General features: G+C 65.5%; 52 protein-coding genes and 3 pseudogenes (1 of these 55 running past the window's edge). 22 read left to right on the forward strand and 33 right to left on the reverse strand.

Annotation, left to right across the window (positions count from 1 at the left end; all coding sequences use genetic code 11):
* Positions 1-333 precede the first annotated feature (333 nt).
* The 4 genes and pseudogenes from cyoE to N0B15_RS07990 all read right to left on the reverse strand — a co-directional run.
* Positions 334-1797 (reverse strand): heme o synthase, encoded by a 1464-nt coding sequence (cyoE, locus tag N0B15_RS07975; RefSeq protein ID WP_263019157.1) that lies wholly within the window; start codon positions 1795-1797, stop codon positions 334-336.
* Between the two features lie 52 nt (positions 1798-1849).
* Positions 1850-2146: a DUF2249 domain-containing protein gene (locus N0B15_RS07980; RefSeq protein WP_263019158.1), complete on the reverse strand. Its 297-nt coding sequence runs from the start codon at positions 2144-2146 to the stop codon at positions 1850-1852.
* A 113-nt stretch (positions 2147-2259) separates the two neighbouring features.
* Complete coding sequence (locus N0B15_RS07985) at positions 2260-2493, reverse strand: DUF2249 domain-containing protein (RefSeq protein WP_263019219.1); 234 nt, start codon at positions 2491-2493, stop codon at positions 2260-2262.
* 93 nt (positions 2494-2586) lie between these two features.
* Positions 2587-2793, reverse strand: a pseudogene (locus tag N0B15_RS07990) (DUF2249 domain-containing protein); the annotation flags it as partial.
* Between the two features lie 132 nt (positions 2794-2925).
* Between N0B15_RS07990 and N0B15_RS07995 the strand changes: the two are divergent.
* Positions 2926-3600, forward strand: coding sequence for a helix-turn-helix domain-containing protein (locus N0B15_RS07995; protein WP_263019159.1), 675 nt, complete (start codon positions 2926-2928; stop codon positions 3598-3600).
* Positions 3601-3873: 273 nt separating this feature from the next.
* On the opposite strand, the gene N0B15_RS08000 is transcribed toward N0B15_RS07995, so the two are convergent.
* Positions 3874-4221, reverse strand: a complete 348-nt coding sequence (locus N0B15_RS08000) for a cupin domain-containing protein (protein WP_263019160.1) — start codon at positions 4219-4221, stop codon at positions 3874-3876.
* A 129-nt stretch (positions 4222-4350) separates the two neighbouring features.
* Between N0B15_RS08000 and N0B15_RS08005 the strand changes: the two genes are divergently transcribed.
* From N0B15_RS08005 to N0B15_RS08035, 7 genes and pseudogenes are all read left to right on the forward strand, one after another.
* Complete coding sequence (locus N0B15_RS08005) at positions 4351-4845, forward strand: halocyanin domain-containing protein (protein ID WP_263019161.1); 495 nt, start codon at positions 4351-4353, stop codon at positions 4843-4845.
* Between the two features lie 106 nt (positions 4846-4951).
* Positions 4952-6190 carry a 4Fe-4S ferredoxin N-terminal domain-containing protein gene (locus tag N0B15_RS08010; protein ID WP_263019162.1) on the forward strand — a complete coding sequence of 413 codons (1239 nt, stop codon included), beginning with the start codon at positions 4952-4954 and terminating at the stop codon, positions 6188-6190.
* The gene (gene nrfD, locus N0B15_RS08015) at positions 6187-7557 is read left to right on the forward strand and encodes an NrfD/PsrC family molybdoenzyme membrane anchor subunit (RefSeq protein WP_263019163.1); all 1371 of its coding nucleotides are present in this window, start codon (positions 6187-6189) and stop codon (positions 7555-7557) included. The genes N0B15_RS08010 and nrfD overlap by 4 nt, the downstream gene beginning before the upstream one ends.
* Positions 7554-7763, forward strand: a complete 210-nt coding sequence (locus N0B15_RS08020; RefSeq protein ID WP_263019164.1) for a hypothetical protein — start codon at positions 7554-7556, stop codon at positions 7761-7763. Before nrfD ends, N0B15_RS08020 begins: the two co-directional genes overlap by 4 nt.
* Before the next feature lie 49 nt (positions 7764-7812).
* Positions 7813-8901: an Mrp/NBP35 family ATP-binding protein gene (locus N0B15_RS08025; protein WP_263019165.1), complete on the forward strand. Its 1089-nt coding sequence runs from the start codon at positions 7813-7815 to the stop codon at positions 8899-8901.
* Between the two features lie 158 nt (positions 8902-9059).
* Positions 9060-9232: pseudogene (locus N0B15_RS08030) on the forward strand (IS5/IS1182 family transposase); the annotation flags it as partial.
* 117 nt (positions 9233-9349) lie between these two features.
* Positions 9350-10225 (forward strand): DUF8172 family protein, encoded by an 876-nt coding sequence (locus tag N0B15_RS08035; RefSeq protein ID WP_263019166.1) that lies wholly within the window; start codon positions 9350-9352, stop codon positions 10223-10225.
* Positions 10226-10476: 251 nt separating this feature from the next.
* Here N0B15_RS08035 and N0B15_RS08040 read toward each other — a convergent pair whose 3' ends face one another.
* The 3 genes from N0B15_RS08040 to N0B15_RS08050 form a co-directional block, all read right to left on the reverse strand.
* Positions 10477-10689, reverse strand: a complete 213-nt coding sequence (locus N0B15_RS08040) for a hypothetical protein (RefSeq protein ID WP_263019167.1) — start codon at positions 10687-10689, stop codon at positions 10477-10479.
* A complete protein-coding gene (locus N0B15_RS08045; RefSeq protein ID WP_263019168.1) occupies positions 10686-10952 on the reverse strand; it encodes a hypothetical protein in 267 nt (88 codons plus the stop codon). Before N0B15_RS08045 ends, N0B15_RS08040 begins: the two co-directional genes overlap by 4 nt.
* A 648-nt stretch (positions 10953-11600) precedes the next feature.
* On the reverse strand, positions 11601-12086 hold the full coding sequence (locus N0B15_RS08050; protein WP_263019169.1) for a hypothetical protein: 486 nt from the start codon (positions 12084-12086) through the stop codon (positions 11601-11603).
* A 303-nt stretch (positions 12087-12389) separates the two neighbouring features.
* Here N0B15_RS08050 and N0B15_RS08055 point away from each other — a divergent pair, with 303 nt between their 5' ends.
* Entirely contained in the window at positions 12390-13169 is a 780-nt protein-coding gene (locus N0B15_RS08055; protein WP_263019170.1) for a hypothetical protein, read from the forward strand.
* Between the two features lie 189 nt (positions 13170-13358).
* Here N0B15_RS08055 and N0B15_RS08060 read toward each other — a convergent pair whose 3' ends face one another.
* The 5 genes from N0B15_RS08060 to N0B15_RS08080 all read right to left on the reverse strand — a co-directional run bounded on the left by N0B15_RS08060 (position 13359) and on the right by N0B15_RS08080 (position 17474).
* Positions 13359-13559 (reverse strand): helix-turn-helix transcriptional regulator, encoded by a 201-nt coding sequence (locus tag N0B15_RS08060; RefSeq protein WP_263019171.1) that lies wholly within the window; start codon positions 13557-13559, stop codon positions 13359-13361.
* Between the two features lie 6 nt (positions 13560-13565).
* Complete coding sequence (locus N0B15_RS08065; protein WP_263019172.1) at positions 13566-13979, reverse strand: DUF2178 domain-containing protein; 414 nt, start codon at positions 13977-13979, stop codon at positions 13566-13568.
* 308 nt (positions 13980-14287) lie between these two features.
* Positions 14288-15970, reverse strand: a complete 1683-nt coding sequence (locus N0B15_RS08070) for an acyl-CoA mutase large subunit family protein (protein WP_263019173.1) — start codon at positions 15968-15970, stop codon at positions 14288-14290.
* Between the two features lie 45 nt (positions 15971-16015).
* A complete protein-coding gene (locus N0B15_RS08075; protein WP_263019174.1) occupies positions 16016-16603 on the reverse strand; it encodes a GNAT family N-acetyltransferase in 588 nt (195 codons plus the stop codon).
* 109 nt (positions 16604-16712) lie between these two features.
* A complete protein-coding gene (locus N0B15_RS08080; protein WP_263019175.1) occupies positions 16713-17474 on the reverse strand; it encodes a hypothetical protein in 762 nt (253 codons plus the stop codon).
* Between the two features lie 237 nt (positions 17475-17711).
* Here N0B15_RS08080 and N0B15_RS08085 point away from each other — a divergent pair, with 237 nt between their 5' ends.
* The 4 genes from N0B15_RS08085 (at position 17712) to N0B15_RS08100 (ending at position 23883) form a co-directional block, all read left to right on the forward strand.
* Positions 17712-19778, forward strand: coding sequence for an AMP-binding protein (locus N0B15_RS08085; RefSeq protein WP_263019176.1), 2067 nt, complete (start codon positions 17712-17714; stop codon positions 19776-19778).
* A gap of 83 nt (positions 19779-19861) precedes the next feature.
* Positions 19862-20581 (forward strand): TetR/AcrR family transcriptional regulator, encoded by a 720-nt coding sequence (locus tag N0B15_RS08090; RefSeq protein ID WP_263019177.1) that lies wholly within the window; start codon positions 19862-19864, stop codon positions 20579-20581.
* Positions 20578-22122, forward strand: a complete 1545-nt coding sequence (locus tag N0B15_RS08095) for an MATE family efflux transporter (protein ID WP_263019178.1) — start codon at positions 20578-20580, stop codon at positions 22120-22122. Before N0B15_RS08090 ends, N0B15_RS08095 begins: the two co-directional genes overlap by 4 nt.
* Positions 22123-22215: 93 nt before the next feature.
* Positions 22216-23883, forward strand: coding sequence for an aldehyde ferredoxin oxidoreductase C-terminal domain-containing protein (locus N0B15_RS08100; RefSeq protein WP_263019179.1), 1668 nt, complete (start codon positions 22216-22218; stop codon positions 23881-23883).
* A gap of 120 nt (positions 23884-24003) precedes the next feature.
* Here the strand turns inward: N0B15_RS08100 and N0B15_RS08105 are convergent, their stop codons facing one another.
* The 8 genes from N0B15_RS08105 to N0B15_RS08140 all read right to left on the reverse strand — a co-directional run bounded on the left by N0B15_RS08105 (position 24004) and on the right by N0B15_RS08140 (position 33284).
* The gene (locus tag N0B15_RS08105) at positions 24004-24921 is read right to left on the reverse strand and encodes a DUF7983 family protein (protein WP_263019180.1); all 918 of its coding nucleotides are present in this window, start codon (positions 24919-24921) and stop codon (positions 24004-24006) included.
* Positions 24922-25024: 103 nt separating this feature from the next.
* Positions 25025-25330, reverse strand: coding sequence for a MoaD/ThiS family protein (locus N0B15_RS08110; protein WP_263019181.1), 306 nt, complete (start codon positions 25328-25330; stop codon positions 25025-25027).
* A gap of 30 nt (positions 25331-25360) precedes the next feature.
* Complete coding sequence (locus N0B15_RS08115) at positions 25361-26542, reverse strand: MFS transporter (RefSeq protein WP_263019182.1); 1182 nt, start codon at positions 26540-26542, stop codon at positions 25361-25363.
* A gap of 160 nt (positions 26543-26702) precedes the next feature.
* Positions 26703-27458 (reverse strand): hypothetical protein, encoded by a 756-nt coding sequence (locus tag N0B15_RS08120; RefSeq protein WP_263019183.1) that lies wholly within the window; start codon positions 27456-27458, stop codon positions 26703-26705.
* 130 nt (positions 27459-27588) lie between these two features.
* A complete protein-coding gene (locus N0B15_RS08125; RefSeq protein ID WP_263019184.1) occupies positions 27589-28182 on the reverse strand; it encodes a DJ-1/PfpI family protein in 594 nt (197 codons plus the stop codon).
* Between the two features lie 460 nt (positions 28183-28642).
* Positions 28643-29800, reverse strand: a complete 1158-nt coding sequence (gene dnaJ, locus N0B15_RS08130) for a molecular chaperone DnaJ (protein ID WP_263019185.1) — start codon at positions 29798-29800, stop codon at positions 28643-28645.
* A 130-nt stretch (positions 29801-29930) separates the two neighbouring features.
* The gene (dnaK, locus tag N0B15_RS08135) at positions 29931-31835 is read right to left on the reverse strand and encodes a molecular chaperone DnaK (protein ID WP_263019186.1); all 1905 of its coding nucleotides are present in this window, start codon (positions 31833-31835) and stop codon (positions 29931-29933) included.
* Between the two features lie 177 nt (positions 31836-32012).
* Positions 32013-33284, reverse strand: coding sequence for a nucleotide exchange factor GrpE (locus N0B15_RS08140; RefSeq protein ID WP_263019187.1), 1272 nt, complete (start codon positions 33282-33284; stop codon positions 32013-32015).
* A gap of 171 nt (positions 33285-33455) precedes the next feature.
* Here N0B15_RS08140 and N0B15_RS08145 point away from each other — a divergent pair, with 171 nt between their 5' ends.
* The 6 genes from N0B15_RS08145 to N0B15_RS08170 all read left to right on the forward strand — a co-directional run bounded on the left by N0B15_RS08145 (position 33456) and on the right by N0B15_RS08170 (position 41567).
* Positions 33456-34919: a DEAD/DEAH box helicase gene (locus tag N0B15_RS08145; RefSeq protein ID WP_263019188.1), complete on the forward strand. Its 1464-nt coding sequence runs from the start codon at positions 33456-33458 to the stop codon at positions 34917-34919.
* Positions 34920-34991: 72 nt separating this feature from the next.
* Complete coding sequence (locus N0B15_RS08150) at positions 34992-36860, forward strand: hypothetical protein (RefSeq protein ID WP_263019189.1); 1869 nt, start codon at positions 34992-34994, stop codon at positions 36858-36860.
* Positions 36861-37010: 150 nt separating this feature from the next.
* A complete protein-coding gene (locus N0B15_RS08155) occupies positions 37011-37511 on the forward strand; it encodes a hypothetical protein (protein WP_263019190.1) in 501 nt (166 codons plus the stop codon).
* Between the two features lie 131 nt (positions 37512-37642).
* The gene (locus tag N0B15_RS08160) at positions 37643-39190 is read left to right on the forward strand and encodes a DUF790 family protein (RefSeq protein WP_263019191.1); all 1548 of its coding nucleotides are present in this window, start codon (positions 37643-37645) and stop codon (positions 39188-39190) included.
* A gap of 119 nt (positions 39191-39309) precedes the next feature.
* A complete protein-coding gene (locus tag N0B15_RS08165; RefSeq protein WP_263019192.1) occupies positions 39310-40158 on the forward strand; it encodes an alpha/beta fold hydrolase in 849 nt (282 codons plus the stop codon).
* A 146-nt stretch (positions 40159-40304) separates the two neighbouring features.
* The gene (locus N0B15_RS08170; protein WP_263019193.1) at positions 40305-41567 is read left to right on the forward strand and encodes a hypothetical protein; all 1263 of its coding nucleotides are present in this window, start codon (positions 40305-40307) and stop codon (positions 41565-41567) included.
* 1 nt (position 41568) lies between these two features.
* On the opposite strand, the gene N0B15_RS08175 is transcribed toward N0B15_RS08170, so the two are convergent.
* Positions 41569-43368 (reverse strand): acetyl-CoA carboxylase biotin carboxylase subunit, encoded by a 1800-nt coding sequence (locus N0B15_RS08175; RefSeq protein WP_263019194.1) that lies wholly within the window; start codon positions 43366-43368, stop codon positions 41569-41571.
* 93 nt (positions 43369-43461) lie between these two features.
* Positions 43462-44154, reverse strand: coding sequence for a helix-turn-helix domain-containing protein (locus N0B15_RS08180; RefSeq protein WP_263019195.1), 693 nt, complete (start codon positions 44152-44154; stop codon positions 43462-43464).
* Between the two features lie 86 nt (positions 44155-44240).
* On the opposite strand from N0B15_RS08180, the gene N0B15_RS08185 reads away from it, so the two are divergent.
* Positions 44241-45656, forward strand: coding sequence for a cytochrome P450 (locus tag N0B15_RS08185; protein WP_263019196.1), 1416 nt, complete (start codon positions 44241-44243; stop codon positions 45654-45656).
* Between the two features lie 22 nt (positions 45657-45678).
* Here the strand turns inward: N0B15_RS08185 and N0B15_RS08190 are convergent, their stop codons facing one another.
* Together N0B15_RS08190 and N0B15_RS08195 are read right to left on the reverse strand one after the other, a co-directional pair.
* Positions 45679-46005, reverse strand: a complete 327-nt coding sequence (locus N0B15_RS08190) for a DUF8022 family protein (RefSeq protein WP_263019197.1) — start codon at positions 46003-46005, stop codon at positions 45679-45681.
* The gene (locus N0B15_RS08195) at positions 46002-47546 is read right to left on the reverse strand and encodes an acyl-CoA carboxylase subunit beta (RefSeq protein WP_263019220.1); all 1545 of its coding nucleotides are present in this window, start codon (positions 47544-47546) and stop codon (positions 46002-46004) included. Before N0B15_RS08195 ends, N0B15_RS08190 begins: the two co-directional genes overlap by 4 nt.
* A gap of 148 nt (positions 47547-47694) precedes the next feature.
* On the opposite strand from N0B15_RS08195, the gene N0B15_RS08200 reads away from it, so the two are divergent.
* A complete protein-coding gene (locus N0B15_RS08200) occupies positions 47695-49053 on the forward strand; it encodes a sodium-dependent transporter (protein WP_263019198.1) in 1359 nt (452 codons plus the stop codon).
* 147 nt (positions 49054-49200) lie between these two features.
* On the opposite strand, the pseudogene N0B15_RS08205 reads toward N0B15_RS08200, so the two are convergent.
* The 7 genes and pseudogenes from N0B15_RS08205 to N0B15_RS08235 all read right to left on the reverse strand — a co-directional run.
* Positions 49201-49281: pseudogene (locus N0B15_RS08205) on the reverse strand (glucose 1-dehydrogenase); the annotation flags it as partial.
* A gap of 75 nt (positions 49282-49356) precedes the next feature.
* Positions 49357-49899: a PIN domain-containing protein gene (locus N0B15_RS18400; protein ID WP_484549511.1), complete on the reverse strand. Its 543-nt coding sequence runs from the start codon at positions 49897-49899 to the stop codon at positions 49357-49359.
* Positions 49899-50462, reverse strand: coding sequence for a DUF7437 domain-containing protein (locus N0B15_RS08215; RefSeq protein WP_263019200.1), 564 nt, complete (start codon positions 50460-50462; stop codon positions 49899-49901). Before N0B15_RS08215 ends, N0B15_RS18400 begins: the two co-directional genes overlap by 1 nt.
* 52 nt (positions 50463-50514) lie before the next feature.
* Entirely contained in the window at positions 50515-51231 is a 717-nt protein-coding gene (locus tag N0B15_RS08220) for an SDR family oxidoreductase (protein WP_263019201.1), read from the reverse strand.
* Positions 51232-51343: 112 nt separating this feature from the next.
* Entirely contained in the window at positions 51344-52711 is a 1368-nt protein-coding gene (locus N0B15_RS08225; RefSeq protein WP_263019202.1) for an MBL fold metallo-hydrolase, read from the reverse strand.
* Between the two features lie 199 nt (positions 52712-52910).
* Positions 52911-53336 carry a DUF8135 domain-containing protein gene (locus N0B15_RS08230; protein WP_263019203.1) on the reverse strand — a complete coding sequence of 142 codons (426 nt, stop codon included), beginning with the start codon at positions 53334-53336 and terminating at the stop codon, positions 52911-52913.
* On the reverse strand, positions 53329-54159 hold the full coding sequence (locus N0B15_RS08235) for a hypothetical protein (protein ID WP_263019204.1): 831 nt from the start codon (positions 54157-54159) through the stop codon (positions 53329-53331). Before N0B15_RS08235 ends, N0B15_RS08230 begins: the two co-directional genes overlap by 8 nt.
* Before the next feature lie 313 nt (positions 54160-54472).
* Here N0B15_RS08235 and N0B15_RS08240 point away from each other — a divergent pair, with 313 nt between their 5' ends.
* Positions 54473-54793, forward strand: coding sequence for a winged-helix domain-containing protein (locus tag N0B15_RS08240; protein ID WP_263019205.1), 321 nt, complete (start codon positions 54473-54475; stop codon positions 54791-54793).
* A 480-nt stretch (positions 54794-55273) separates the two neighbouring features.
* Here the strand turns inward: N0B15_RS08240 and N0B15_RS08245 are convergent, their stop codons facing one another.
* Positions 55274-56086, reverse strand: the 3' portion of a protein-coding gene (locus N0B15_RS08245; RefSeq protein ID WP_263019206.1) for an RAD55 family ATPase. The gene runs 24 nt beyond the window's last position; 813 of the gene's 837 nt are visible here — the last part of the coding sequence; its start codon lies beyond the right edge, outside the window; the stop codon is at positions 55274-55276.

Genomic DNA, 56086 nt, shown 5'->3' on the forward strand with positions numbered 1-56086 from the left:
CTTCGTCCTCGAATAGGGATAGGAGTGTACGGGTGGTCAATTAGACAGTTCATTCCCGGAGAATGGAAACGCCTCCGGAGGTGTTCGGCCGGCGCTACATATAGGGGAGAGCCAGACAGAACCGGCACATCGGACCTATTCGGACGGAAATAGTGGCCTGACGTAAAGACACGCCATACTGCGGCCGACGCGGATGGTTGTACGTTCGTCCAATTCCTACGGCATGGTGGGCCTTTAGGTACCCTCCCCCGCTCGAGACGAGCGCTCGCGCTCGAGTCGGCCGAATTCCGGAAGGGGGGGGGCGAACGGTCTCACGCTCGTCCGATCTGCGCCTCACCCGGCGAGGACGAGCGTCTCGACGATCACTGCGAGCAGGATCGCGCCGAGGTAGTAGTTCGAGACGAAAAACGACCGGAGCGCCGCCGCTTCGGTGGGGGTGTGATACTGGCGGACGACCGACCGCAGGAAGACCGCCCCGAGGGCGACCGAGGTGAGCGCGTAGAGCCAGCCGAGACCGGCCAGCCAGCCGAGTACGCTCGCCGCGAGCAGCGTCGCCCCGAGGTAGAGCGCGATGTGTCGCCGGGCGAGGAGGTCTCCCTCGACGACCGGGAGCATTGGGAAGCCACCGCGCGCGTAGTCGTCCTTGTAGGTGATGGCGAAACTGTAGAAGTGGGCGGGCGTCCAGAGGAAGATGACGGCGGCGAGAGCCACCGCCGGCGGGCCGATCGAGCCGGTGACCGCCGCCCAGCCGATGAGCGCCGGAATCGCCCCCGCGCCGCCGCCGAGCACCGTGTTCCAGACCGTATTCGGCTTCAACAGGATCGTGTAGAGGACGACGTAGTAGACGATGGCCGACACCGTCAGGACCGTCGCGAGCGCGTTCACCCACGTGTAGACGACCACGACGGAGGCGACGGTCAGCACGACACCGAAGGCCACCGCGTTCCGTACCGGCACCTGGTCGTGGACCATCGGCCGGTCGGCCGTCCGCGCCATCTTCCGGTCCCGGTCGCGCTCGTAGACGTGGTTGAACGTCCCGCTCGCACCGATGGCGAGCACGCCGCCGACGAGCGTCGCGAGCGCCGTCGTCACCTCGAGTCGCTCCCCGGTGAGCGTCGCCAGCCCCATCCCGGCGAGCGCGACCAGACACAGCAGCCACATCAGTTTCGGCTTCGTGAGCGTCAGGTACGCCCCGGCCGTCCGGCGTGCGCGCTCGAGGACGGAGGGATCTCGCTCGAGCGTGTGCGCGTTCGCGTCCACGGCCGCGGCCGCCGTCGGCGGCTCCGGCTCGTGCTCGGCCGTGGCCGTCGACGCGACCGGCGTCTCGTCGACGGCGTCCGTTCCGGCCGCGTCCTCGAGTGCGAGTACGAGCGCGACGAGGAGTCCGGCGAAGATCACCCCCGCGAGCGCCAGGTGGCCGACGCTCGCCAGCGGGACGTCGTAGACGGCGAGTGCGGCTCCGAGAGCGACCTGGATGGGGTAGAGCACGACGGCGACGCCGATGGCGAGTGCGAGGCGTCGGCCGACCGACTCGCGCCAGGCCAGCACGGCCGTCGCCGCGAGCAAGACGCCGGTTCCCAGCGCCACCGCGCGGTGGCCCCAGAAGAGGAGTCCGTCGGCGCTGACGGGTCCGACCGCCCAGTCGCTCGAGCAACTCGGCCAGGTGGTACAGCCCCCGGCGCTCCCCGTCGTCGAGACGGCGGTGCCGAGTGCGATGAGGACGTACGTCGCGAGCACCGTCGCGAAGAGTACGCCGAGCAATCGCCCGTGTGTGCGTGTGCGTGTATGCGTAGTCATTGTCGTGGCTGTGGGGTGGGGGAGTCTGCTCGTGAGCGACCTGGTCGTGGTCTCACCGCTCCTCGGCCGTCCGCGTCGGCTCTCGCCGCCAGATCACGGTCACGGTCTCGGTCTCGAGTTCGACCGTCTCGAAGGCGTAGCCCCGTGCCTCGAGTTTCGGGTAGAGAAAGCCCGGCTGGCGGTCGTTTCGCTGGACCAGGATCGTCTCGTCGGGCAGGTCCGCGAGGCGCTCGAGCGTCCGCACGAGCGGTTCGGGCGGGCCGAGCGTCCGCACGTCGAGCACGTCGACGGGCCGGTCTGGCGGTGCGTCGGTTCGCTCGAGCGCTACCCGCTGGTGTGTACTCGCCATAGCTGGCGGTTGGTACTCGTCGTGCCTCTAGTTCTTCACGAACCCGTTCGGTCGGTGGCGCTGGCGGGACTCGAGTCTGCGCAAAAAAGTGTCTGTTCCGGGGATCGGTTCGCTCAGTCGCCTCGTTTCGGGAACTCGGCGACGAATTTCTGCGTGTCGGCCTGTTCGACGGTGTAGCCGTCGGCGTCGAAGGCGTCGACTTCGGCCTGGAACTCGTAGAACAGCGGCTTCGGTTCGTGGTCGTTGACGATGGTGAGCGTCTCACCGGGGGCGAGTTCGTCGAAGGCGGCGTGAATCGTCGGGTGGCGCTCGACCGGCGGGATCGATCTGACGTCGAGTGTCGTCATGCGTTCGTCCGTCGGGGGCGAGTGGCTATCGTCGTTCGTCCGAACCGGTTCGCCCTCGCCTGCCGCGTCGTCGGTTTCCGCCTCGATCAGGACGTGCCACTCGACGTCGCTTCGCCGTTCGGTCTCGTAGCGAAAGCCTCGCTGGGTCAGCACCTCGTAGAGCGGCCGGGGTTCGAATCCGGCGACGAGGCGCAGCCGTTCGTCACTCCCCAGTGCGTCGAGGGCAGCCGTGATCTCTCCGAACGGCGGGCCGTCGATCTCGCGCACGTCCAGCCGTACGTCGGCGTCGTCTGGAGTCATCACCTCGACAGTCGGGCGTCACCGGGGTGACCGTTGTCGCGAACCCGTTCGCCAGTATCTGAACCTTTCGGTCATTCCCGCCCGAACGTATTCGTGTTCACGGTTAGTAAGACAGTGAACGAACCTGTTCGTATGGCACAGGCGACACTCGCGATCACGTTACCCGAACAGGTGTGGGTCCAGCAGGTCTCGACGGCACACCCCGAGGCGACCATCCAAGTCCTCGCAGCGGTGCCCGGCGCGAACTCCGGGTTCGCACTGGTCCGGATCACCGGCCCGGACGTCGAGTCCGTGCTGGCCGACATGGACGACCACCCACAGCTCACCGAACTGACTCTCGCACAGTGGAGCGAGAACGAGGCGACGGTCCACTTCGAGACCACCGCCCCGCTGCTCATGTTCTCCTCGCGCGACTCCGGGATGCCGATCGAACTCCCGGTCGAGATCCGCGACGGCGAGGCCATCATCGAGGTGACCGGCTCGAGAGACCGGCTCTCCGAGCTGACGACACAGCTCACCGGGTTCGGTCTCACCTACCGCGTCGAACACGTCCGCGAGCGGCTACACGACAGCCAGCTCCTCTCCGAACGCCAGCGCGAACTCGTCCTCGCGGCGGTCGAGCAGGGCTACTACGACACGCCGCGTCGGTGTTCGCTGACCGAACTCGCCGACCACCTCGAGATCGCGAAGTCGACGTGCAGCGAGACGCTCCACCGCGCGGAAGAAGCCATCGTCAAACAGTTCGTCGACGACCTGCCGACGGCCGACGACCCACGCCGCAGCGAACAGGTTCCGACACACTCCTGAACCGAACACGGCTGTCGGTCGATCGTCGCCCCGCACTGTTCCGTGGTACACCACTCCGACCCACGTGCCCCATTCTACACTATTCAGTACCACTCTACACTATGGTTTACCAGACAATGCTATGCGACATTACCTGCGGCCAATTTACACCATCTCACACCACGGTACACCATTAAGTACCAACCATGCCGGCCCATACCGCTCTGCGTTGGGTCGTCGGTCGGCGACGACCACCCGGTCACGGGTGGCCGTCTCTCATTTCATCTCATCTCGTCACTCCTCGGCATCCGCCCTCGGTGCGAGCACTAAGAGCGCGACGCTGTCCTCGAGCGCCGTCGGCGAGACGTACTGGTCGCCGTCGAAGCGGACGACCTCGCCAGCCTCGAGTTCGTGTTCGTTCTCCCCGAGCGTGACCGCGAGACTCCCCTCGAGGAGGTGGAGGACGATCTGTCTGTCCGGGTGCTGGTGGGGTGCGATGGAGTCGCCGGCCGCGAGCGTGAGCCGGATCGTCTGTGGTTCGCCCTCGAACACCCGCGCGTGGGGCGTGCCCTCGAGGTCGGTGAGCGTGACGCGTTCGGTCGAGTCGACGGCGTCGGTCTCCGCTGACTGTGTACTCGTCATCGGGTGGCTCTCGGTGACGACGCGAGAAGGGCCTTGAGCCGAACCTGTTCGCCACCGTTCCCGCCGGGTGAAAATCGCCGCACGAGTACAATTCCAGGGGACGCCGATGGACGAACGAGGTTCACAACGATGACCGACCAACACACCACTCGCCGTACGTTCCTGAAAGCATCCACTGGGACCGCCGCACTCGTGCTCGTCGCCGGGTGTGCCGGGGGCGGCGACGACGAACCGAGCGCACCGTCGGACGACGACACCGGTGGCAACGGTGGCGGAAACGACGAGTACGACTTCGGCGACTGGTTCGACGACGTGGACAACTACGACGGCGTCGAAGATTACACCGGCGAGAGCGAGGTGACCGTCATGAACGGTGCCGGTGGCAACAACATGCGCTACGACCCACCCGCCATCGTCGTCGACGAGGGGACGACCGTCGTCTGGGAGTGGACCGGCGACGGCGGCGGCCACGACGTCACCCACGAAGACGGCGAATTCGAGAGTGACATGCTGACGAACGCGGGGGACACCTTCGAGCACACGTTCGACGAAGCAGGCACCTACCGCTACTACTGCTCACCGCACGTGACTCTCGGACAGAAAGGCGTCGTCGTCGTCGAATGAGCACCACACAGCGACGCGTCGGGCGGGGGCACCCACGTTCGGTTCGAGGCGAACGGTCTCGTGAGTGGCACCGCCGGCAGGCGCAGACGGACACCGAGGTGATCGAATGATCGACGACGACAACGAACCGAGCATCGAAGAGCGCGTCTCGGCGTTCCGCGGCGACGACTGGGAAGACGAGATGCGCGCCGTCCTCGACGAGGGCGAGTACGACACCGAACTCGGCATTCAGATGGCGAGAGACGCCCGTCGACTCGTCGCTGGCGAACTCGAGGAAGCCGACTTCCACGAACGCTACCACGACGCCGTCGTCGAGGAGTTCGGCGTCGACGACCGTCCGCTCGAGACGAGTGACGAGTCAGCGGCGAGCGGACACCTCCCCGTCGCGGCCGAGACGGACGAGGAGGAACTCGAGCGCCGCGAAGTGTTACAGAAAATGGGCGCTGCCGGCGCGTTCGTCGGACTCGGCGCGTGGGCGACCGCGGAGAACCGTGACGAGTCGGCGAGCGCGGAGGCGGCCGCGAGCGACGAGGACGACCCGAACAGACAGTGGGGGATGGTCATCGACCTGGACAAGTGTGACGGCTGTCTCTCCTGTGTGATCGCCTGCAGCCAGGAGAACCAGACCTCCGCGGGGTCGAACTGGATGTACGTCTTCACCTACGAGGACGACGACCAGGACGGCGAGAACTTCCTCGTCCGGACCTGTCAGATGTGTACGAACGCTCCCTGTGAGAAGGTCTGTCCGACGACAGCCCGCCACACACGCACCGAAGATGGTCTCGTCCTCACCGACTACGACGTCTGTATCGGCTGTCGCTACTGTCAGGTCGCCTGCCCCTACGGCGTCAACTACTTCCAGTGGGGCGAGCCAGACGTTCCCGGCAGCGAAATCGACCCCCACCACGCCTACGACGACCGCGGGCGCTGGGTCGACAGCCGACCACCGAAAGGCGTCATGGGCAAGTGTACCATGTGTCCGACGCGCCAGGACGACCCCGACCGCCGCGGAACGACCGGGTGTGAGGACGCCTGTTCGATGGACGCCATCTACTTCGGCGACATGAACGACCCCGAGAGCGATCCGAACCAGTACCTCGAGACAGTCCGCGAGGAGAACCCGACCGACCGGGAGACGTTCGCCAACCGGCCGTCTGACCGCGTCTCGACCTTCCGCCTGCTCGAGGAACTGGGGACGGAGCCGAACGTCGTCTTCGTCGGCAACGAACCCGGGCCGAACGCGAAACAGGTCGAGGGACCGGTCAGCTACGAAGAGATGGGACAGGTCGACCGCCGGAAGGACGTCCTCGACGAGGAGACGTTCGCCGGAGGTGTCTTCTCGTGAGCACGCACACGCCCACCGAGGCCGACGTCCTCCGACCGATGCGCTCCACCTCGAGACGCTACCACCTCGTCCTCGCCTGCGTGCTGGTCGCCATCGGTCTCTTCCTCGCAGGCTGGGCCTACCAGCTGCAACACGGGCTGATCGTCACCGGTCTCGCCGACTGGGGCTCGAGCGGCGGCGTCACCTGGGGGCTGTACATCGGCGCGTTCATCTGGTGGGTCGGCATCGCCCACGGCGGGATCATCCTCTCGGCGGCGGTGCGCCTCCTGGGGATGGACCGCTACATGCCGGTCGCCCGCCTCGCCGAGTTACTGACGCTGGCGGGCCTCTCGGTCGCCGGACTCTACATCATCATCCACATGGGGCGGCCCGACCGCATGGTGACGAGCATCCTGGGGAACTACCACGTGACGGTCCACAACTCGCCGCTCGTCTGGGACGTGACCGTCATCACCCTCTACTTCGTGATGACCGCGACCTACCTCGCGCTCACGCTCCGCTACGACCTCGTGCGCCTCCGTGACTCGCTTCCCGACCGGTTCGAGCCGCTCTACCGGCTGCTGACGGCCGGCTACACAGAGCGCGAGGACCCGGTCGTCGAGCGCATGGTCTGGTGGCTCGCGCTCGCGATCATCATCCTCGCGCCGCTGTTGCTCCACGGCGGCGTCATCCCGTGGCTGTTCGCACTCATCCCGACGATGCCAGGCTGGTTCGGCTCGATCCAGGGCCCGCAGTTCCTGACCATCGCGCTGACCTCCGCGATCAGCGGCGTCATCATCCTCTCGTTCGCCTTCCGGGCGGCCTACGGCTGGGACCACATCATCTCAGACGACGTCTTCCGGGGGCTGACGCTCTGGCTCGGCTTCTTCGCCCTGCTGTTCCTCTGGCTCCAGTTACAGCAGATCGTGGGCGGCTCGTTCGCCGCCCCGCTCGACCAGAGCGCCGCGACGTCGGCGAAGCTCTCCCACCCTGTCTACCTGATCGCCATCGGCATGGTCGGCGTGTCCCTCGCCTACATCTTCGCGCAAGCGATCCGTCCGTCGCTGTTCAGCAAGCCCCGGGCGGTCCTCGCGAGCGTCACCGTCCTCACGGCGACGCTGCTCGAGAAGGTGTTCTTCGTCGTCGAGGGCCTCATGTACCCGACGTTCAGCCTCTACGAGGCCACGCCCGGTTCGTACGTCCCGAGTCTCATCGAGATGGGTTCGGTGGTCGGCACGGTCGCCATCGTCGTCCTGTTCTTCATGGTCGTCTCGAAGGTCATCCCGGTCGTCGAACTCCACGCGATCGAACACCTCCAGGAGCGAGAGACCGCCGAGGACGAACTCGAGCCACCGGCTGACGCAGCCGAGATGGAGGTGGGGACGTGACCACCGGCTTCCCTGGTCCCGGCACCTACCTGATCTTCGGGGTCATCCTCGTCCCGGTCTACGTCATGCTGGCGGCGTGGTTCCTCGGCGAGCCCCGCGACAGACGCGTGGCACTCTTAGGCGTCGGCTACCTCGTCGGCCTGACCACGCTCCTCTGGGGCGGCATGTACCTCAAGACGGTGGTGATCGACCTCTTATTCTTCTAATTTCCGCCCCCTCTCGTACCGTCTCCGAACATCCACACACCCACTTCCAATGAACCAGCTCGAACGCGATCTCACAGACCGACTGACCGCCGTAACTGACCCCCTGAACGACGAGGACATCGTCTCCCTCGGACTCGTCAACGACGTCCGAATCGACGACGAGGCGGGTACCGCCCGCATCTCGCTGGCGTTCAACACCCCACACGCACCCGCCGAGATGACCATCGGCGAGCGCATCCGCGAGGTGGTCACCGACGCCGGCTACGAACCCGACCTCCGCGCACACGCCGGTGCCGAACACGGCTTCGACGAGACCGTCCTGCCCCGCGTCCGCAACATCATCGCCGTCTCGAGCGGCAAAGGCGGCGTCGGGAAGACGACCGTCGCGGCCAACCTCGCGGCCGGACTCGAGCGCATGGGCGCGATGGTCGGCATCCTCGACTCGGACATCCACGGCCCGAACGTCCCCCGCATCCTCCCCATCGAGGGCGAACCGGGCGTGACGCCGAACGACGAACTCGTCCCGCCGCGCTCGGACGGCGTCCGCGTCATGAGCATGGGCTTCCTGACGAAGAACGCCGACGACCCCGCCATCCTCCGGGGACCGATGGTCAACAACATCATGACCCAGTTTCTCACCGACGTCGAGTGGGGCGTCCTCGACTACCTGATCGTCGACCTCCCGCCGGGGACCGGCGACGCGACGCTCAACCTCTTACAGACGATGCCCGTCACCGGCGCGGTGATCGTCACCACCCCCCAGCAGATGGCCGTCGACGACACCCGGAAGGGCCTGCGGATGTTCCAGGAACACGAGACACCCATCCTCGGCGTCGTCGAGAACATGTCGACGTTTCACTGTCCCGGCTGTGAGGACGAACACCACCTCTTCGGGCGCGACGGCGCGGACGACATAAGCGCCGACTACGACGTCCCGCTGCTCGGCCACCTCCCGATTCACCCCGACGTCGGCGCGACCGACCGCGACGGTCCCGTCATCAAAGCCGACGAGAGCCCCGTCCAGCCGTCGATGCAAGCCGTCGTCGACCGCATCGCCGACCGCATCGGCGCGGTCAACCGCCAGACCGTCGCTGAGACACGGGCCGCCTCGAGCGACGCCCCTGCCTCGAGCGCGTAGTGAACCCGCCTCGAGCGCGTCGTAAGCCTGCCTCGAGCGCCACTACGGTGTTGCACCCTCGGCGGCCGCCGACCTCCGCCTTCGAACCGCCCGGCCGCCGCTCAGCGCTCGGCGGTCTCTGGCGGCGTCCAGGCGAGCGCTCGAGCCTCCGTCTACGTCAACGAACGAATTACGGCGTCTAGACGCTCGAAACAACCGCATTCGTCGATACTGAGACCAAGCCGTGCTCGGCGTTCACTCTACGGCTGAGAGCCGTCACGACACGCAGATCGGCTGGCAACTAACCCGCCCCACCGCGGACGACCTGCACAGCCTACTCGCAGACAAGGGTCGTGAACTCCGCTGCATCGATCACGCAGAACGCAATCGCCAGCACAACGGTTCACTCATACTCTCCTGTTCGACAAACTGGGTTACTAAGTACTGATGAAGAAGTACAATATACCAGATGGGCCACGTCTACTACCACCATCCCGGTGACAAGCAATTCTCTCTCGACTTCGTCCATCCGGACCCTGTCGAAATTGTCTCGCAGATCGTTGATTACGATGACGACGTTGCAGTGAAGGTCCAAGCATACGATATCGACGAAGAATTCTACGTCATCTACACGTCCCGCGTCGGCGGTGGGCCTGTTCGTGGGATCGATTTCAACCTGAATGCGTCACTCGCGAAGATGAGCGAGGACAACAGCACCATCGTCGTTCGACTGCTCGAGATCTACCGCGCCCTCATCGCTCAAAACGAGGAGGAAGAAGGTGTTCCTGTCGAGGCATATAAGAAGATCGACGTCGACGCGCTGCCGGGCGTGCTCGATCGGACGTCGTGGGAGGGCTCAGCAACAGCCGTTGCAGGTCGACTCGCCTCGAACCTGATTCTGAAACACGCACTTCCGAACGCCAACCACCGGACGGCTGTCGCACTGATCCAGTTCTACCTCCGGCGTCTGAATCCGGACTTCTCGATGCCGGAAACGTCCGTCGAAGTCGATCCAGAGACGTACGACTGGCGGGAGTGGGTTAATGAGTACATCAACGAATCGAAGCGGCTGTTGACCGTTCGACGGAAGAACGTTCTCTTCAAGCACCTGTATCGCTTCGGCGCGAGAACACTCGAGCGGAAACACGCGGTCGAAATCGATTTGACTGTATACGAACTGGATATGTACCCGAGTGAGGCGAAGGTCGTCTACGCAGAGAAGCACGAAGAACTCTGGATCGAGTTCGTCGAAGAAGCCGTCGAACGAGCAGGGTATCCAGAGCTGAAGGAAACCCCAAGGCTATCGAAAACAGCATTCGCGGAAGAGATTCGGAACCTCGACTGAGGTGCCGTTAGTCCTGGAGTGTGGCGACTGTTCGGCCCGTTTCTTCGGCCTCTTGGCTGCGCGACATATTGTACGTCGCGAGCGCTTCGTCAACCGCCTCATCGAGACTCATTGGTCAATCTACTCTTGACTCTGTTACAGTATAAACGCTTGCATGGCTCGTCTGGTGTACGTGCCGCTCGAGGGGCGACATCGCTGCGTCGCACTCTCGGCGGCCGTCGACCCTCGTCTTCGAATCGCCCGGCCGCCGCTCAGCGCTCGGCCGGTTCCGGCGGCGTCCACGCGAGCGCTCGCGCCTCCGCCTGCGTCAGATAACAGCCACACGAGGCCTGGATGGTACACGGCCCCGTCGCCGTCGTCCCGACGACGACGCTCTCACAGTGGGGACAGCGCGGCGGGTGCCACCCCTCGAGCGTCCAGCTCTCGTCGGCGTTCTCGTCTGCGACCTCGTCTCCGTCCGTCATCGCACGCCTCCAGCGAGCGCGCACTCGAGCGGGCGGGTTCGGAGACGGCTGGCGAACTCGAGTCGGTAGGAGTCGCTGGTGTCGGGGTGGCGACAGCCGCTGGTGTGGCATCGGTTGGTGTCGGTAGCGTGGCGTCGCCGTCGCTCGAGTGGGGAGTGGGGCTGGCTCGAGTCGACAACGTCGTCACTCAGAAAACCGCAGTTTCGCGGGCTGTACAGCGTGTTTGCGAGTGTTTTAAGTTCGCGGAGTTGGTACTGAGTCATGGCTCTTGATCCCGTAGTGGGATGGAAGCCACGCCGCGGGTGGTATGCACACCCGGGGCACTTCGTATCCGTGCCCAACCTGCGTGGGGCGCAACTTCCGTCTGGTTGTTTCACGGAGAGTTACATATAATTTCTGGAAATGGCTGGTGGTTGCAGTCTCTGGGGAGTGGAGTGACCTCCCGGTACGGGGTGATCTCTGAGCGGTGGACCGGTCTCTTCGGTGTGAGACCGTTCGAACTGGTTCTGCCGTTTCGTAGTGATTCGAGGCCGTCTGCTCTCTACTCCCGACCCAGGTACTGCGAGTGATCCCGCAAGCGATGGAACCGGAACTTCGGAGTGATTCGTTGGAATCGAAACGTGTATTCTGACCCCTGAAATACGATTGACCAATGTCGATCGATGCCGAGAGGCAGCGTGATATTCTGCTGATGCTCGTCGCCGTACAGTTTACCTTGCTGATTCTATTCGTTCCGTGGCTCTGGCCACTTCTGCTCTTTCCGGTACTTCTCACGCTACACATCCTGAAATCTGAGTATCGCCGTCGGTTGAACGACAAGCACCTCCGCTAAATCCTCCGCCTGTATTGACCGAGAGATTCTGCTTGTCGGTTGGCAACGGACAGCGGTGAGTAACGCTACTGACCGCAACTCACTCGCCATACACTACTTCCGAAGATGGAGAGATGATGGAAACGTCTGCATCTCGAGTCAGTGCAGGAGGGTCTGGGTGGTCTGCTCCGAGGACGTATATTAGAGCGGCCCTATGCAATCGGAGGTCGTCTCGGTCGTCGACATACACCTCGACCTCGTAACCCATACCGAGGATGATGTCCGCCCGGTCTCCGAAGACGTACTCGAATCCATCGGGAAAGACGAGCACTGAGCCGTTCATCCAGAGGCGGTCGTCCGTCACCGACCGGAGGTGAACGTGTTGGTCCTTGTCCTCCTCTGCCGGGATGACATCCACCTCGAGATCGCCCGGCTCGGGATGTCGGCCCTCTTTTGGGGTCCCGGTATCCCGACCGATGATGCCTCCGAACCGATCCCCGCCTCCAAGGCAGCCCGAGACGGCCATCAGTGCCACTGTGGACAACGTATTCCGGAGTACCGATCGCCTACCGACGGGTGCATCCATACGAGAACGATGTGGTCTCTCGGACATAGTTCTTGTTCAATTTACAACTAGTATCTGTACCCGCCCTGCGTGGGGGCGTCACTTCCGGCTGGTTATTTCACGGAGAGTTACATATGATTTCTGGAAATGGGTGATGGTGAGCGGATATTCAAGCAATCTGGTGAAACGTGAATACGCCCGGGAAGACACTTGAAGGATCGAATGTCAGTTCGAAATTAACAAAATTATTAGTGAACTACATCACACCGAGGTCATTCAAACGCTAATAAGAAATACCCGCAGTTTGTACTCCCATCTATTCGAATGGGTACGGACCGAGATGAATTTTCTGATGAGGATTCTGACGATAGCTCGAGTGTTGAACGAATCTCATTGAATGGATATGTAAGTGACAATTCGAGCCTATTTTTAGTCATGGGTGTTTTTGCGGCACTTTCTGTATATATTTCAAGCGTTCCTACTGAGGAGGTTGATGATCAACTTGTCCAACTTGGCGTTGTCACATCGTTACTAATCTCTGGTCTGTTAGCAGTAGTTATCTTATTATCACTCTCGGATCAAGTATCTGGTGATTCTGATGTAATATCATCTATTTTCCACGCCAAGAATATCGACACCATCATATTCTTAACATTATTTGCTACCCTCTTCTATTCAATCCTTCAAATAGTAACTCAAGAAGCCGAAATATTGGCGGTGGTCTTTGTTGTCATCCTATTTGTTGGATTCTTTGCTTTCATTTTGACTATCGGAACATACAGCTCATCAAAATTGGAGCCATATATAAGAAACTCTAGAATGCGTACTAGTGTAACAGTAGCCCTCGTGTTTGCGATTTCCCACCAAATAATGCTCCAAGTGAATGGATACTTGTATGAGGAATATCACCTCTACCAATTCAGATTTGATAGTGACGTGACCATCACCGAGTCTCTTCCCATTGTGTTTCATTCGACATTTTTGATACTGTCAGAAATATCTTTAGTTATCGCGCTTACGTTGGGTTCGGTATCCATTATATATATAATGTCTTTGGCTGGTCACAAGTATGAGCGCATGAAAGATCTGCTCTTTGACCACTGACTGTCTCTAATAACAGGGGTTATACGGGGGACGTCCTTTTTCGCCTCCGCCGAAGGTTGTCTGGCCTGATCACCGGACTGTCAAACCAGACCGACGGAGTGAGCGCCCTCGCGTGTGAGCCATCTCCAGTGTGTACTGGTCGGGTGCAGAACCACTGGACTGACGCACTCGAGAACGATTTCCCGCGAGTCACTCCTCGAGTTCCGGCTCGAAGATCTCCTCGATCGAACACTCGAAGAAGGCCGCGAGGGTGAAGGCCAACTCGAGCGAGGGGTCGTAGCGCTCGCGTTCGATGGCGTTGATCGTCTGGCGGGTGACGCCGACGGCCTCGGCGAGGGCGGCCTGGCTGAGTCCGGCCTCGTCGCGGCGTTCGCGTAAGTCGTTCTCCATCGGTTCTCAGGAGTACCTCGAGACGACCCCGTAGGCCACCGCCCAGACGCCGAAGAGCGCGGCGTAGCCGAAGAGCGCCCCCAAGACGACGTCGGAGACCTCGTAGCCGAGTGCGCCCAGGGCGGGCAGCGCCGGGCCGACGAGGATCAGGGCGGCTCCGGCGACGCCCATCGTCAGCGCACCCGCCTGCTTCTCGAGTTCGTCGTGGCGCTCGTCGTAGAGCGTCACCGGGCTCCCCTTCCAGACCGCGAGGAAGGCGAGAAAGGCCACCCAGTAGATTCCCAGCGCGACGAACGGGACCTCGAGTCGCAGGCCCGCGAGGTAGCCGACGATGCCGACGCCGAGGCAGGCGTGCATTCCGATTCGATACTGTCGCGGTGTGAACCGCCGGTCCGTGGCCGATGTGGTCGTGGTGGTCATAGGTGTGGAAACTGTGCTTTCCGTAAAGCACGCTTTACAGTAAAGGGTACTTTACACCCAGTCATAACGCTATCGCTCGCTCGTGCAAGTGTTCGCGACTGACTGTCGACCTCTCTTCTGGTGTTCGCACTGACTGTCTGCCCCTCTTCTGGTGTTCGCACTGACCGTCTACCCCTGTTCAGGTGCTACACCGACTGTCGGCCCTTCTGGTGTCCGCACTCACCGCCGATCCGCGGGAAGACGGTGCGCTCGGCGTCCGCTCGCGACCTCGCTCGAGTGCGTCCTCGAAAAATCGCACCGCTGCGCCGTCAGACCACGCCGCCCGGACGGTACTCGCCGAAGACCTCGCGGAGGACGTTGCAGATCTCGCCGACGGTCGCCTCGGCCTTCACCGCCTCGACGATGGCGGGCATGAGGTTCGCCTCGCCCGCAGCACGCTCGCGCAGTGACTCGAGCGTCGCCTCGACGCGTTCGTCGTCGCGGCTCTCGCGGACGGACTCGAGGCGGGCGAGCTGTCGGCGCTCATCCTCCTCGGTGACTTCCTCGGCGTTGACCGCGGGTTCCTCGTCGATTTCGAACTCGTTGACGCCGACGATGATGCGCTCGCCGGTTTCGATCTCGCGCTGGCGGTCGAAGGCGCTGTCCTGGATCTGGCGTTTCACCCAGCCGCTCTCGACGGCCGCGAGCATACCGCCGCGGTCGTCGACCGCGTCCAGGAGGTCGTAGGCGTCGCGTTCGACCTCGTCGGTGAGCGCCTCGACGTAGTAGCTGCCCGCGAGCGGGTCGACCGTGTCGGCCGCGCCGGACTCGTAGGCGAGGATCTGCTGGGTGCGGAGAGCGGTGCGGACGGACTCCTCGGTCGGGAGCGCGAGCGCCTCGTCTTTGCCGTTGGTGTGGAGGCTCTGGGTGCCGCCGAGGACCGCCGCGAGCGCCTGGTAGGCGACCCGGACCACGTTGTTCTCGATCTGCTGGGCGGTGAGCATCGATCCCGCGGTCTGGGTGTGGAACTTGAGCTGTTTCGATTTCGGGTCCTCGGCGTCGAAGCGCTCCTCGACGATGTCGTGCCACATCCGTCTGGCTGCGCGGAACTTCGCGACCTCCTCGAAGATGTTGTTGTGGCCGTTGAAGAAAAAGGAGAGCTGTGGGGCGAACTCGTCGACGTCGAGACCCGCGTCGACGGCGCGCTCGACGTACTCGATGCCGTCACCGAGGGTGAACGCGAGTTCTTCGGCCGCCGTCGCGCCCGCCTCGCGGATGTGGTAGCCCGAGATGGAGATGGTGTTGAACTTCGGGACTTCGGCGGCGCAGAACTCGAAGATGTCGGTGATGAGGCGCATCGACGGCTCCGGCGGGTAGATGTAGGTGTTTCGCGCGATGTACTCCTTCAGGAGGTCGTTCTGGATCGTCCCGCGCAACTGCCCGCGGTCGACGCCCTGGCGGTCCCCGACGGCGATGTACATCGCGAGCAACACCGCGGCGGGCGCGTTGATCGTCATCGAGGTACTCACCTCGTCGAGCGGAATCCCGTCGAACACCGTCTCCATGTCCGCGAGCGAATCGATGGCGACGCCTGCCTTCCCCACCTCGCCCGCGGCCATCGCGGCGTCCGAGTCGTAGCCCATCTGCGTCGGCAGGTCGAACGCCATCGAGAGCCCCGTCTGGCCCTGCTCGAGCAGGTAGTGAAACCGCTCGTTGGTGTCTTCGGGCGTCGAGAAGCCCGCGTACTGGCGCATCGTCCACAGCCGACCCCGGTAGCCGGTCGAGTACACCCCGCGGGTGTAGGGGGCCGCCCCCGGAAAGCCGAGGTCGCGCTCGTACTCGAGGTCGGCGACGTCTTCGGGCGTGTAGAGCCGCTCGACTGGCTGGCCGCCGGTGTCGGTCGTGAACGTCTCCCGGCGCTCGCCGAAGCGCTCGAGAACGGGGTCGACCGCCTCGCGCTCCCACGACTCCCGGGCGGCGCGAATCGTCTCGAGGTCGTCGGCGTCGAACATACGCGTCCGAACGCTCTCGCGGGGCTTGAACCTTGAGAAACTGCCTCACCGGCCGGTGTCGTACTTGTAGGTCGCCGTCGCCGGGTCGATGCCGAAGTCCTCCGGCGTCTCCGCCTCGCCACCGCCATCCCCACCGCGCCCTTCGCTCGCCGCCTTGAACGACTCCCGCAACTCCTCGGGCACTCGGAAGCGCTCGACGGCGAGCGCGAGCGCCACCGCGTCGGGGTCGGTCGCCTCACGTTTCTCCTCGAGTCGCTCGGCCAACACGGCGGGGAGCGCGCCCTCGTCGATCCGTCGGAAGCCGAACTGGGCGAGGTACTCACTGCCGCTCGTCAGCGAGTAGACGGTCTCGAAGTCCGCGTCGCCCGTGTACTCGACGAGGCGCTCGACGACGTGTGCGCCGACGCCCTGGCCACGCCACTCCTCGAGCACGCCGATACTGGTCAGTTCACAGACCTCGCCGTCGTCGGTCGTGTGGATGCGGATGCGTCCGAATCCGGCTTTCGCGTTCGTCTCCTCGTCGATGGCGACGACGTAGTCTCGAGAGCGAAAGGCGGTGTCGTCGAGTCCCATCTCCTCGATGTGGTCTAAGAGCCAGACCTCCTCTCGGTTTTTCGCATCTCGGACGTACATACCTGGACGGACGCGACCACCGGCAAAAGGGTTTGTGGGGGCCTGTGACGGCTTGGCGAGTCAGCCCGCGTTTTGCTCGACCCGGTGGGGAAACCGGGGCGACCGACCGTTACTCGAACGCTTCGACGACGGACGCGAACCCGTCTCTCGCCGATTCGAACGTTTCGGCTGACGCGAACCGAAGCTCGCGCGGCCGAGAGGGGCCCAGTCGCTCGAACGCGGTGACCACCGTTGCCAACACGGGATTGGACGGGCGACGGCGCTCCCACTCGAGGTGGATCGTACGCGACTCGTCGTCGATGGCGACGCCGCGGAGGTTCCTTAGGTCGAAGCACGTCCGGCCGACACAGAGAGCTGGCGGTGAGAGTTCGTAGGTGTGGCCATCAGCGCTCCACCGACAGAGCGTGCGTCTCGGCAACACCCCCGCATCGATGCCGTCTACGGCCTCCTCGAGCCGGTCTCTGGCTGCCGGGTGCGTGGTGCCATCCACGTCGAACTGACGGTGGTCGGCGTTGTACAGCAGAATCGTTTGTTCGTCACGCTCGAGGCGCACGTGCTGGACGCACACCGCGAGGTGCCAGGTGTCGACCAGCAGTATCTCTCGAAGGAGGGCAATAGCATCCGTCGTGTTGCTCGAGCAGTACTCGTCGTACCCGGCCCCGACTGCGCCGGTTCGATCGTACGTCGCGGCCAACCGTTCGATATACGCAGGGTACGCCTCGCCGAATCCATCGGTATCGATGCGGATGCCTATTCGCTCGACGAGCGGGGCAACCCGTTCGATAGCGTCGGCTGTCGTCTCCCGCCGAGTCGTCTCGTCGACGTCACCGAAGACGACCGCGTGTGTCGGGTGGAACTCGAGGGGTGCCATCACTTCTGGCATCGCACGCCAATTCTATAATGGCTCTGGAGAATCACTAGACGACGTCAACCTCTGGTGAAATTACGACGGCTGAGGCGTCGTGCTGTTTGGAATCGCCTGGGCGTTGTTTCCCAGTCAGTTTCGTGCGAAGGGGAGTCGTCGAATCTGCCGCCACTCGAGTGGTCGTTCAGCTCGCTGTCTAGGCGGTAATGTACTTCCCGTCGGCGGACGAATAGTAATCGTACTATGGACCGCGACTCGCACGACCGAGTGGTCCACGAACCCTCGCAGGCGTTCGTCGAGTCGACGAACGTCCGGGCGTTCGTGGACGCCTACGACATCGACGGCTACGACGAACTGCTCGAGCGCACCTGTTCACCCACGCCGCTCGAGGGCGTCGAGGCGAGCGGCCTCGAGTGGTTCTGGGACGAACTCGTCGACTACCTCGGCATCGAGTTCTTCGAGGCGTACGACGCCGTCCGCGACGACACCGACGGGCCGCAGTTCACCGAGTGGTATCCCGGCGGCAAACTCAACCTCGCACACAATACGGTCGCGCGTCACGCCGCGAGCGACGCGCCCGAGCGAAACCGGCTGGCGTGCATCTGGGAGGGCGAAGACGGCACGGTTCGCGAGGTGAGTTATCACGACCTCGCACGCGAGACCAACCAGGTCGCGAACGCACTCGAGGAACGCGGCGTCGAGACGGGCGAGACGGTCGCCCTCTACATGCCGATGGTCCCCGAGGTGGTCCCGGTCCTCTACGGCTGTTTCGCCGTCGGAGCCATCGCGGTTCCCATCTTCTCCGGTTTCGGCGTCGACGCCGTCGCCACCCGGCTTGACGACGCCGACGCGAGGGTGTTGTTCACCGCCGACGGCTTCCAGCGCCGCGGCTCGCCGGTGGCACTCAAACGCGTCGCCGACGACGCCATCGAGGAGGCAGGGAGCGTCGAACACACGGTCGTGGTCGACCGTCTGGGGTCTCGAGACGAGGCTGGCGCTCGAGACGGAGCCGAGGGGGCCGAGAGAGACGCGGGAGCCAAGGCGCTCGAGTGTCCGTGGACCGACCGCGACGAGTGGTGGGCCGACGCCGTCGCGAGCCAACCCACGGACTACGAGCCGAAAGCGCTCCCCTCGAGCGCCGAGTCACTGCTACTCTACTCGTCGGGGACGACCGGAACGCCGAAGGGCATCGTCCACACGCACGCGGGCATCCAGGTACAGTGTGCGAAGGAACTGCACTTCGGGTTCGACCTCAGAGCCGGGGACCGCTTCTTCTGGCTCTCCGATATCGGCTGGATGATGGGGCCCTGGGCGCTGATCGGCGTCCACACGCTCGGCGGGACGGTCGTCCTCTACGAGGGCGCACCGGACTATCCGGGCCCCGACCGCCTCTGGTCGCTGATCGAGCGCCACGCCATCACCCAGTTCGGCATCTCGCCGACGGCGATCCGCGCGCTCCGGAAACACGGCGAGGGGCCGCTCGAGGGTCACGACTGTTCCTCGCTGCGGATTCTCGGCTCGACCGGCGAGCCCTGGGACCGCGAGTCGTGGCTGTGGTTCTACGAGGAAGTCGGCGACGGCGAGTGTCCGATCATCAACATCTCCGGCGGCACCGAGATCTGTGGCTGCTTCCTGATGCCGATGCCGACCCAGCCACTGAAACCCTGTACCCTCGGCGGGCCGGGTCTCGGGATGGCGGTCGACATCGTCGACGCCGAGGGGAACTCGGTCGCAGACGCCGGCGAGCGTGGCTTTCTGGTGGCGCGAGACTCCTGTCCCTCGATGACGAAGTCGCTCTGGTCGGGCGACGAGCGCTACCTCGCCGAGTACTGGTCGACCTGGGCGGACATCTGGGACCACGGCGACTGGGCCCAGCGCGACGCCGACGGCTTCTGGTTCCTCCACGGCCGCGCCGACGACGCGCTCAACGTCGCCGGCCGGAAGGTCGGTCCCGCCGAGGTCGAGGAGGCGCTCATCGACCACCCGGCGGTCAACCAGGCCGCCGCCGTCGGCGTCCCCGACGAGACGACGGGGACCGCCGTCGTCGCCTACGTCGTTCTCGAGTCCGACACCGACCTCTCGCCCGACCGCCGGGAGACCCTCCGCGACCACGTCGGCGCGGAACTCGGCAAGCCGTTTCGCCCGCGAGAGGTGCTCGTCGTCGACGCCTTCCCGAAGACACAGTCGGGAAAGATCGTCCGTCGCGCACTCGAGGCGGTCTACGTCGGCGAGGACCCCGGCGACCTCTCGAGCGTCGCCAACCCGGAGGTGCTCGAGTCGCTCGCCGAGGGGCACACTGGAGAGACCTGAGAGTCGCCCCGGCCGGTTCTCGGGCGCGTCGAGAGTCTTCCGCTACCGCAACCCTCTTGTGCTGACTGAACGTTCAGTCACCAATGGGTCTGACGGACGCCTTCGACGAGCCAGCAGACACCCAGGAGGCCGTCATGGCGGCGACCTACCGCGCGCTGTGTCGCCACGGCTACGCCGGGCTGACGATCCAGCGGATCGCCGACGAGTTCCCGAAGAGTAAGTCGCTGCTCTATCACCACTACGAGAGCAAAGACGACCTGTTGCTCGAGTTCCTCGCGTTCATGCTCGAGCACTTCGAGTCGACCGTCCCGAGTCGCGAGTACGACGACGCCGCGGCGCATCTACGAGGCATTCTCGGCTACGTCTTACCAGATACTCTCGATCCCGAGCGCCGGGAGTTCACGCGGGCGATGGTGGAACTGCAGGCGCAGGCGGCCCACGACGAAGCGTACCGCGAACACTTCACGCGGAGCAGTCGCTTCTTCCACGACCGGATCGAGACCGTCGTCGAGTGCGGCATCGAGGAAGGCGTCTTCCGCGAGGTCGACCCCGACCGCATCGCGACGCTCGTCGTCACCGCCATCGACGGCGCGCGCTTTCGCCGCTCGACGGCTGAGGTAGAAGAGACGGTTCCTGCGCTCCGAGCGGAACTCGAGGCGACGCTCGAGTCTCGGCTCTTCGCGGACGGAACCGCAGGCTCGAGCGACGCGAGTCGTGACGTAGAGGGTGTCGACGGGCGGCCCAACGGCGAGCGCGGGGTCGATGAACGGCCCGACGCGAGCGACGACGGGGGCGAGAGATGAGCGGCGGTCCCAAACGCGACCGGGCCGTCGACGTTGTCGACGGCGGTCTCGTCTGGCCGCTGATCGTCCTCTCGATTCCGATCGTCCTGACGAACCTGCTTCACGTCGGCTACAACCTCGCCGATACGTTCTGGGTCGGCCAGCTCGGCCCCGAAGGCGTCTCTGCGCTCTCTTACGCCTGGGCCATCGTCTTCCTCGTCATCAGTTTCGCTATCGGCTTCACCGTCGCCGGAACCGTGCTCGTCGCTCAGAACAAAGGTGCGGGCAACATCGACCGCGTCAGCAGTGTCGCCGGACAGACCGTCACGTTCGTCTTCGTCGTCTCCGCGATGTTCGCCGTCGTCGGCTTCCTGCTCGCGCCACAGCTGCTCCAGCTCATCGGTGCCCGGCCCGGCACGCTCGAGTACACCTACGCGCTCCAGTACGTCCGTGCCGAGTTCATCGGCATGCCGCTGATCTTCGCCTTCTTCATCTTCCAGTCGCTGCTCCAGGGCTGGGGCGACACCCGAACCCCGCTCTACCTGATGACCGCGAGCGTCGCGCTCAACGTCGCCATCGACCCCTTCTTCATCCTCGGCTTCCAGGACAACCTCGTCTTCACCTGGCTGGGTCTCGAGTCGCTCGAGGCGAGTCTCTACGAGGCGACCGGCTTCGACGGCCTGGGCGTGATGGGGGCGGCGATCGCGACCGTCCTCTCGCGGGCGCTCGTCGCCGCCGTCGGCCTCTGGCTGTTGCTCTCCGGGCGGGTCGGCATTCAGCTCACGGCCGCCGACTTCGTCCCCGAGCGCGAGATGGTCACGAAGATCCTCTCGATCGGCGCACCCGCAAGCGTCGAGGTGAGTACCTCTGCGGCGAGCGTGACGGTCCTCACGGCGCTCGTCGCCCTCGCGGGTGCCGACGCGGCGGTCGGTGCCTACGGCATCGGTTCGCGGATCACCTCGGTTGTCGTCCTCCCGGCGCTCGGACTCGCTCGCGGTGTCGAGACCGTCGTCGGCCAGAATCTCGGCGCTGGGCAGGTCGAGCGGGCGAAACGCGGCGTCTACGCCGGCGTCGTGATCATCGTGAGCGCGCTGTTGCTGTTCTCGGTCGGCGTCTACACGTTCGCCGAGACCATCGTCTCGCCGTTCGTCACCGGTGAGGGTGCGGCAACGGTGATCGGAATCGGGACGGAGTACCTCCAGATCATCAGCCTCTCGTTCGTCTTCCTCGGCGTCTTCTACATCGTCCAGGGCGGCTTTCGCGGCAGCGGCAGTACTCGCGTCGCGATGGTGTTCGCCATCGTCGGCTTCATCGTCTTCCGTGCGGTGTTCGCCTACGTCCTCGCGGAACCGCTCGGCTACGGCACCACCGGCGTCTGGTACGGGGAAGCCATCGCGAACGTCTGCATGGCCGTCCTCGCGGGTCTCTACTTCCTCCGGGGAACCTGGGTCGAAGGTGTCGTCGTCGACCGGCGCGGGCAGGGACCAGCCAGCGACGCGAGCGCCCAGCCTGGCGACGAGACGTCAGGACCCGTCGCCAACGGCGGCGTAGACGACCGCTGACGACCTCCCTCTCGAGAGCCGCGACGTTGAGGCGAAACCGGCTGCCAACACCGCCTGAGGTACACCTAAGGGCGTCCGTTACAATCGTGAGGTATGCTCCACGCTGAAGGCCCGTTGCTCACCGTCGACGTCGGTGAGCGAACGGCGACGCAAACGAACGTCGACGACCTCCTCGAGACGCTCGTCGGCGGCCGCGCACTGGCGACCGCACTCGCCTACGACCGCATCCCGGCCGACGCCGACCCGTTCGACCCGGAGAACCGTGCCTACCTCTCGACGGGACCGCTCCAGCAGTCTCAGATGTCGTTCACCGGCCGGATGAACATGACCGGTCTCTCGCCGCTGACGGACGGTCTCGTCTCGACGAACGCCGGAGGCTACCTCTCGAGGAACTTCGTCGACACCGGAATCAGCGTCCTCGAACTCACCGGCGCGAGCGACGAGTTACTCGGCGTCCACGTCACCGACGACGGCGTCGAGTTCGAGGCGGTGCCCGAACTCGAGGAGGCGACCACCGCCGAAGTGACGGCCCACCTCGAAGACGCACACGGTCTCGGTCCCGAACACTGCATCAGCATCGGTCCCGGGGGCGAGAACCTGGTTCGCTTCGCCTGCGTGATGACCTTCGGCTCGCGGGCGTTCGGTCGCGGCGGACTCGGCGCCGTCCTCGGCTCGAAGAACGTCAAGTACGTCACCTTCGACGGCGACGCCGCACCCGAGATCGAGATTCCGAACCCGCCCGCATCGGACATCCACCGCGAGGCGGCCACCTCCGACGACATGATGCGCCGCCAGGGGACCACCAACGGCACGGAGTTCATCAACGACACCTTCTCGCTGCCGACGCGGTACTTCCAGGAGTACTCCTTCGAACACGCCGCCGACATCGGCGGCAACGCCGTCGAGGAGAAGAAGTACAAAAAGGCCGCCTGCTCGGCGTGTGCCTACGCCTGTAAGCTGCCGACCCGCGACGAGGAGACCGGTCTCGAGACCGAAGGCCCGGAGTTCGAGACGGTCTACTCCTACGGTTCGATCCAGGGCGTCGGCGACATCGTCGACGTGATGAAAGGCAACGAACTCTGTGACCAGTTCGGTCTCGACACCATCTCGGCAGGCGTCACCGTCGCCGCCTACCTCGCCGCCGAAGACGAGTTCGGCAACGCCGACCTCGCCCACGACCTCACCGAAAAGATCGCCTACCGCGAGGGGGTCGGCGACGACCTCGCAGAGGGCGTCCACCGCGTCCACGACCAGCTCGGCGTCGACGACTACACCGTCAAGGGCATGGAGTTCGCCGCCCACGACGGCCGCGTCATCCAGGGCCAGGGACTCTCCTACGCCGTCGCCAACCGCGGCGGCGATCACATGTACGCCACCATGCTCCGCCTCGAGTACGGCGGCGACCTCGATCCCGAGGGCACCCTCGGCAAGGCCGACACCCTCGTCGAGATGGAGAACGCCAACGCCTTCCGCGACACCGGCATCGTCTGTGCGTTCGCCGGCGACTACGTCACCGAAGACCGCCTCGAAACGCTCTTCGACGCCGACTACGAGGACTTACTCGAGATCGGCGCGCGGACGGTCCTCCTAGAGCGCCACTTCAACAACCGCCGCGGCTTCGACCACGAGGACGACGCGCTCCCCTACGAGTTACCCGACCTCGACGCCGCCATCGCCGAGTACTACGAGGCACGCGGCCTGACCGACGAGGGTCTCGTCCCCGAGACCACCGTCGACACGGTCGCCCCCTCCGCCGACTGATCGTCCGCGCTCGCTCTCGCTGCACTCTTTCTTTCCCTCTCTCCCATCCTTTCCCCTTCCTTCTCTCCCCCCTCTTTCTCTCTGCTGCGCTCTCGTCGCTGCCCTCGCCCGTGTTCACGCTCAGTCCGCCGAGAGCGCCTCCTCGAGTCGGTGCTCGAGGTGGGTCAGATCCTCGCGAAGCTCGTCGCCAGCGCGCCCCTCGAGTTCCTCGAGTCGCGCCGCGAGTCCCTGGAGTCGGTCGTACTTCTCGCCTTCCTCGACGCTCGTCTTCTGGGCGTAGGTCTGGGTCTCCTCGTCGTAGACCTCCGACGCGTCGAGGTCGGTCGTGGCGATGACGACGTCGAGTTTCTCGGCGTCGACGCCGAGGGCCCACTCGCGCGGGATGCCGTGGTCGTCGAGCGCGTCGAGGACGGTCTCGTTGTCCCGCAGTCGGTGTCGCGTCCGCGTCGTTCGGTGGACCGAGCCGAACCGGCCGTGAACCGTCTGGTCGCCGCCTAGCCGACCCACGAGCGTGCTACCGGCGTCGCGGCGCAACCGATCGGCCCCGCGGCTGACGTCGGACAGCAGGACGTAGAGGTCGGTCAGCGTCTCGGTCTCGAGGTGGTCGAACGGCTCGTCACCGACGCGCTCGAGTACGTCGGCGAGCAACAGCGCGTCGTCGTGGAGGCGCTCCGGGCGCGTGCGAGCGGCCGCGGGCGTGACGAGGTACGGACTCTCCTCGTCCTCGCCGAGAACGAGTCGGTCGCCCTCGACGGCCACCCGCGGCGAGAGCGTGCTCAGAGTCGCGTACGGTTCGATGCCGGGGGTGAGCGAGGATAGCTCGAGTCCGTCCTCTCGAAGGCGGCTCACGACGGCCTCGAAGCCGTCGCGCTCGAGTGTGCGCGTCTCGCCGCTGTCTCGAAACCGCACGCCGAGTCGGCCCTCCTCTCGCACGCGAACCTCGAAGCGACGCTCCGAGACGGGCGTCACCAGTTCCGTTCCCGGCTCGAGGGACGCACAGCGCTCCCGGAGGTCGGTCCAGTCGACGGCGTCTTCCATACTGAACCCCGCCACGCCGGTCGACAAAAAGGCCCACCCGGGCGGTGACGGGACCGTGTCAGTGCGCGAACCGCTGGTCTCCCCGATCCACCGCGACGAACGCTCACCCGCCGTAGCCCGCCGCCGCCAGTCCGATCACACAGCCGTCTTCGAGCGGCGTCTCGAGACCCTCGAGGTGGCGGACGTTCCGCCCGTCTCTCGTGACGACCGTCGTCCCCGCGATGGTCGCCGCGCACTCGGCCGTCGCCGACGCCGACGGGCGCTCGAGCAGGTCCCCCTCGAGCGCCGGATAGCGTGACTCGAGGTCGGCGAGGAGGTGGCCGACAGTGTCGCCGTCGGTTCGAACCGTGATCCGGTGTTCGCCGATGGCCGCACGAAACCGTCCGAAAAAGACACACTCGAGGTCCACAGTTCCGATCGCGCCGCGAGCGCGGTGAAGCTACCGGTCGCGGCCCGTAGCCGGTCCGACGCCGGTACTGCGTGAGGCGGCCGTCCCGGCGACGACCGCCGCGGTTCCAACGACCGTGACGGCGAGCGTGATGGTGAGCGCGACGGCGAACCCGTCGGTGTAGGCGATGCTCGCGGTGCCGAGTGGTGGCATCACGAGCGCGGAGAGACCCGCAGCGACGTTGAAGACGCCGACGATGGCGGTGTCTCGCTCCGGGGAGTAGATCTCCATGAGCAGCGGAATGTAGAGCGTCGCGGTCCCGCCGAGTCCGAGCCCGGCCAGCACCAATGCGAGCGCAAGCGCCGGGGTCACGGGAACGGCCAGCAACACGATGCCGAGCGTCACGCAGACGAGCGAGGCGAGAAAGGCACGCCGAGCGCCGACGACGTCCGAGACGACCCCGCTGGCGATTCTCGAGACGATGCTGATGCCGCCGATCAGCCCGAACGCGAGCGATGCGCCGGCGGCAGTCAGCCCCCGAGCGGCGAACAGGTCGACCGCGTAGGCGGCGAGCAACTGGTACCACGCGAACGAGAAGGCGATACCGACGAACAGCAACTGAAACGTGCGGCTGGTGCTCAGCTGTGTGAGCCACTCGAGCAGGTCGCCGACGTTCGCACGCGAGTGCTCCGCCCAGTGTGGTCGCCGACAGCATGTCGCGGCGAGCGCGAACGCGAGCGCGCTGGCCGAGAGCACGAGGAAGAAGCCCTGGCGAACGCCGACCGACGCGAACGCGCCCTGCCAGATCGGTGGCAGCACGAAGAGGCCGACGCCGTTTCCGACGAAGATCAGCCCCGTCGCCGCCCCGCGTCGGCGCTCGAACCACCGGGGGACGACCGAGGCGACGACCACGAACGCCGTCCCCAGTGCGAGACCGAGCACGGCGAACACGAGCGCCAGGACGGGGAGCGTGTTCGTGACGTAGAGCGACGGTGCCAGCACCGCCGTCGCGAGCGCACAGCCGCCCAGGAGCGCTCGAGCGGGGTATCGCGAGCCGAAGATGCCGACGAGTCCGGACCCGATGAAGTGTGCGAAGAGCATGATCGCGAAGACGCCGGAGAGGGCGAGCGGTGAGACGCCGAACGCCTCGCTGAACGGGTCGCGGAAGATGCCGTAGGACATCGGCGTCCCGAAGGTGAAGACCATCGCGACCGAGCCAGCTTCGACGGCCATCCGGGCGCTCCTCACCCGCGAGCATCGGCGAGTGAGCGGCGTTCGATTGCCCGGTGGTGGGACCGCGAGTCGGTGACCAGTACGAGGAGGACCATGCGGAACCGTTCGCGTCCACTGCTCTCAGTACCACCGCAGGGACGCACGACACGAGAAACGGCGGTCACTCGAGTCCGAGCGCGTCCGCCGGAACCGAGAGTCGCTCGACGCCGGGGACCGCACAGCCGACGACGTACTCGAGCGCTGGCGCTGGCTGCTCGCCGCTCGAGTCGAGGAGGACCGTCACCCCATCCGCGACGAGCGGCGCGAGCACACCTGCGACGAGCGCGCTCGGATCCGCGAGCGTCTCGGCAACGGGTGTGGCGAGACCGACGCACGTACCGGGTTCGAGGTCCCACTCGCTCGCGACCGTCTCCGCCGCCTCGAGCGCCGCCCCGTGGGTGAGCGAGCCTCGCTCGGTTCGTACGAGCGGCGTCTCGGGATCGATCTCGAGCGGCGGAAACGACGGGTTCTCGCTCCAGAGCCCCGCGTCGAGGTGGTGGGCCGCCGGCTCTTCGGGCCGCCCGCCGTAGCCGACGCGCTGGGCACCCGGCGGGAGGTCGTAGCGCTCGAGCACCCCACTCGGCGCGACGACCGCTCGCACGTCCGGCTCGTCGGCCAGCGCCTCCGGCGGGTCGAACCAGGTCTCGGCCTCGAGCAAGGCCGTCCCGACGAACGCGAGCAACGCGACCGGGCCGTCACCGGCGACGCCGACGCGAACACCCTCGCGCACCCCCGCGTGGCGCAGAAAGTTCCCCGCCTTCCACGCCGACGTACACAGCCAGTGGGCGTCGTACTCACGGCCGGTCGCGTCACAGAGCGCCACCCGCTCGCTCCGCCGGTCTCGCGTGAACCACCGCTCGAGCGTCGCCTCGTCCATACCGGGGGCTTACGAGCCAACCCCGAAAAACGCGCCGTTTCGCCCGGCTCATACGGTCTGTTGTGATTCTTCAGCCGGTGATCGCTCGACCGGGACAGCAATCACCGGTAAACCGTTACAACGATCCGTATCAGTCGGCTGCGGCGACCGGTGCCGTCTCCTCGAGTTCCGTCCCGAGGACCTCGAGGAACGAGGCGAGCCACGCCGGATGGTCCGGCCAGGCCTGCCCCGTCACGAGGTTTCCGTCGCGCGTCACCTCGTCGCGCCACTCGCCGCCCGCGCCGACGACCTCGGTCTCGAGTGCCGGATAGGCGGTACAGGCCCGGCCCTCGATCACGTCTGCCGCGGCGAGAATCTGCGCGCCGTGACAGAGCGCGGCGACGGGTTTCTCCTCCTCGAAGAAGTGACGGACGATCTCGAGGACCTCGTCGTAGGTCCGCAGATACTCCGGGGCGCGCCCGCCGGGAACGACGAGCGCGTCGTACGCCGCCGGGTCGACGGCGTCGAAGTCGTGGTTCAACTCGAAGTTGTGTCCCGGCTTTTCGGTGTAGGTCTGATCGCCCTCGAAGTCGTGGATCGCCGTCGGGCAGGTGTCGCCCGCCTCCTTCTCGGGACAGACGGCGTGTACCTCGTGGCCGACCATCTGGAGTGCCTGAAACGGCACCATGATCTCGTAGTCTTCGACGTAATCACCGGCGAGCATGAGGATCGTGTGCTCAGTCATGGTATCACAGGCTATAGGCCACGCCAGAGCGTGTGACATCCTCCCCGCCGTAAACGGCGGGGCTTCCCACAAGCTGAGGCTTGCTGGTTTGGGAGATTTACGGTTTAACATCCCCGAGGGAATGCTGGCAGTGCCACGCTACCGTTACCCCTATCTACCGTCGAGAAGACGGGGATTCAGGGTTATCTTGTGCTTCCTGCACCCTGTTCGTCTCTTGGAAGGGGTGCCTTCCATGACGAAAGGGCGAATCCCGATATTGTCTCATTGGGATGGGGCGGATAGACCGCCTCGGTTAGCATTCAGTACGCTGTGAAACCTCTTAAAACTACGTTCGGGCGCTGTATCCCCGCGCTGAAGCGCGAGGTTTTAGCGCCCTACTTCGCTTGAGATAAAACCGACACCGTACATTTCGTGTACCGACGCGACTCACAGGCCAGCGAAGACGCTCACTCGAGCGGGGTCAGAACGTCCGCTTGATCTTCTCGAAGAAGCCCTCCGAGACCTCGATCTCCTCGCCACCCGCCTCGGCGAACGCCTCGAGCGCCTCGCGCTGTTCGGTGTTGAGCGACTCCGGCGTGACGACCTGCACCTGGACGAAGAGGTCGCCGTGGCCACGCCGGCGCAGTCGGGGCATCCCCTTCCCACGCAGGCGGAAGGTCTCGCCGCTCTGGGTACCGGCCGGAATCTCGAGGTCGCTCTCGCCGTCGTCCTCGAGCGTCGGCACGCTCACGGTGTCGCCGAAGGTCGCCTGCGGGAACGAGATCGGCAGGTGGTAGTGGAGGTCGTCGCCCTCGCGCTCGAACGTCTCGTGCTCGCGGACGCTGATGTCGATCAGGAGGTCGCCGTGTGGCCCGCCGTTGGGACTCGGCGCGCCTTCGCCCTCCATCCGGAGGGTCTGTCCGTGGCTGATCCCCTCGGGGACGTCGACCGAGAGGGTCGCCTCCTCGCGGACGCGCCCGTCGCCCCGGCAGGTGTCACAGGTTTCCGAGTAGAGCGTCCCCTCACCTGCACACCGCCGGCAGGTCGTCGTCTGCTGGATGCGCCCGAGTGGCGTCTGCTGAACCTGTGTCACCTGCCCGCGGCCCTGGCACTCCGGACAGGTCTCCGCCTCTGCTTCCGGCGGGTGGCCCTCGCCGTCACAGTCCTCACACACCTCCGGACGGTCGACGGTGAACTGCTTTTTCGCCCCCGCGTAGGCCTGCTCGAGATCGATCTCGAGGGCCGTCCGGAGGTCGCGTCCCTTCTGTGGACGACGGCGGCCGCGCCCGCCCGCCGCGCCGCCGAAGACCTGCTCGAAGATGTCGCCGAGACCGCCGCCCATGCCGCCCATCCCACCGAAGGGATCACCGCCCATGCCGCCGCCGCTCGCACCGGCGTCGAAGCCGTGTTTCTCTGCCTGTTCGAACCGGTCGTGACCCATGCGATCGTACGCTCGGCGCTTGTCCTCGTCGGTCAGCACCTGCTTCGCCTTCTGAATCCGCTTGAACTTCTCTTCGGCGTCTGGATCGTCGCTCACGTCCGGATGGTACTGCGTCGCCTTCTTCCGGTAGGCCTGTTTGATCTCCTCGGCCGACGCGTCCGGACTCACACCGAGCGCGTCGTAGAAGTCCTCACTCATTCGTTGTACACCGATAATCCGTTGAGACACTTGAAACGAACGTTCTTGCGGTGGCGACCTCAGGTCCCACCGGGACCGGCGCACTCGCCACCTCGCGACACCGACGACCGGTCACTCGAGTCGGGACCGATCAGTGCTCCTCGTCTTCCGCCTCGTCGTCGACGACGTCCTCGAAGTCGGCGTCGACGAACTCCTCGCCCTCGTCGTCGGCCGCACTCGCTTCGGGACCTGGGTTCGGGCCGCCACCCATGCCAGCGCCCGCCGCGCCTGCGCCGCCTGCGCCAGCCGCTGCGGCCTCCTGGTAGATCTGCTTGCCGATCTCCTGGAGTTCCTTGCTCAGGGTCTCGGTCGCCGCTTCGATCTCTTCTGCCCCGGCGTCACTGTCGTCGACGGTCTCCTCGAGGTCGGCGACTGCGTCCTCGATGCTCGCGCGCAGGTCGTCGTCGATCTCGTCGTTCTCCTCTAAGAGCGTCTCTGCACGCTGAATAGTCGCCTCGGCGGTGTTTCGCGCCTCGATGCGCTCGCGGCGCTGTTTGTCCTCTTCGGCGTGTTCTTCGGCCTCGCGCTGCATGCGTTCGATCTCGGTGTCGGAGAGACCGGCACCGCCCTCGATGGTGATCTCCTCGCTCGTGCCGGTGCCTTTGTCCTCGGCGCCGACGTTGACGATGCCGTTCTCGTCGATGCTGAAGGTGACCTCGATCTGGGGCGTTCCGGCCGGGGCCGGGGGAATCCCCTGGAGGTGGAACTCACCGAGCAGTTCGTTCTTCTGGGCGAGTTCGCGCTCGCCCTGGAAGACGCGCACCTGCACGGAGGTCTGGTTGTCCGCCGCGGTGGTGAAGATCTTCGACTCCTCGGTCGGAATCGTCGTGTTCTTCTCGATGAGTCGCTCGAAGAGACCGCCTTTGACCTCGATACCGAGGCTGAGCGGCGTCACGTCGAGCAGCACGATGTCGTCGACCTCGCCGCCGAGGACGCCGCCCTGGATCGCCGCACCGAGTGCGACGGCCTCGTCGGGGTTGACGTTCTTCTGTGGCTCCTCACCGATGAGTTCGGTCACCTTCTCTCCGACCTGGGGCATGCGCGTCGAGCCGCCGACGAGCAACACCTCGTCGATGTCCTCTTTCGCGTAGCCTGCGTCCTCGAGCGCCTGTTCGGTCGGTGCGACCGTCCGGTCGATGAGGTCGGCGGTGAGCGACTCGAACTTCGCGCGGGTGAGACTCTCCTCTAAGTGGATCGGGCCGTCGTCGGTCGCGGTGATAAAGGGGAGGTTGATCTCCGTCTCCTTGCGACTCGAGAGTTCGATCTTCGCCTCTTCGGCGGCGTCTTTCAGCCGCTGGAGGGCCTGGCGGTCGTCGCGGAGGTCGATGCCGTGTTCCTCCTCGAACGCCGCTGCCAGCCAGTCGATGATGGCGTGGTCCCAGTCGTCGCCACCGAGGTCGTTGTCACCGTTGGTCGCGACGACCTCGTAGACGCCGCCACCGAGGTCGAGGATGGACACGTCGAACGTCCCGCCACCCAGGTCGTAGACGAGGACGGTCTGGTCGGAGTCGTCGTCGAGACCGTAGGCCATCGACGCCGCGGTTGGCTCGTTGATGATGCGTTCGACCTCGAAGCCAGCGATCTCGCCGGCGTCTTTCGTCGCCTGTCGCTGGCTGTCGGAGAAGTACGCCGGGACCGTGATGACCGCCTTGTCTACCTCGTCACCGAGGTAGTCTTCGGCGTCGCGCTTGATCTTCTGGAGGATCATCGCCGAAATCTGCTGGGGTGTGTACTCTTCACCCTCGATGTCGACGGTGTAGCCCTCTTCGCCCATGTGGCGCTTGATCGAAGCGATCGTCTTCTCCGGGTTCTGGATCGCCTGGTTCTTCGCGGGTTTGCCGACGAGACGCTCGTCGTCGTCGGTGAACGCGACGACCGAGGGCGTCGTCCGGTCCCCCTCCCCGTTGACGATGATCTCCGGATCTCCTCCTTCCATCACTGCGAAGGCGCTGTTCGTGGTACCGAGGTCGATACCCAGAATTTTGTTACTTGCCATTGGGATGGTATTGTGCGCACTTTGTTTTAAAGGTTGCTACGGTCACGGGACACTCGAATTAAATCCCCGTCTCGAGCCGTCTCGAGGCGGAATACAGCCGTTTGGGGCGATGGCTACCCGTGTTCGATCCGACGGAGGAGACCCGATGAAAACGTCCGACCGATCGTGTTCGTTCGACTACCGACCCTCGTCGTCGGTAGTGATCGATTCTGTCTCCTCGTCGTCCGCGTCGTCTGCGACCTCGCCACCGAGTTCGATCGCAGCTCCCTCGGCGCCGTTGGCCGACTCGTCACCCGCTTCGTCCACGTCGCCCTCGGATTGTCCATCGGCCGCCTCGTCCTCGCTCGCGGGTGTGTCGCCGGTCTCACTCTCTGGCTCCTCACCAGTGGCTTTCTCTTCCCCGTCGCCACCGTCTCTCTCGCCGTCGGTGTCCACATCGCCGTCGGAGTCCGCGTCCGCATCGGTATCGGTATCGGTGTCCGGATCCGCATCGCTGTCCTCACCCTCCTCGAGCGAACCGTTGCTGACGGTCACCTGCGCGTTCTGGATGACTTTCTCGCCCATCTCGTAGCCGGGAGTGAACACGTCGGCGATGGTGCCCGCTGGCTGGCCGCTGTCGACCTGGACCATCACCTCGTGGCGCTGGGGGTCGACCTCGGTTCCCGGCTCCGGGTCGATCTCTTCGACGTTCTCGTCGGCCAGTACCCGATCGAACTCCCGGAGCGTCATCTCGATGCCGTCACGCAGACTCTCGAGGTCGCCGTGTTCCTCGCCCAGCGCCCGCTTGAGGTTGTCTCTGACGCCGACGATGCGGCCGACGAGGTCCTCCGTCGCCCGCGCCTTCAACTGTTCCTGGCGCTTTTTCGTCCGGCGTTTGTAGTTCTGGAAGTCCGCCTGCTTGCGTTTGACGTGGGCCTTTAGCTCCTCGATCGTCTCTTCCCGAGACTCGAGTTCGTCCTCACGGTCCGATAGCTCCTCGGCACGTTCCTCGAGTTTCTCGCCTCGGGCTTCGATCTCTGCCTCGCGCGCCTCGAGTTCCTCCTGGAGCGACTCGATCGTCTTGGCCTGCTCTTCGAGGCGTTCCTCGAGGTCCGCGAGTTCCGCCTGTTGCTGGTTGACCGTGGTGTGTAGTTCACGCGCGGTCTCGACGACCGACTTGACCTCGAGGGCGAGGTCGTCGTCGTAGGCCGTCGTTCGGTCGATGAGTTCGCGGATGTCCTCGCTCGTTTCGGGCGGCCGTACCGACGGGGCGCCGTCCGCGTCCGCATCGGCGTCGGTCTCTCCGATCGATTCCTCGACGCCCGAGTCGTCCGCCTCGTGCTCGTCCTCGGCGGTCGCCGTCCCGTCGTCGGTGTGCTCGACCTCGGGCCGTTCGTCCTCGGCGTCGTCGGGGGTGTCGTCCGTGGACGGGACATCTCGGGCGGAGTTCATGCCCTCGTCATCGCTCATGTCACAGTCAAGGAACAGCGGTAATAAAAGGGTTGAGGTACGGGCCTCTCACCGGCTCGTGGTGGATATTCTGACAGTCTCGCGGCGAGTGTGTTCGTTCTGGCTATCACCCATCCGCCACACCGTCGCTGTCGGTCACTCGCGGGCGAGGCGTTCGTCGTCGTCGAACCTATGTACTCCCGGCGTCGATTCCCGAGCGTGAGCGCCGACCTGACTCTCAGATACGAAGGCGGCACGGTTCGCCTCGACACGCGAGCGGACGCGACAGCCAGCGCGCTGGAGTCGCTCACCGGCGCGAGCGCTGACGCACTCGACCTCTCGTTCGACCCACGGAGCGACACCGCCCGGATCCCCGCGTTTCACTACGCACGTCTCCGGTCGGCGCTCGCCCGTCGCGATTTCGACGTCGACGACAACACCCTCTCGCTCGAGTCACTCCCGGCGCTCGAGTCGGCCTACCAGCTTCGATCCTACCAGCGCGAGGCGCTCGAGGACTGGCTCGACACCGACCGGTGGGCGGAGACCAGCGACGCGGGACCACCGGGCGGACCCGCACGCGCCCCCGCGGGCGTTCTCGAGCTCCCGACCGGCAGCGGAAAGACGGTGATCGCACTCGAGACCATCGTGGCGCTCGCCACACCCACGCTCGTCGTCGTCCCCACCATCGACCTGCTCGAGCAGTGGGAACGCGAACTCGAGCGGGAGTTCGACTGCCCGGTCGGCCGTTTCGGCGGCGGCGAGCAGCGTCTCGAGGCGATCACGGTCTCGACGTACGACTCGGCGTACCTGAAAGCCGACGCGGTCGGCGACCGCTTCGGTCTCGTGATCTTCGACGAGGTGCACCACCTCGGCGGGGAGGGTTACCGTGATATCGCCCGCTTGCTCGCCGCCCCCGCCCGCCTGGGACTCACCGCGACGTTCGAACGGCCGGACGACGCCCACGAGGTGATTTCGGCGCTCGTCGGTCCCGTCTGTCACCGCCTCTCGGCCGACGACCTCGCGGGTGAGCACCTCGCTCCCTACGACCTGAAACGGCTCGCGGTGACGCTCACCGCCGACGAACGCGACGCCTACGAACGCCACCAGTCGATCTTCACCGACTACCTCGCGCGCTCGAACATCACCTTCCGCAGCGGCTCCGACTACCAGGAACTCGTCAAACGCTCCGGCAACGACCCGGCCGCCCGCGAGGCGTTGCTGGCGAAACAGCGCGCCCGCGAACTGATGATGGGCAGTACGTCGAAACTCGAGGCGCTCGCCGACGTTCTCGAGGACCACGCCGACGACCGGATCATCGTCTTCACCGCGTTCAACGACCTCGCCTACAGCGTCGCCGAGCGGTTCTTGCTTCCCGCGATCACCCACCAGACGGGCGCGGCCGAACGCAGCGAGATCCTCGAGCGCTTTCGCGACGGCACCTACTCCCGGGTGGTCACCTCGAACGTCCTCGACGAGGGGGTCGACGTCCCCGACGCGAACGTCGCCGTCGTCCTCTCGGGCAGCGGGAGCGAGCGCGAGTTCACCCAGCGCCTCGGGCGAATTCTCCGGCCCAAAGCCGACGGCAGCAGTGCGATCCTCTACGAAGTCGTGGCTACGGATACCGTCGAGACGCGCGTCTCACAGCGGCGTCGCTGAGAAGGTCATCGGACCACCGGCGCGAAGACGTGAGCCGCGCACATTTATTACAATTTAGTGTGAGGTGATTTTATGACCGGTGACGACGAGCGTGTCCCGCGCCACCTTCGACGACGGACCGTGCTGAAGGGTCTCGGGATGGGAACGATCGCGACGGGACTCACCGCAGCGGGTGGGTCGCAGGTGGGCGCGGCGCCAGCCGACCCTGCCAGCGAGGAGTCGACCAGTGAAGACGGTGGGTTCGACCGAGAGTCGATCACCGTCGACGAGTACGTCGGCATCAACGCGTTCGTCGACGACCCGCTCGAGCGACTGGCGGTCGCGGGGTTCGTCCGCGAGTACCGCAACTGGAACTGGGACGAAGGCGACGTGGTGCGTGCCGACGACCCCGAATATTCGGGCTATCCCGACAACGAGATCGCGTGGGCGCCGAGTTACGCCGCCGAGGGCGGGTGGAACTTCGACGAGTTCTACACCGAGGTGACCGACGCCGGACTCGAGATCGCACCCTGTATCCAGGACGGCGTGAGCTGGCTCTACGACAGTCTCGACGTGCCTCGCGCGAACATTCCGGTCGACGAGCCCGGCGCGGAGACGACCGACCCCCACTCCTACGAGGCGAAGTCTCACTACCTGTTCCAGTTCGCCGCCCGCTACGGCGACACGGCGGTCGACGAGAGTCTCCTGACGCTCCGGGACGACCAGCCGACGCACACCGGGCTCGGCCTGATCGACTACGTCGAAGACTGGAACGAACCCGACCGGTGGTGGGACGGCGAGGACGCCGAGTTCTCCCCCCAGGAGTACGCCGCGATGTCGAGTGCGGGCTACGACGGCCACGGCGGCACGATCGAGGGACCGACCGGCACCTACGGGATGGTCGCCGCTGACCCGACGATGAAGTTCGTCATGGCGGGCATCGAGGACCTCGACCTCGCCTACATCGAGGAGATGGAAGCCTGGTACGAGACGCACCGCCCCGACGGCGCGTTCGTCCCCGACGTGATCAACCTCCACCACTACTCGTTCGACGGCGACCACGGTCCCGCACGCTCGCCCGAAGCCGACGACTTCCGCGGCCGACTCGAGACGTTCACCGACTGGCGCGACGAACACCACCCCGAGGTCGAAGTCTGGATCTCCGAGTTCGGCTGGGACACCCACCCCGACTCGCGCCTGCGCGCGCCGGAAGTCGGTCCCTACGACCGCGAGGAGGTCCAGGGCCAGTGGCTCGTCCGCGCCTACCTCGCCTTCGCCGCCGCGGGCGTCGACCGCGCGCAGATGTACATGCTCCGTGACGTCGACCCGCACGACTCGACGCAGTTTTCGACCTGCGGACTCGTCACCCAGAAAGGCGAGTGGGAGCCCAAACCCTCCTGGTACTACGTCTACGCCATGCGAAAGGCCCTCACAGGGACGCGCTTTCTCGAGGAGCGAGCCACCGGCCGAACGGACGTCACCGTCTACCGCTTCGAACACCAGGAGGAGTCCGCGAGCGTCTACGCCGTCTGGTGTCCGACCAGCGACGGGACGACCGTCGAGGGCTTCGACCTCCACCTCGCCGACGACCCCGAGACCGCCACCGCGACCACCCTCTCCGATGGCACCACCGATGGAATCGAGTCGTCGCTCACGCTCGAGGACGACACCGTCTCGGTCGACGTGAGCGAGCGGCCGGTCTTCGTCCGGGTCGAGGAATCCGGGCCAGCCGACCCCACGCCGTCCTGTCGAGACCTCGGCCAGCGAACCGTCTGCGACGGCGACGGCGACGGCCGCTACCGGGACGTGACCGGTGACGGCTGTGTCGGCTTCGCCGACGTCGTCGACTTCTTCGAACACCTCGACGAACCCGTGTTCGCTGAGAACCCCGACTACTTCGATTTCACCGGCACCGGCCGGGTTGGGTTCGAGGATGTTGTGTGGTTGTTCGAGAGTTTGTAACTCTCGAACGTACTGAGCTGTGCTCAGTAATTGTTTGAAAGTCTGTGAAGACGTTCAGGCTCGTGACGCGTAGCGTCACGGTGTTCGAGAGTGTGTAACGCTCGAGCGACAGTATGTTTATTACGGCCACTCGACACATCTTCACACGTTATGTGTGCCCTCCCCCTCGAGCGGTCGGGCGAGAGACGGATCGTCGAGTCCGTTCTCGCCGTTCTCGCACTCCACCTCGCGGCCGGAGTCGTCGACGGATCTACAATGGTCCTCGAGACCGTCCCCGGCCCGCTCTGGGTCCCACTAGCGACACTCGTTCCCGGACTCCTCGCCCTCACCGTTCTGGCCGGTGTGCTGGCACACGGCGTTCGACTCGGGTCGGCGGCTCTCGGTTCCGGCGACCGGATCACGCCCGGTGACGCGGCGGTGACCCGAATCCTCGCGTCGGTCGTCCTCGCGATTCTCGCCGCGTACACCCTGTGGTGGGCCGTTGCGAGTCTGATCGTACACTATCTGGCCGAAACGGGCGGTGTTTCCCCGACGATCTGGGCGCTGTTGTTCGGCGGAGTACTCGGTGCCGTCGTCCTGGTTCAGGCGGTGTTCTTTCGGCTGTTCCCGGAGGGACCACTGTCTCGTCTGCGTCGTCTCTCCGCCGAGTGACCGTTCCGCGGCTGGTACGGGCTGTATGACTCGCCGGGTGGCAATCGAACGGACCGAACACGCAGGGGTATCTCGGAGGCGGTACGTCCGTGCCGGTCGGTTTTTCTCCCTCGCCCCCAGATGGAGAGTCGATGCTGCGAAAGGACCTGTTGCGCGTCTCGAGAGCGGGTGGGGGCTACCACCCGCAGTTCGCAGACCGGAGCCAGCGCCCGCTGGCCGCCCGGGTCATCGGGACGTTCCAGGGCCACGTCGGCGAACCGCGAGCGACGCTCGAGTCGGCGCTCGCCGACCTCGAGCCAGAGGCGGAACACTTCAAACTCGTCCGCGGCTTCGCCGCCCTCCTCGAGCGCGAGGCGACGTTCGAGACGCGCGCGCCGCTCGAGCCGGTGACGGCTCGTACCGCGGCGTTCGAGGCTGCCGACGCGCTCGGCGGCGTCGTGACCGTCGACGACCGGGCGGCGGCGCTGGTGCGGGCGGGTGAGGCGCTCGGGGTGTCAGCCGACGCGGTCGCCGACTCGCTGTACGCCGATCTCGAGGAGCGCCAGGTGCTCTCGAGTGTCGACGCTCGGTGGGACCCCGACGGGCTACTCGCCCAGTACAACCTCTCGGTGGCGCAGACGGCGCTGTTCGACGCGACGGCGGTTCGGATCCGCTCTTCGGAGCCGAAGGCGCTCGTCTCGGCGATCAAGCGCCTGCGGCTGATGTACGAGATCCACCGCACAGCGGGGACGCGCGACGAGCCGGAGGAGCCGCTCTCGGGTGCACTCGGCAGCCGCGAGGTCGTCGTCACGGGACCGACGCACCTCTTTCGCGCTACCCGCCGCTACGGGACGCGTTTCGCCCGCCTGCTGCGCACGGTCGCCACGGCCGCCGAGTGGTCGCTCGAGGCGACGGTCGACGACCGCGGCACCGAACGGACGCTCACCCTCTCACACGAGGACCCAGTCGCCGTCCCCGACGCGCCGCCGGTCGCCGAGGTCAGCTTCGACAGCGAGGTCGAGGCGGACTTCGCGGCCCGGTTCACCGCGCTCGACCTCGAGTGGGACCTCGTGCGCGAACCCGAACCGCTCGCAGCGGGTGCGCGGGTGATGATCCCCGACTTCGCCTTCGACTACCGCCACGCGCCGTTTCGCGTCTACTTCGAGATTATGGGCTTCTGGACGCCCGAGTACGTCGCGAAGAAACTCACCCAACTCGAGACGCTCGAGGAGGTGGAGATGCTCGTCGCCGTCGACGAGAGTCTCGGCGTCGGCGAGGCGATCACCGCCCGCGACCACCGGGCGATTCCCTACCGGACGCGCGTTCGCCCGAAAGACGTGATCGACGCGCTACGCGAGTACGAGACCGACCTGGTCGCCGAGAGCGCCGCAGACCTCCCGGCGGAGTTGGTGCCCCCAGAGGACGTGCTCACGCTCGAGGCGCTCGCCGCTCACCACGGCGTCGGCGAAGGTGCACTCGAGGGGAAGGCCTTTCCCGAGCACGAACTCGTCGGGCGGACGCTGGTCCGACCGGCGGTGCTCGAGGAACTCTCGGCGGATCTCGAGGCGGGGATGGCGCTCGAAGAGGCGGAGACGCTGCTCGAGGCAGCCGGTCTCACCGACGCGAGCGCGACGCTCTCGAGACTCGGCTACCGCGTCGAGTGGTCCGGACTCGCCGGCGGCACGCTTCGAGAACGGTGACGGGCCGCCTCGAGTGGGGTGCCAGCGCTCTACAGCCGCCGGCGGGAGACGCTCTCGTCGTGTGAACACTCATCGCCGTCGCGGCGACCCCTTTTCGTCGTTCCCGTTGGAGTCGGTGTATGCGACAGTCCACACCAACGGAGACGGGGTGGCTCGCCGGGAGACACCCCTACGTCCGCGTCGGCGACGGCCCGAAATCGCTCCTCGTGATTTCCGGCCTCAGTGACGCGATGTTCGACGGCTCCTACGGCCGTCTCGACGCGGCGATGGTACGCTACTCGTTTCGACGTTTTCTCGAGGAGTACACCGTCTACGTCGTGAGCCGGCCGCGCGGTCTCCCCGATGGTACCACCATCGGCGAGCTAGCCGAGGACTACGCGCGCCTGATCGAGACCGAAGACCGTCTCGAGCGGCCGTCGGTGCTCGGCATCTCGATGGGTGGCATGATCGCGCTGGAACTCTCCCGTCGCGAGCCAGCCCTCGTCGACCGCCTCGTCCTCGGGGTCTCCGGCTGTCGCGTCGCCGAGACGAGCGTCCAGACCCTCAGGCGCTATCGCTGGTACGCCCTCGAGCACGACTGGCTCACCCTCCGCTCGGAACTCCTCCGGGAGATGCACACCGGCTACCGACGCCGCCTGTATCCGACGCTGTCGACGACGGTCGGCCGCCTCCGCCCGCCGACACCCGCCGACGGCCGCGACGTCGTCGTCTCCATCGACGCGGTCCTCGAGTACGACGCGAGCGACGACCTCGCCGCGGTCGAGCCCCGGACGCTCGTCATCGGCGGCGACGAAGATCCGTTCTTCCCCGAGGCGATCCTCCGCGAGACCCACGAGGGGCTTCCCGACGCACAGCTCGCGATGTTCACCGGCGCCCGCCACGGCGCGTTCCTCGAGCGAAAGGAGGGCTTCGACAACTGGGTGCGGCAGTTTCTCGCTGGCGAACCCGCCCGCATCCCCCAGCGGTGACACTCGAGACACGCGGCTCGTCACCGTGACGGCCGCCCAGGTGCTCCGGCCGTACCCTCCGCACCCACGACCCCCCGCTCCCACGGTCTGCACCCACGCCCCTCCGCACCCACGGACTTCTTGTACTCGAGCGCCAATCGAGTGCCATGTCCGCCGCGGAGCCACTCCTCTCAGAGCCAGTCGTGTTGGCACACGCGAAACGACGGCTCTTTCCCGACTGCGTCGGCTCGAGCGGGGCCGACGCCACCGGCTACGCCGTCACCGACACCCAGTTCGCCGCCGACTGCTGGCTCGAGGGTGAGCCGATCGACCCCCGAACGCGCTCGACGCTGGCCCCGTTCAACCACGTCAAACTCGGCAGCGGCTACCCCGACCTCGTCGGCGTCGGGACTCTCGAGTCCGACGTACTCGGCATCTCGCGTCTCGGCCGGGAGCCGCCGCTGGTCGCCGTCGAGGCGAAGGGACACGTCTCGAGCGGCGGCGTCGACACCCACCGCGGAATCGTCCAGGCGTACGACCGCCTCGACGAGGCGAACGTCGCCTACCTCGCCGCACCGGCCACCGCCGTCTCAGAAACTGATCGTGCCCTCGCGCGAGAGCTGAACGTCGGCGTCCTCGGTGTCGACACCGCGGGCGAGGTCTCGGTGCTCGAGTCACCCCGCGTCGTCGGGAACCGCTCGGGCGGCGATGGCTCCTGGATCCGGTTCCAGGCGGGTGCCCAGGGCGTCACCGAGCGCTCGTTCTCGCTGAACCACCCGAAGAACTACCTCGGCTACCCGCTGGCACACGACGCCGACGGCGAGACCGACACCCTCCTCGCCGAGTACCGCGTCGTCAACGCGACCGCCGGGGCCAGACGCGGTGCGGCGCTGCTCGGCCTGCTCGAGGATGGTCCCGGCGGGGTCCGTCTCACCGAACTCGGCCGGGAGGTCGTCCGCTTCGCGCTCGCCCGCCACGGCAGCGTCGAGACCGCACTCGAGGAGTTCGAAACCTGGTACCGCTCGCGCCAGCGGTTCGTCGAGCAAGCGCCCGCGTGGGGCGAACTCGCCCGCCGTATCGTGTTCGCTCACCCGGCGGTGCGGACGCTCGTCACGGAACTCCAGTGTCTCGCAGACGACGGCACTCGCGCGCCGACGCTCCTCGAGTTCGTCGAGTACCTCCACGTCCTCCGGCCGACGTTCACCGTCGAACTGTTCGTCCGCGGCGACGAGGACACCCGGGCGCGCGTCCTCCGACCCGACGGCTCGCTCAGACCGGACGCGCTCGCCGACGGCACCGTCTACCACGCCCCGACGGTGTTCCAACTCAAGACCATGTGTTACCACGTCGGCCTGCTCGCAGAACGCGGCCGTGAGCCACACCGACTCGAGCCGACGGCCGACTGCTGGGCGCTCTGCGACCCGCTCTAGCTCACTCGAGGACGACCAGCGAGTCGCCCATGTCGACGCTCTCGCCTTCCTCGACGGCGACCTGTGTGACCGTCCCGCCGCTCGAGGCGACGATGTCGTTCTCCATCTTCATCGCTTCGAGGACGACCAGCACGTCGCCAGCCTCGACCTCGTCTCCCTCCCCGACTTCGACCGAGAGGATGGTCCCCTGCATCTCGGCGGTGACGTGCTCGCCGTCGCCGTCGACGGCCGGAGTGTCGCTGCCGGCCGAACCCGACCCACCGCCGGCCGGATCGGGACGGCTCGCGCCGCCGCTATCGAGGTTCGCCGGCAGTTCGAAGCCGCCGCGCTCCTCGAGTGAGACCTCGAAGCGCTTGCCGTTGACCTCGACGGTGAACTCGCGTTCGACGACCTCCTCGTCGTCCTCGGCGGGGGCGTCCTCGCTGCCCCACTGGCGCTGGGCCTCCTCGAGTCGCGCCGGATCGAGTTCCTCGTCGAGGTACTTCGTGGTGTGCTCGCCCGCGACGAACGCCTCGTCGGTCAGCATCAGCCGGTGGAAGGGGACGATGGTCGTCACGCCCTCGATCTCGTACTCGCGCAGCGCGCGCAGCGAGCGGGCGATACACTCGTCTCTGTCCCCGCCGTGGACGATCAGTTTCGCGATCATCGAGTCGTAGTCGGTGACGATCTCGTCACCCTGGCGGAGCGCGTCGTCGACCCTGACGCCGATGCCGCCCGGCGGGTCGTAGGTCTCGAGGCGGCCGCCGCGTGCGGGCTGGAAGCCGTTGGCGGCGTTCTCGGTGTTGATACGGAACTCGATCGCGTGGCCCTCGATCTCGACGTCGTCCTGGGAGAAGGTGAGTTCCTCGCCGTCGGCGATCCGTAGCTGCCACTTCACGATGTCGATGCCCGTGATCTCCTCGGTGACGCAGTGTTCGACCTGGATGCGGGTGTTGACCTCGAGGAAGTAGAACTCGCCGTCCTCGACGAGGAACTCGACGGTACCCGCGTTGACGTAATCGGAGGCTTTGACCCCCTGGCGTGCCGCCTCACCGATCTCCTCGCGGAGGTCGTCGGTGAGCGCTGGCGAGGGACCCTCCTCGATCACCTTCTGGTGGCGCCGCTGGAGCGAGCAGTCGCGCTCGCCGAGGTGTCTGACGTTGCCGTGCTCGTCGGCGAGAATCTGGACCTCGATGTGACGGGGATTCTCGAGGTAGCGCTCGAGGTAGACGGAGTCGTTGCCGAAGTAGGCCTCGCCCTCGCGGCGGGCGCTCTCGAACTGATCGTCGACCTCGCTCTCGTCGGTGACGACTTTCATGCCGCGCCCGCCACCGCCACCCTCTGCTTTGATGGCGATGGGGTAGCCGTGTTCCTCGCCGAAGGCGCGCACCTGGTCGGGGTCGGTGACCGGGTCGGTCGTCCCCGGCACGATGGGGACGCCCGCCTCGTCCATCACCGTTCGCGCTTTGGTCTTCTCGCCGAGGCGCTCCATCGACTCGCTCGAGGGCCCGATCCAGGTGATGCCCTCGGCCGCCTCGACCTTGCTGGCGAACTCGGCGTTCTCCGCCAAGAAGCCGTAGCCGGGGTGGATCGCGTCGGCGTCGGCCTTGCGCGCCGCCTCGATGACGGTCTCGTGATCGAGGTAGGAGTCGGCCGCCCTCGCCGGGCCGACGTTGTACGCCTCGTCGGCGTAGCGGACGTGTCCCGACTCGGCGTCGGCCTCAGAATAGATCGCGACCGTCCCGACGTTCAACTCTTCACACGCTCGCATCACTCGAACCGCGATCTCACCGCGGTTTGCCACCAGCACCTTCCTGAACATTCCTACTCGAACCGTTGTCTACCCGGAACCTTACTTTTTCGCAAACACGTGTTGGAACCGAGAGGGAGTGACACGGGGTCGGGAGTCGCGTTCTCACCCGGTCAGACCGCCGTGGCGGTCGACCGCCCGTCGGACGACGGCCGCCTCCGCCTTCCGCAGGTGATCGGAGACCGTACTCGTCGCACACTCGAGCGCCTCGGCAACGTCGGCGAGAGAGCCGGTCCGGGGCACGTCGTAGTAGCCACAGCCGACGGCCACGGCGAGCGCCTCGTACTGGCGGTCGGTGAGCACGCCCGCGAGCGACCCGTAGCGGTGGTCGTAGGCACCGATCTCGTGGACGGTCGTCTCGATTTCGTCGGGGACGTTCTCGAGTAGCCGACCGAGGTCCGCACCGGCCCCGACGATCTGGACGCGCATGGCGGCCTCCTCGTCGTAGACGATCGGTGGCACGACCACGAGGTTGAGCGCGGTGAACGCCCGCCGAAACAACAAATCCGCCTCGCGAGGCTCCTGACAGACGTAGAGGTAGAACGACACCCGCTCGCCGTCACGGTCGACTTCCGTGATCGCGTACTCACGGATCGAGTCGACACTCTCGAGTTCGGCGACGTAGCGCTCGTAGTCGGTGACCTCGACGTAAAACAGCGCGTACTCGACCGCCCCGCCGGTCGCGAAGTTCCACGTCCGGAGTTCGTCGCGGACGACCACGTCCTCGTCGCGGATGAGTCGCTGCATCGGGTGGAGCATCGACCGTGGCTGGCGAAACGTCGCCTCGAGTCGCTTCACGTGCGAGTGTTCGAACGGGTATATATAAATACCCTAGTGAGTCCGGCAGAACGACCACCGGTCGGCGTTCGCTACGTCCACCTGTGATGAGCGATCCGACTCCTGCTCTCGACGACCGCTCGAGTTCGACCGGTGACGACACGGCACACGCGGGCGAGACCGCTGGGGCTGGCCGGACGCCGCCGGGTCCCGACGGGTTGCCACTCGTCGGAAACACTCTCGGATTCGTTCGCGACCCGTTCGACTACTACGACGGTCTCTCGGAGTACGGAGACGTGGTCCGCCACCACGTGTTCGGCACCACCTGGACGGTCCTGTTCCACCCCGACCACGTCGCACGCGTCCTCGTCGGCGAGAGCCACCGCTTTCGCCGCTACAACTTCGAGGATCTCGGTCCGGCGGTCGCCCCCGAGGGGCTGTTGTTCACCCACGACGAGCAGTGGCGCAGACAGCGGACGCTCCTCCAGCCGGCATTCACACCCGCTACCGTCGCCGAGTTCGCCGACTCGATGGTCGAGTCGGCCGCCCAGAGCGCCGACGCCTGGTCGGACGGCGACACGATCGCCGCCGACCGCCAGTTCTCCGCGCTGACCCTCGAGGTTCTCGCCGCGACGCTCTTCGACGTCGAACTCGAGGGCCGGCGCGAGGCGATTACGGGTGCGGCCCGCGCGCTCAACGACGTCGCCGACCCGGGACGGCCCTCGGCGTTCCTCCCCGACTGGGTGCCGACGCCGACCCGCCGCAGCTACGAGCGGGCGATGGCGCGCTTCGACGCGGCCGTGATGGACCTCGTCGAGGAGCGTCGCGCCTCCACCGAGACTGAGGGGGACCGAGCGCGGACCGATATGCTCACCACGTTGCTCGAGGCGACCACCGAAGACGGGCAGGAACTCTCCGACACCGAGATCAGAGACCAACTCGTCACCTTCCTCTTCGCCGGACACGAGACCTCGTCGCTCGCGCTCACCTACGCCTTCGCGCTGCTCGCGACCGCTCCCGACGCCCGCGAGCGCCTCGAGACCGAACTCGACGAGGTCTGTGGCGACGCCGACCCGACGGTCGCGGACCTGTCGGACCTCGAGTACACCGGCTGGGTCGTCGACGAGGCGCTTCGGCTCTACCCACCCGCGTACGCCCTCTTTCGCGAGGCCCACGAGGACGTCAGAGTCGGTGACTATCTGATCCCGGAAGGGACGAAGGTCACGCTCCCCGCGTTCGCGATCCACACCGACGGCCGCTGGTGGGACGACCCCGACAGTTTCCGCCCGGAGCGCTGGGGTGTGGAGACCGACCGGCCCGAGTACGCCTACTTCCCGTTCGGTGGCGGCCCGCGCCACTGCATCGCGATGCGTTTCGCGCGGATGGAACTGAGACTCGTCCTCGCCACGCTCGCACGGCGGGTGCGTTTCGACCTCGAGAGTGACTCGCTCCCGTCGGTCCGCATGGCAGCGACGCTCTCGCCGGTCGACCCGGTCAGGCTGACCGTCCGCTCGCGCGCCTGACTGACTCGAGAAGGAGGGGGGCTCAGAACCGGTCGGCTCGGCCGGCCGCCGTCCACGGGTTCGTCGGTGCGTTCTTCGGAACGCGCACGCTCGCTCCCCGCTGGCTGCGTAGCCGGCCTGCGAACGCCCAGCGCTTGCCGTCCCAGCTCGGTTCCTCCTGGGCGGCCAGTGCGGCAGCGGTCTCACAGTCGCGGACGTGTGCGCCGATGGCAGCGACGATCGCCGCCGCCTCCTCGGCACTCGCGTCGTCGGGAATCGAGAGCTCGAGTTGCGCCGCCTCGACGGCACCGGCCGGCTCCTCGTTCGAGGAGCCGTCGGTTCGCGCTCGCGCTTCGACGACCGAGTTCATAGCGGGATGTTCCCGTGTTTCTTCTCGGGGACCGACTCGCGTTTGGTCTCGAGCATCTCGAGGTCGGCGATCAGTCGCGGCCGGGTCTCGGTGGGGAGGATCACGTCGTCGAGGAAGCCCTTGTCCGTCGCGGTGTAGGGGTTGGCGAACTCCTCGCGGTACTCCTCGATGAGTTCGTCTCTGAGCTGATCCGGCTCCTCCGCCTCGGCGAGTTCCTTCCGGTAGAGGATGTCGACGGCACCCTTCGGTCCCATGACGGCGATTTCGGCGGTCGGCCAGGCGTAGTTGATGTCCGCACCCAGGTTCTTCGAGGCCATCACGCAGTAGGCCCCGCCGTAGGCCTTCCGGGTGATGACGGTCAGGAGTGGGACGGTCGCCTCCGCGTAGGCGTAGAGCAACTTCGCGCCGTGGCGAATAATGCCGCGGTGTTCCTGGTCGGTGCCGGGCATGTAGCCGGGGACGTCGACGAAGGTGACGATCGGAATGTTGAACGCATCACAGAAGCGGACGAAACGCGACCCCTTCATCGAGGAGTCGACGGTGAGCGTCCCCGCGTTCACCCGCGGCTGGTTCGCCACGATACCCACCGAACGGCCGTCGAGTCGCGCGAAGCCGACGACGATACTCATCGCGAAGCTCTCGCCGACCTCCATGAACGAACCCTCGTCGACGACGGCGTCGATCACGTCGGTCATGTCGTAGGGCTTCTGCGGACTCGAGGGAACGATCGACTCGAGTGACTCCTCGCGGCGGTCGGGGTCGTCCCAGGGGTCGACCCGGGGTGGGTCCTCGACGTTGTTCTGGGGGAGATACGAGAGGAGGCGTTTGACCTTGTCGAGCGCCTGTTCCTCCGACTCGCAGGCGAACTGAGCGACGCCGGTCTGGGCCGCATGGGTCTGTGCGCCGCCGAGTTCCTCGTGGGTGACGTCCTCACCGGTGACGGTCTTGGTGACGCCGGGACCGGTGATGTACATGTGGCTCGTGTCTTTCACCATGAAGATGAAGTCGGTGATCGACGGCGAGTAGACCGCGCCGCCCGCACACGGACCCATGATCGCCGAAATCTGGGGAACGACGCCGCTGGCGCGCTGGTTGCGCTGGAAGATTTCGGTGAACCCGGCGAGGGATTTGACGCCCTCCTGGATGCGCGCGCCCGCCGAGTCGTTGAGACCGACGATCGGTGCGCCGACGTCCATCGCCGACTCCATCACCTTACAGATCTTCTCGGCGAACACCTCGCCCAGTGAGCCTCCGAAGACGGTGAAGTCGTGGGCGAAGACGAACACCGTCCGGCCGTTGACCTCGCCGTAGCCGGTGACGACGCCGTCACCCAGAATCTTCTGTTCTTCCATCCCGAAGTTGCTCTCCTGGTGGGTACGCAACTGATCGAACTCGGTGAACGTCCCCTCGTCGAGGAAGTACTCGATGCGCTCTCTGGCGGTCATCTTCCCCTTCTCGTGCTGGCGCTCGATGCGCGCCTCGCCGCCACCGAGCAGCGCCTCCTCGCGCAGTTCCTCTAGCTCGTCGATGCGCTCTTCCATCGTCATGGTGTCCACCCGATGGTCGTCATAGGTTCCAGTCTTTCAACCAGTGGGAAAAGGATTACCGTCCGTGAGTCGGGTGAGCCGCCTCGAGCGTGATTGACACTAGCACGAACTTATTAGTAACGTGTGTAGTAATAGCGCTCGCATGGCACAACGAGAAACCTGGGCCACACGGACAGGCTTCATCCTGGCAGCGGTGGGTAGTGCAGTTGGACTGGGGAACATCTGGCGGTTTCCGTTCCAGGTAGGACAGGAAGGCGGTGCGGCGTTCCTCGTCATCTACCTCCTGTTGATCATCGCCATCGGATTTCCGGTGATGATCGCCGAGTTCGTGATCGGGCGGCGAACTAACCGGAACCCGGTCGGTGCGCTGCAACGACTCGGGTCCGGTACGTGGCGATACGTCGGATGGCTGTTCTTCGCCACCGGCTTCCTCATTCTCTCGTACTACAGCGTCGTCGCCGGGTGGACGCTCCGATACGTCCTCCTCGGACTCCAGGGAGATTTCATCGCAGACGTCGGCGAGGCCGAAGCACAGTTCGTCTCCGTCGCCAGCGGTCTCGACGCGCTGTTGTTCCACGCGATATTCATGGCCGCCGTTCTCGCCGTGGTCGGGTTCGGTGTCCGGCGTGGCATCGAACTCGCGGTGAAGGTGTTGGTACCGGCGATCATCGCGATCCTCGTCGGGCTCGCGATATACTCGTTCACCCTCGCAGGCGCGAGCGAGGCCTACTCGTACTACCTCTCGCCCGACCTCGGGACGATCGCCGACAACTGGCGGAGCATCCTACCCGCTGCGGCCGGCCAGGCGTTCTTCACCCTCTCGCTCGGGATGGGTGTGATGATCACCTACGCCTCCTACCTCGGTGAAGACCGAAACCTCGCAGAAGACGGTGGCATCATCATCGGTCTCGACACCGGTATCGCGTTCATCGTCGGCCTGGTCGTCTTCCCGATATTCTTCACCGCAGGTGTCGACCCGGCCGATCCCGGTGCGGGGGCAATTTTCGTCACGCTCGCAGCAGCGTTCGGTGATCTCACGTTCGGCTGGCTCCTCGGAGCGATATTCTTCGCAACGGTCGCCATCGCCGCGCTCTCGAGTGCGATCAGCATCCTCGAGGTCGTCGTCTCGTACTTGGTCGACGAGCGCGATATCGACCGGCTACCAGCGACGCTGGGAATCGGAACCGCGATCTTCGTCGTCGGTCTGCCGACCACGCTCGACCTCGTCCTCATCGACCTCTACGACAAGTTGGTCAACGACATCTTGCTGGTGCTCGGCGGACTCATTCTCGCAGTGTTCGTCGGATGGATCATCTACGAGACGGCACTCGACGAACTCGAGAAGGGCGTCAGAGACCTCGGATCGATGGGTGCCGCCTGGATCTGGTTCCTCCGTATCCCGGCGGTCATCGGCCTGCTGGTCGTGGTCGCCCTCGGCATCCTCGGATACTACGAGTTCCTGACCGGCGACTTCGCCGACTGGATCGGCGATACGATCTAGCCGGGTCGTGGCCGCGGTTCCGGTCTCGATTTCTCGGACGACTTCTCGAGTCCCGACTGAAACTGCAGACAGTAGCCGACCGAAGACTCTTCCTCCGTAGACCGGTGTCCGCCACACTGCAGTCGGACAGCGTGTGTGCGCTCCCGCCTACGCCTCGCCGTAGACGGGCACCGCTGCGCCGTTCCTCACCGCCGTCGCGTCGCTACAGAGCACGGCCATCACGTGAGCGCTGCCGGTGCGCCGGGAGTGTTTCGGATGCAAACACGACATCTCGAGTACCCGTTTGATACCTGTGACAGAGAGTCACGGTTTGGAGTCGCCCTCGACGAGTTCGCGGAGCAACGACCGGCCGTCGACGACGGTTGTCCTGTCCCCGACGCCAGCCGTAGACAGGGCGTCTTCGATCGCCTGTTCTGCGGTTCGGTCGCTGACGAGTACCGTGACGAACGTTTCCTCCCGGATGACGTACTGGTAGGCGATGCCCGCGAGAATCGTGTCCGTCTTCTCGATTTCGTCTTCGGTAACGTCGTCGGCCGAGAGGTGGTGCATACGGTTTCTGGCCGTGTCTACGACCGTCGACACGCCGGGGTGCGAAAAGTCGACCTGGCCCGGAACGAGCCAGCCTGCCATCTGCGCGGCTCTGAGCCGGTCGCGTTGATACGTGTATTCGCTCGGGCTCTCTCCGAGTTCTTCGGCTACCGCTCGAGGGACGACGACCGTGATTGCTCGCCGCCGAAGAAACCATTCGAACGAACGATACTTTTCGTTCGACGGGCCACCCATCGCGAACAGAACGCTGGTATCGATGATCGCAGTGCTGTCGCTCGGAATCTCCGCTGCCACCATCACGCTCGCTCCACGTACGGGTCGTAAGCACTCGCACCGTCGAGAACGTCTGCTAACGCAGTGAAGACGGTCATGCCCTCGACGGGATGGACGCCGAGTTTCTTCGCCGCCGTCCGCTGGGTCAGCTCGCCCCGCTCGAGTCGAAGTGTATAGTGGAGTGCGCTCGCGAGCTTGGCGACGCCCTGGCGTTCGACGAACACTCGAATATCCTCGTTCTCGAGTTGGCGACCGATGGCGTCGATGAGCGCTGGGGTCGCGGTCACCGCTCCGTGATCGGTATCGATTTCGAGGCGAATCGGCGCAACCGACACCGTCGCTGGCATCTCTTCGTCGTCTCGAGTGAGGACTCCGAGTTCCTCGAGTCGGCCGACGTCCTTGTAGGCGGTCGAGTGTGCCATCTCGAGGTCGTCTTTCACCGTTTCGACGTCGAGTGGCCCCTCTCGAAGCACGTGGGTATACAGACGGGCGAGTCGTGGGGAGTTCACCAGCTCGGCGTAGGTGAGAAGATCGTTGAACGGACCTTCGGGATCTGCCGTCGGTGTTCCGCCGTCGTCCGTAGACATTCGTGTACACATTCTATGGATTGTGTATTAGCCCTTTCGCTGGCTACGTTGCTCACGCCTCGCCGTAGACGGGCACCGCTGCGCCACTCGTCACCGCCGTCGCGTCACTACAGAGCACGGCCATCACGTCGGCGATTTCGGTGGGGTCGACCCACGTCTCGTGGTCGGCGTCGGGCATCATCTCGCGGTTCATCGGCGTATCGATCACACTCGGCATAACGCAGTTCGCCCGCACGACCCCCAGATTCTCCTCGGCGAGCGTTTCGGTGAGGATCTTGATTCCGGCCTTGGTGATCCGGTAGGGACCGTCACCCGCCCCGCCCTCGAGCCCCGAGCGCGCGCTCACACTGACGATCGCCCCCTCGCTGTCTTGCAGGTGCGCGAGGGCGTGTTTCGAGACCAAAAGGGCCGTCTGCAGGTTGACCTTCCAGAGCAACTCGACCTCCTCGAGATCGGTCTCCTCGATGTGGCTGCCGCCGCGCCAGGTGCCCGCGACGTTGAGCAGGTGGTCGATCCGGCCGTGGTCGTCGGCCACCTCGTCGATCACCCGCTCAACCGCGGCTTCGTCGGTCAGATCCGCACCGTAGAAGTGGACGCCGGAGCCGACCTCGAGCAGCGAGTCCTCGTCACTCGGCTCGACGACGTCGACCGCACAGACAGTGGCTCCTGCCTCGCGGAAGCGCTCGACGGCCGCGCTGCCGAGTGCGCCGCTCGCACCGGTGACGATTGCAACGGTTCCCTCGAAGTCGAACGTGGCGGTCGGTGACATATACCCTGTGCACCGGCGAGCGCAATCAATGGCGGGGGAGAGCGGCGGTTCGGGCGGCGGCCCGTCGTGTGCGAACCGGGCGGCGGCCGCTTGAGCGCGAGCGCGCCTGCGATCAGGCGTGGAGGAAACTCATCGAGTAGAACAACGCGCGCTCGAAGACGTCGGGTTCGATCGCGAACTGGAGGTGAGAGCCGATGTAGGCGTTGTTGAAGTGTGCGTAGCGCGGTCCCTTCAGGATCTGGAGCGTCAGCCGCGGATCCATCTCCATGCGGACGCGCTGGCGACCGTTTCGCTCGGGCAATCCGTCGACGTACTCGTAGCCCTCACCGTCGGCGGTGAACCGCGCGTAGGTTCCGTCGACCAGACTCAGGTAGACTTCGGTCTCGCTCTCGAAGCCGATCGCCCGGCGCTTCTCGTCGAAGTGCTCGTAGGCGTCGGGAAACACGTCCTCGAACGCCTCGAGATCGGGCATCGGCTCCTCTTCGTAACCGAAGCGGACACCCTCGAGTACCTCCTCGGCGTACGTCGCTCTCGCCTCCTGGTCGATCGGTGTGTACGGTGCGCTCTGTTCGCCCGTCGCCACCTCGACGGACTCACCGCTGTTGAGCAAGAGACACTCCGAGACCGACGAATCGATCCGGTCGTGGTCCTCGAAGTACGCCTTCGCCTGCGAGCGCGTCGAGCGCGCGACGTACTCGTTCAGCGACGCGAGGTGCCCCGACAGGGTGTACTCCCCCGCGAAGGGCATGTAGTAGCGTGGCTCGAACAACTCGATGAAGCCGACGGCGTTCTCGAGCGACTGGATCCGTCGCTCCTCTCGCGCCTCGAGTAACTCCTCGTGGCTGTAGTCGAGTCTGGACTGCGGATAACTGCCAGCGAAGGTGTACTGGAGCATCAGCAGGTCGATTTCGTCGTACTGGCGGCTGACCTCCATCGCTGCGTGCTGGGTCATCGGCCACCGGCAGTCGTTGAGGTTGACCACCGTGTGCTCGCCGTCGTCGAAGACGGCCATCGAATCGATCTGTGTCGACCCGCCGGTTCCGCCGTTCGTACTCGCCGCCTCCGCGAGCCACGAACACGCGAAGTGGTTGCCACACACCTCCGGGTCGCAGTTGTCGGACGCGAGGACGTTCATCTCGAGGTCGTCACCCAGACTCACCCGCTCGTTGTGCGGAATCTCGTGGACGTCGAAGCCCGCCGCTTCGATGTTCCGCCGGAGGAAGTCCCACTCGTAGTCGTGGATCAACACCGGAATGTCCGAGTCGAGTCGCTCGAGCGTCTCCGCGTGGCAGTGATCCGGGTGGATGTGTGAGACGTAGATGTAGTCGACGTCGTCGAAGTCTTCGGGTTCGAACTCGAGTGGCGGGTAGTGTGCCCAGGCTCCGTAGAACGCGCCGTCGAGTAACCAGGGATCACAGAGAACCCTGGTGTCGCCGGACTCGACGACGACCGTCGACGACTGGATGTGTCTGACTCGCATAACAGAGCCGTCCACAACGGTGTGGTTATAGGCACTCAACAGTTTCACGCAGTGAGTATTACTACGAGGTATGACAGTCGGGTGGCGGCTACGGTGAGGAATCCGTGACTCGAAGAGATCGTCGCCGTCTCACACGGCACGTCACTCGTGGTCTCACGGGGCGGTGCACGCGTCACGGCTCGAGTACGCGTCGATACGATCAACTCGAGTGAGTGTCGAGCGCCTCGTCCGCGCTGACGAACGGACAGTCGGCGACGCGGACGGTCTCGAGCGACGTGAGTTCGAGAATCTCGGATTCCTCGCGCTCACACGCGAACGCAGGGGGTTGCGAGAAGTACTCGCAGGTGTGACAGTAGGTCGCTTTCGACACCTCGCGCACCACTCGGCTGGTCGCGTCGTCGGGGCGGGTCGGCCCGTCCTCGAGTTGGTCCCAGAGTTCGTCCGCATCGACGGCGTCGGCCGCTTCGTGGTCGAAGAGCGACTCGACACTCGAATCGTCGACACCGTCCGCTCCGGCGGACGACGCCGAGCGACGCCGGGCGTCGGCGGCCAGGCCGGCGAGCGGAGCGTCCGCACGTTCCGGTTCTGACGCCGACTCGTGCGCTTCGATCGAATCGTCACCCATCGATCTCACCGCCGTCGTCGGCCGTCTCGGTTCGGCTTCCGTCCCCGTCCGCGAACTCGAATTCGAGGGCGTCGGCCGCCGTCTCGACGCCGCCCTCGAGCGCCGGTGGCTCACCCGTCCGGAGCGTGTGCGAACCGAACAGCGAGGACCTGGTCTCGACGTCGACGAGCGTCGCTTCACAGTGGGGGCAGGTCGGTTCGGTCAACAAGGAGATGGAGACGCTCGAATCACACGCTTCACAGGCCGCGCGCTCGAGACCGAGGCGGTTCGCCGCGAGTTTGAGGGCGTCGGCTTTCGCCCGGCGGTCGCTGCGCACACGGATCGTCTCGACGTGGTCGCGCACTTCGAGCAGCGCCGTCGCGAGCGTCCGCTGGCGTCCGGCGAGCGTCTCGCGCTCGTCGATGCCGCGCTCGAGAACCGTCTCGTAGTTGTCGAACCCGGCGTCGAGGTCGGCGGCGAGCGACTCGAGGCGCGCCTCGAGCGCGTCGAGGGCGTCCGGCGTCACGTGCGGGTCGTCGCCGTCGTCGGCCCGGTGGCGTTCGAGTTCCCACGACACCTCGACGACCCGCTCGCGTACGTCCTCGAGTCCGTCGTGAAACGCCGCCCGCTGGGTATCGAGGCGCTCTTCGAGCGCGTCGACCCGTCCGGGGTCGGGCACCTCGTGAGAGTCGTCGGCGCTGGTCGCGTAGACGGCGTACAACAGGTGGCGACAGAACTCGTCTACACGCTCGCCGCGCCGAGACGCGTGCTCGTCGAGCCAGTCGTGGATGGCTGGCTCGAGGGCGAACGAGAGACCGACGTGCTCGGAGTGGTCGCTCGCCATCGGAGAGACAGAGGGGAGAGAGTCGCTTAAGCGTTGGTTCGGACTCAGCCGCTGAGTCGTCGCGGATGCGGTCTCACACGTGTTATAGTAGCCACTGCAAGTCAGTGCACGCCAGGTCGCCAGACGGGTCACCGATCAGTGTGTAAATCGTTGCAGTTGTTACTATAGTAGCGTGGATTTCACTCGAGAGCGGCTCAGAAGGTGAGCCAGCGCTCAGTACACGTGCATACTGACCGCTGAACAGCTTTGGAACACGACTGATCCGGTTTGCACGAGCCAAACGGTTATGTGTGACCCTCACCTCAGTAGAGGTATGAGCCAAGGACGCGACGAGGCGGGCCGATTCGAGGAGTCCGTTACCGAACAAGATATCCTCAAAGTATTTGACTACGAGGATGACCCAGTCCTCACAGCGCCAGAAGTTGCTGACGGCCTTCGGCGGTTTGGGAAGCAAATCACCCCTGAAGGGGTCCGAAACCGGCTCGGGGAGATGGACGAGAAAGGCCTTGTGAGCCGCAAAAAGCTCGGTGCGAGAGCTGTGGGATGGTGGGCAGAGGTGGCCCCTGAACTCGATTCTAACACTTCCAAAACGATTGACTCGAGAAAGGAGTCTGACGAGTGGGAGGAACTGTAGCGAGAAATGGCGACCGTGTTGTTGCATCCTGACGTAGCGAAGGAACTGGACGCTCTTCCAAACGATATCGAGAATCGAATTCGATCGAAACTGACTGAGGCTGGGGAGAATCCAGACCGTCATCTCAAACCGCTCAAAGGACGAGATGAGTACTCGCTTCGCATTGGAAAACGACGAGCAATTATCGATTGGCTCAGAGAACAGAACGAACTTCGCGTACTGGAACTCGATACTCGAGACACTGTGTATCAGTAATACAGTCAATTGGAACCGTGATGCGGTCACTGTAGGTGCATACCGACCTTTTGCGCTGCGGGCGTGGCACGGCCACGCCCTCGGCAAAATGTCGATCAAAAGCACAGCGTCACCCCCTCAGCCGCGGCGTTGCCGCGGCTTCGAGGGATTCCTTGGCCCGCTCGCTCACTTCGTTCGCTCGCGGGTGCCGTGCTACATATACCGCCTGTCTTGTACGCAAACCGACTACCGGATTTTTCTGACGTTACTGATATCCAGTCCTGCATCGCCGATTTCCGTCTCGAAGCGGACGATGTCCTCGTCCTCGAGTCTCGAGAGGACGCCGCGAAAGCGCTCGACGACGAGCGTCCGTGCGCGTTCGGAGCCGCCGCTCTCCCACTCGAAGCGAAGCGTCCCGTCGGTCGCCTCCTTCAGTCGGCCGAGCTGTGTCGGCGAGAGCGTCTCGGCGGAGACGAGCACGAGGATCAGTCCACCCCAGCGATGTGAGGCGCGGTTGAGACCCTTCAACAGCACGGTCAGATCACCCCAGTCGAACCGGTCGCCGAGGACGGCGACGAGGTCGGTCAGCGAGTCGACGACGACGAGGCTGTTCGCCGCGTGGGCACTGAGGTACTCGCCGAGCGCACCGAGGACGTCGCGGCGGTCGTGACGAGTGCCGAGTTCGGTGATGTCGCCCACCTCGTCGTCGTACCACTCGGTCGGCACTGGCGTCAGCTGGAAGTACTCTCGAGAGAGGTCCTCGAACTGTACTGGGGCCATCCCCGCCGTCACGAGGTCGTCGTCCATCACGAACGACATCTCGCGTTCGATGGCCGCCCGCTCGCGGGTGAACGAGACGTAGTGGACCGACTCCGGGGCGGTGACCGCCGGGTCGCGCTCGCCGTAGTAGAGGTCGAACTGGTCGTCTTCGGCCAGCACGAGTCCGTTCATGACGGCGCTCGTGTAACAGAACTCCCGGGCACCCGCACCCGACTCACCGGCGAGCAAGACGACGCTCCCCGCCGGTGCGCCGCCGTCGATCGTCGCATCGAGTCGCGA

Origin of the sequence: Natronobiforma cellulositropha (assembly GCF_025629245.1) — an archaeon.
In the GTDB taxonomy this organism is placed as follows: domain Archaea; phylum Halobacteriota; class Halobacteria; order Halobacteriales; family Natrialbaceae; genus Natronobiforma; species Natronobiforma cellulositropha.

Excerpts from the sequence above, each read along its gene's own strand:
- cyoE (WP_263019157.1), bottom strand. The coding sequence starts at position 1,797 with ATGACTACGCATACACGCACACGCACACACGGGCGATTGCTCGGCGTA.
- N0B15_RS07980 (WP_263019158.1), bottom strand. The coding sequence starts at position 2,146 with ATGGCGAGTACACACCAGCGGGTAGCGCTCGAGCGAACCGACGCACCG.
- N0B15_RS07985 (WP_263019219.1), bottom strand. The coding sequence starts at position 2,493 with ATGACGACACTCGACGTCAGATCGATCCCGCCGGTCGAGCGCCACCCG.
- N0B15_RS07995 (WP_263019159.1), top strand. The coding sequence starts at position 2,926 with ATGGCACAGGCGACACTCGCGATCACGTTACCCGAACAGGTGTGGGTC.
- N0B15_RS08000 (WP_263019160.1), bottom strand. The coding sequence starts at position 4,221 with ATGACGAGTACACAGTCAGCGGAGACCGACGCCGTCGACTCGACCGAA.
- N0B15_RS08005 (WP_263019161.1), top strand. The coding sequence starts at position 4,351 with ATGACCGACCAACACACCACTCGCCGTACGTTCCTGAAAGCATCCACT.
- N0B15_RS08010 (WP_263019162.1), top strand. The coding sequence starts at position 4,952 with ATGATCGACGACGACAACGAACCGAGCATCGAAGAGCGCGTCTCGGCG.
- N0B15_RS08025 (WP_263019165.1), top strand. The coding sequence starts at position 7,813 with ATGAACCAGCTCGAACGCGATCTCACAGACCGACTGACCGCCGTAACT.
- N0B15_RS08035 (WP_263019166.1), top strand. The coding sequence starts at position 9,350 with ATGGGCCACGTCTACTACCACCATCCCGGTGACAAGCAATTCTCTCTC.
- N0B15_RS08040 (WP_263019167.1), bottom strand. The coding sequence starts at position 10,689 with ATGACGGACGGAGACGAGGTCGCAGACGAGAACGCCGACGAGAGCTGG.
- N0B15_RS08045 (WP_263019168.1), bottom strand. The coding sequence starts at position 10,952 with ATGACTCAGTACCAACTCCGCGAACTTAAAACACTCGCAAACACGCTG.
- N0B15_RS08050 (WP_263019169.1), bottom strand. The coding sequence starts at position 12,086 with ATGGATGCACCCGTCGGTAGGCGATCGGTACTCCGGAATACGTTGTCC.
- N0B15_RS08055 (WP_263019170.1), top strand. The coding sequence starts at position 12,390 with ATGGGTACGGACCGAGATGAATTTTCTGATGAGGATTCTGACGATAGC.
- N0B15_RS08060 (WP_263019171.1), bottom strand. The coding sequence starts at position 13,559 with ATGGAGAACGACTTACGCGAACGCCGCGACGAGGCCGGACTCAGCCAG.
- N0B15_RS08065 (WP_263019172.1), bottom strand. The coding sequence starts at position 13,979 with ATGACCACCACGACCACATCGGCCACGGACCGGCGGTTCACACCGCGA.
- N0B15_RS08070 (WP_263019173.1), bottom strand. The coding sequence starts at position 15,970 with ATGTTCGACGCCGACGACCTCGAGACGATTCGCGCCGCCCGGGAGTCG.
- N0B15_RS08075 (WP_263019174.1), bottom strand. The coding sequence starts at position 16,603 with ATGTACGTCCGAGATGCGAAAAACCGAGAGGAGGTCTGGCTCTTAGAC.
- N0B15_RS08080 (WP_263019175.1), bottom strand. The coding sequence starts at position 17,474 with ATGGCACCCCTCGAGTTCCACCCGACACACGCGGTCGTCTTCGGTGAC.
- N0B15_RS08085 (WP_263019176.1), top strand. The coding sequence starts at position 17,712 with ATGGACCGCGACTCGCACGACCGAGTGGTCCACGAACCCTCGCAGGCG.
- N0B15_RS08090 (WP_263019177.1), top strand. The coding sequence starts at position 19,862 with ATGGGTCTGACGGACGCCTTCGACGAGCCAGCAGACACCCAGGAGGCC.
- N0B15_RS08095 (WP_263019178.1), top strand. The coding sequence starts at position 20,578 with ATGAGCGGCGGTCCCAAACGCGACCGGGCCGTCGACGTTGTCGACGGC.
- N0B15_RS08100 (WP_263019179.1), top strand. The coding sequence starts at position 22,216 with ATGCTCCACGCTGAAGGCCCGTTGCTCACCGTCGACGTCGGTGAGCGA.
- N0B15_RS08105 (WP_263019180.1), bottom strand. The coding sequence starts at position 24,921 with ATGGAAGACGCCGTCGACTGGACCGACCTCCGGGAGCGCTGTGCGTCC.
- N0B15_RS08115 (WP_263019182.1), bottom strand. The coding sequence starts at position 26,542 with ATGGCCGTCGAAGCTGGCTCGGTCGCGATGGTCTTCACCTTCGGGACG.
- N0B15_RS08120 (WP_263019183.1), bottom strand. The coding sequence starts at position 27,458 with ATGGACGAGGCGACGCTCGAGCGGTGGTTCACGCGAGACCGGCGGAGC.
- N0B15_RS08125 (WP_263019184.1), bottom strand. The coding sequence starts at position 28,182 with ATGACTGAGCACACGATCCTCATGCTCGCCGGTGATTACGTCGAAGAC.
- dnaJ (WP_263019185.1), bottom strand. The coding sequence starts at position 29,800 with ATGAGTGAGGACTTCTACGACGCGCTCGGTGTGAGTCCGGACGCGTCG.
- dnaK (WP_263019186.1), bottom strand. The coding sequence starts at position 31,835 with ATGGCAAGTAACAAAATTCTGGGTATCGACCTCGGTACCACGAACAGC.
- N0B15_RS08140 (WP_263019187.1), bottom strand. The coding sequence starts at position 33,284 with ATGAGCGATGACGAGGGCATGAACTCCGCCCGAGATGTCCCGTCCACG.
- N0B15_RS08145 (WP_263019188.1), top strand. The coding sequence starts at position 33,456 with ATGTACTCCCGGCGTCGATTCCCGAGCGTGAGCGCCGACCTGACTCTC.
- N0B15_RS08150 (WP_263019189.1), top strand. The coding sequence starts at position 34,992 with ATGACCGGTGACGACGAGCGTGTCCCGCGCCACCTTCGACGACGGACC.
- N0B15_RS08155 (WP_263019190.1), top strand. The coding sequence starts at position 37,011 with ATGTGTGCCCTCCCCCTCGAGCGGTCGGGCGAGAGACGGATCGTCGAG.
- N0B15_RS08160 (WP_263019191.1), top strand. The coding sequence starts at position 37,643 with ATGCTGCGAAAGGACCTGTTGCGCGTCTCGAGAGCGGGTGGGGGCTAC.
- N0B15_RS08165 (WP_263019192.1), top strand. The coding sequence starts at position 39,310 with ATGCGACAGTCCACACCAACGGAGACGGGGTGGCTCGCCGGGAGACAC.
- N0B15_RS08170 (WP_263019193.1), top strand. The coding sequence starts at position 40,305 with ATGTCCGCCGCGGAGCCACTCCTCTCAGAGCCAGTCGTGTTGGCACAC.
- N0B15_RS08175 (WP_263019194.1), bottom strand. The coding sequence starts at position 43,368 with ATGTTCAGGAAGGTGCTGGTGGCAAACCGCGGTGAGATCGCGGTTCGA.
- N0B15_RS08185 (WP_263019196.1), top strand. The coding sequence starts at position 44,241 with ATGAGCGATCCGACTCCTGCTCTCGACGACCGCTCGAGTTCGACCGGT.
- N0B15_RS08190 (WP_263019197.1), bottom strand. The coding sequence starts at position 46,005 with ATGAACTCGGTCGTCGAAGCGCGAGCGCGAACCGACGGCTCCTCGAAC.
- N0B15_RS08195 (WP_263019220.1), bottom strand. The coding sequence starts at position 47,546 with ATGGAAGAGCGCATCGACGAGCTAGAGGAACTGCGCGAGGAGGCGCTG.
- N0B15_RS08200 (WP_263019198.1), top strand. The coding sequence starts at position 47,695 with ATGGCACAACGAGAAACCTGGGCCACACGGACAGGCTTCATCCTGGCA.
- N0B15_RS18400 (WP_484549511.1), bottom strand. The coding sequence starts at position 49,899 with ATGGTGGCAGCGGAGATTCCGAGCGACAGCACTGCGATCATCGATACC.
- N0B15_RS08215 (WP_263019200.1), bottom strand. The coding sequence starts at position 50,462 with ATGTCTACGGACGACGGCGGAACACCGACGGCAGATCCCGAAGGTCCG.
- N0B15_RS08220 (WP_263019201.1), bottom strand. The coding sequence starts at position 51,231 with ATGTCACCGACCGCCACGTTCGACTTCGAGGGAACCGTTGCAATCGTC.
- N0B15_RS08225 (WP_263019202.1), bottom strand. The coding sequence starts at position 52,711 with ATGCGAGTCAGACACATCCAGTCGTCGACGGTCGTCGTCGAGTCCGGC.
- N0B15_RS08230 (WP_263019203.1), bottom strand. The coding sequence starts at position 53,336 with ATGGGTGACGATTCGATCGAAGCGCACGAGTCGGCGTCAGAACCGGAA.
- N0B15_RS08235 (WP_263019204.1), bottom strand. The coding sequence starts at position 54,159 with ATGGCGAGCGACCACTCCGAGCACGTCGGTCTCTCGTTCGCCCTCGAG.
- N0B15_RS08240 (WP_263019205.1), top strand. The coding sequence starts at position 54,473 with ATGAGCCAAGGACGCGACGAGGCGGGCCGATTCGAGGAGTCCGTTACC.